The sequence below is a fragment of the Lentzea roselyniae genome, assembly GCF_039537795.1.
In the GTDB taxonomy this organism is placed as follows: Bacteria; Actinomycetota; Actinomycetes; order Mycobacteriales; family Pseudonocardiaceae; genus Lentzea; species Lentzea atacamensis.
The window spans coordinates 166,229-222,910 of the sequence record NZ_BAABBE010000015.1; the positions used below are offsets into that span (position 1 = coordinate 166,229).

The window sequence follows — 56,682 nt, forward strand, 5'->3', positions numbered from 1 at the left end:
GCCCGCGATGCGGGGCAGGCGCTTGTCCGCCGCGTCCCGCAGCGGGTTGCGCCACTTGTCGGTCACGAACCGTCCTCCTGGACTGCCTCGACGAGCTGGGCCAAACCGGCGATGCGGTCCTCGAGGTGCAACCGCAGCACCGGGCGACCGTGTTCGACCAGCACCTGACCGTCGCCGAGCGCCTGCGCGAGCTGCAGCTGCGCCAGCGTGTAGGGACGGCCGGGCACCTCCAGGTCGTCACCGGACTCGCCGGTGATCTGGATGAACACGCCGTTCTGGTGACCGCCCTTGTGGTACTGGCCGGTCGAGTGCAGGAAGCGCGGACCCCAGCCGAACGTGGTCTGCAGGTGCGTCCTCTTCGCGATCTCCGCACGGAGCAGCTCGAACGACGCGTCGTCGATCCTGTCCAGGTACGCCTGAACGGAGATGTAGCCGTGGTCGGGCGCCACCTCGACCAGCGCCGCAAGCGCTTCCGCGACGGTGTTGACCTTGCGCGGCGCCCAGTCGGTGCCGTGGCCCTCGACCGGACCGTCCACGAAGGACGGCGTGGTGGCCGACACCGCGGGGGCGTCGAGCAGCGCGCGAGCGGCCTTCTTGGCGGCCTCGACGTCGGGCTGGTCGAACGGGTTGATGCCGAGAACCTTGCCGACGAGCGCGGTCGCGTACTCCCACAGCATGAACTGCGCGCCGAGCGGACCCTCGACGGCGACGTTGGCCGACCCGGTGGCCGGGCCGATCGCGACGGTCGTGGCGTCCGAACGCGCGTTCACGAAGCCTTCGGCACCGGGACCCTCGACGACGACCGGCAGCAGGCCGGTGCCGTTCTTGCCGGTCGACTCGGCGATCAGCTGCTCCGCCCAGTCACCGAACCCGACGATGCCGGAACCGGTGTCGGCGAACACGATCTTCTCCGCGCCGTGCGCGTGCGCGGCACCGAAGATCGCGGCCAGCACGACCGCCGGGTTCTCGACCGAGTCCTGCGCCAGGACCTTGGCCTCCTCGGCCGCGTCGTCGAGCAGCGACTCGACGTCGGCACCGGCGAGGTAGGACGGCACCAGACCGAACGCGGTCAGCGCCGAGTAGCGGCCACCCACGTTCGGGTCGGCCAGGAACACCTTGCGGTAGCCCGCTTCCTCGGACGCCTTCTGCAACGGCGAACCGGGGTCGGTGACCACCACGATGCGCGACGCGGCGTCGATGCCCGCGTCCGCGAAAGCCTTCTCGAAGATGCGCCGGTGGCTGTCGGTCTCGACGGTGCCACCGGACTTGGACGACACCACGATCACCGTGCGCTCGAGATCGCCCGCCAGCGCGTCGGCGACCTGGGCGGGATCGGTGGTGTCCAGCACGATCAGCGGGACGTTCTGCGTCCGCGTGATCACCTCGGGGGCCAGCGACGAACCGCCCATGCCGGCGAGTACGACGCGGTCCACGCCCTCGGCGTGCAGTTCCTCGCGCAGAGCCTTGAGCTCGGGGAGCAGCGAGCGGGACGTCTCGTGCAACGTCGTCCACGAGAGGCGGATGCTCGCCTCGGACTCGGCTTCCGGCCCCCACAGGGTCGGGTCCTGCGCGGTCAGCTTGCTCGGCACCGAATCCGCGACCAGGTCAGCAGCGATGGTGCTGACCTGGTCGGCGTTCGGTGACCTCACGATGTCGACGGAGGTCACTTGGTAATCAGCCCTTCAGTTGAGCCAGTTGGTTCGTCACCGTCTCGAGCAACTCTTCCCAGGACTTCTCGAACTTCTCGACACCCTCGGTCTCGAGGACCTTGAACACGTCCTCGATGTCGATTCCCGCGGCGGCGAGCTGGTCGAACACCTCCTGGCCCTCAGCGGCGCGTCCGGTGACCGTGTCACCGGCGATCTTGCCGCCATCGGCGACGGCCTGCAGCGTCTTCTCCGGCATCGTGTTCACGACGTCGTGCACGACGAGCTGGTCGACGTAGAGGGTCGGGGAGTAGCTCGGGTCCTTCACGCCGGTCGACGCCCACAGCGGCCGCTGCGCGTTCGCGCCGTCCGCCTTGAGAGCCTCCCAGCGCTCACCCTGGAACGTCTTCTCGAACGCGCCGTAGGCGATCCACGCGTTGGCGAGAGCAGCCTTGCCGCGCAACGCCTTCGCCTCGTCCGTGCCGATCTTGTCGAGGCGCTTGTCGATCTCGGTGTCCACCCTGGACACGAAGAACGACGCCACCGAGTGGATCGAGCGCAGGTCGTGGCCGTTCGCCTTGGCCTGCTCGAGGCCCGCGATGTAGGCCTCCATGACCTTCTCGTAGCGCTCGACGGAGAAGATCAGCGTGACGTTGACGCTGATGCCCTCGGCGATCGTCCTGGTGATCGCGGGCAGGCCGGCCTCGGTGGCCGGGATCTTCACCAGCAGGTTCGGCCGGTCCACGGTCTTCCACAGGTCCTGCGCCTCGGCCACGGTCTTGTCCGTGTCGAAGGCCAGGCGCGGGTCGACCTCGATGGAGACGCGGCCGTCCACACCGTTCGTCGAGTTGTAGATGTCGCGGAACTTGTCGCAGGCGTTGCGCACGTCGGTCGTGGTGACCTCGCGGATGGTCGCCTCGGTGTCGGCACCCCGGTTGGCGAGCTCGCGGACCTGCTCGTCGTAGGACTCGCCCTTGGACAGCGCGCCCGCGAAGATCGTCGGGTTCGTCGTGACGCCGACGACGTTCCACTCGCGGATCAGCTCGTCCAGGTTGCCACTGGTGAGCCGCTCACGCGACAGGTCGTCGAGCCAGATCGAGACCCCGGCGCCGGACAGTGCTTCCAGTTGCGGCTTGCTCACTTGTTACCCCTCACTCGGTCAAGGGAACGGCGGGCGGCGGCGACGACGTTCTCCGTCGTGAAGCCGAACTCCTTGAACAACGTCTGGTAGTCGGCCGAGGCGCCGAAGTGCTCGATCGACACGATCTCGCCGGCGTCGCCGACGTAGCGGTACCACGGCTGTGCGATACCGGCTTCCACGGCGACGCGTGCCTTAACCGAGGACGGGATGACCGACTCGCGGTAGTCGGCGTCCTGCTTCTCGAACCAGTCGATGGAAGGCATGGACACCACACGCACTGCAACGCCCTCGCCCTGCAGAACCTTCCCGGCCTCGGCCGCCATCTGCAGCTCAGAGCCGGTGCCGATGATCACGATCTCCGGGTTGTCGTCACCGAAGAGCACGTAACCACCGCGCTTCACGCCCTCGGCGGAGGTGCCCTCCAGCGTGGGGACGTTCTGGCGGGTCAGCGCGAGGCCGACCGGGCCGATCTGCTCGATCGTGGCCTTCCACGCGTACGCGGTCTCGTTCGCGTCACCGGGGCGGACGACCGCGAAGTCCGGGATCGCGCGCAGGGCCGCGAGGTGCTCGATCGGCTGGTGCGTCGGACCGTCCTCGCCCAGGCCGATGGAGTCGTGCGTCCACACGTAGGTGACCGCCGCCTGCATGATCGCGGCGAGCCGCACGGACGGGCGCATGTAGTCGGAGAACACCAGGAAGGTGCCACCGAACGGGCGGGTCGGGCCGTGCAGCGCGATGCCGTTGAGGATCGCGCCCATCGCGTGCTCGCGGACACCGAAGTGCAGCGTGCGGCCGTACGGGCTGGTCTTCCACATGCCCGTGGAGATCGACTCCGGACCGAACGAGGGCTCGCCCTTGATCGTCGTCAGGTTCGACTCGGCCAGGTCGGCCGAACCGCCCCACAACTCGGGCAGCTTCTTCGCGAGCGCGTTGATGACCTCACCGGAGGCCTTGCGGGTCGCGACACCCTTGGCGTCCACCGGGTAGGTGGGCAGCTCGTCCGCCCAGCCCTCCGGCAGCTCACGGGCGACCAGGCGGTCCAGCAGCGCCTTGCGCTCCGGGTTCGCCGCCGCCCACGCGTCGAACGCGGGCTGCCACTGCGCCTTGGCGTGCTCACCGCGCTTGACGACCTCGCGGGCGTGCGCCAGCACCTCGTCGGCGACCTCGAAGGTCTGCTCGGGGTCGAAACCGAGGATCCGCTTGACCTCGGCGACCTCGTCGGCGCCCAGCGCGGCACCGTGCGCGGCACCGGTGTTCTGCTTGTTCGGCGCGGGGTAGCCGATGATCGTGCGCAGCAGGATGAACGACGGCTTGTCGGTCACCGCCTTGGCGTTCTCGATCGCCTCGAGGATGCCCTTCACGTTCTCGCCGGACTCCACGACCTGGACGTGCCAGCCGTAGGCCTCGTAGCGCTTCGCGGTGTCCTCGGACAGCGCGATCGTGGTGTCGTCCTCGATCGAGATCTTGTTGTCGTCGTAGAAGACGACCAGGTTGCCGAGCTGCTGCGTGCCGGCCAGCGACGACGCCTCGGAGGTCACGCCCTCCTCGATGTCACCGTCGGAGGCGATCACGAAGATGTGGTGGTCGAACGGGCTCTGCCCCGGCGCGGCGTCCGGGTCGAACAGTCCGCGCTCGCGGCGGGCGGCCATGGCCATGCCGACCGCGGAGGCGAGACCGGAGCCCAGCGGACCCGTGGTGATCTCGACACCGTTGGTGTGGCGGTACTCCGGGTGGCCGGGCGTCTTCGAGCCCCAGGTGCGCAGCGCCTTGAGGTCGTCGAGCTCCAGGCCGTAGCCGGAGAGGAACAGCTGGATGTACAGCGTCAGGCTGGAGTGGCCCGCCGAGAGCACGAACCGGTCGCGGCCGATCCAGTCCGCGTCGGCGGGGTCGTGCCGCATGGCGCGCTGGAACAGCGTGTACGCGAGCGGCGCGAGGCTCATCGCCGTGCCGGGGTGCCCGTTGCCGACCTTCTGCACGGCGTCCGCCGCCAGCACGCGGGCGGTGTCGACGGCGCGCTTGTCCAGCTCCGTCCAGTCGTCGGGCAGATCGGCCTTCGTGAGCCGGGTGATGTCGTCGGTGACGGTCACGGACTTACAGCTCCACTCTTGTCGCTAGGGCGGGCAGGCTTGATCGATCCCGAACGGCCTGACCCGCGTCTCTCCCTCGTCCTGCGGCCAGCCTAGTCCTGAGAGATCCGGATGTTGCTCTGAAAGGTCTCAGGCGGGTGTGTGCCGGGGCACACCAGCACCCGAACGGGCTGTGAATTCTTTGCGCGGTTACCATCAGTCGCTGGATTTCACACCTGTCTCGACACGAGGAGCGTCCCCGCGATGAGTGCCGTCCTCGAGGCGCCCCGGTCGCCTCGCCAGGTCGTGGGCGCCTACGTGGCGCTGACCAAGCCGCGGGTCATCGAGCTCCTGCTGATCACCACGATCCCCGCGATGCTGCTCGCCCAGCACGGCCTCCCGCCGCTGTGGCTGATCGCCTGCACGCTCACCGGCGGCACTCTCGCCGCGGGGTCGGCAAATGCCCTCAACTGCTTCGTCGACGCCGACATCGACTCGGTCATGAAGCGGACGACGGCCCGCCCGCTCGCGCAGAACACCATCCCGCCGCGCAACGCCCTGATCTTCGGCATCGTGCTCGGCGTCGTCTCGTTCGCGTTCCTCTGGATCTTCGTCAACCTGATGTCGGCCGCGTTCGCCGTGGCGACGATCCTCTTCTACATCTTCGTCTACACCCTGGTGCTCAAGCGCCGCACCTCCCAGAACATCATCTGGGGCGGCATGGCGGGGTGCATGCCGGTGATCATCGGCTGGAGCGCGGTGACGGGCACCGTCGAGTGGCCGGCACTGGTCATGTTCGGCGTCATCTTCTTCTGGACTCCGCCGCACACCTGGGCCCTCGCGATGAAGTTCAAGGAGGACTACGCCCGAGCAGGCGTGCCGATGCTGCCGGTGGTGGCCACAGCTCAGCAGGTGACGCGGCAGATCGTGATCTACAGCTGGATCACCGTCGTCTGCACGCTCGCTCTCGCTCCCGTCACCTCGTGGATCTACGTGGCCGTGGCGGCGCTGTCCGGCGTGTGGTTCGCCGTCTTCGCGCACAAGCTGCACAACGTCGTGCGCCGTGGCGGGTCCACGAACACCATGAAGTTCTTCCACATGTCGAACCTCTACCTGATGCTCGTGTTCTGCGGTCTCGCCGTGGACGCGGTGGTCGGGTTGCCGGTGCTGGGCTGGCCGTTCTAGCTGCACCTCCAGGCGTACGGCTGTGGCGCCCGTTGAGTTCACCGTCTCCGGCGGCGAAGGCACGCCGCTGGAGTTCGTCGCCGCGTTCGTCGCCGCGAAGTCGCTGCTGGTCGTGACAGATCCCGGCGGGTGGGCGCAGGTCAGCCGGGGTCTCGCCGTCGGGCGCACGGCGTCCACCGTGGTCACCACGCGGGTACGGGTGCTGCGGCTCGCCGTGGTCGATCTCCGGCACTTCCCGTCTGCGGAGTCGCTGCCGCCGATCACGGACGTCCCCGGCGACGTGGTGGCACTGCACGACACGCGCTCGTGGGACACGGCTCCGGTCGTGCGGGCGTTGCGCGGCCTGGGGCGGCCCGTCGTGCTGTTCACCGCGGTGCACACGTCGGTGCCCGGTGTGGACCCCGCTTCGGTGCTGATCGGGTGGAGCGCGCCGCACGTCGTGATCGCCGAGCCGCTCGGTACCGGTGAGGGCAGCGTCGAGGACGCCCTGTGGCAGTTCCGCGAACTGGAGCGCCGCCGTCAGGTCCGCTTCACCGCTCTGCCGCAGCCGCCCCCGCCCGATGACCGCCCGGTCACCGTGATGGTCGCTCTGCCCGGTGCCACCGAGGGCATCGCCGGGGCGTTGCGGCCCGGCGCGGACTACGAGGTGTGGGTGCACATCGGGGAGCACGCGGCGCCGTTGCCCGGCGATCTGGAGCTGCGGGCCGTGCTCGGCATGAACGGGCGCGAGGTGTTGTCCGAGTCGTTCGTGCTGCCCGCGGAGGGGCCCGGTCCGTGGGTGAGCTTTCCGGTCACCACGCCTTACGCGTCGGTGCCGTGGACCGGTGAGCTGATCATCTACTCCGGTGTGGTGCCGGTGCACGTGCAGCAGGTCGTGCTGCCGGTCGGGGCGGGCGAGTCCCGTGCGCGGCTGAGGTTCCGGCTGTCGCGGACGTTCGCGGATCTCGAGCCGCTGTCGTCGCGGGTGGCGTCCGTGCTGGTGCTCGGCGAGCGGGCGCTGGTGGCGTCCGGCGGCCTGCCGTCGTGGACCAGCCTGGACCTCGGCGACCTGCCTCGTTCGCTGCCCGCGCTGTCGGGGCTGGATCCCTGGTACGGCAAGGACTTCCCGTCGTTCTGCGCCGATCTCGCCGTGCTCGCCCGGCAGGGGTCGGCGATGTACTCGCGGCTGTTCGGCTCCAGCGCGCTGGCGGATCGGATCCGGCGGCTGGCACGGGCGGGCGGCCGTCCGGCCGGGCTGATGATCGCCGAGGTGGTCCCGGGCCCGGTGCCGTGGCCGTTGATCTACGACCTGCCGTTCACCGATGGCCCGTATCGGCTGTGCGCGTCCGTGGGGCAGTTCGGGCCGTTCGGGGCCGGGGGAGAGGTGCCCGCGCACTGCCCGGTGTCAGATCACAGCGGGAACGTGTTGTGCCCCTTCGGTTTCTGGGGCCTGTCGAGCGTGCTGGAGCAGCCGCCCGGGCCGCTGGTCGCGGGCATCTCGGCGCGGCCGCGGCCGTTCGAGGTGTCGATGGCGGTCGACGCCGGCATGGACCGGTCGCTGACCGAGCGGCACGTGACCGAGCTGATGTCGATGGTTGCGCCCGAGGCCGTGTCATCGGCCTATGTCAGCCCGTCGGACCTGGGCCTGGCGTTGGCCGACGAGTCGATGGACGTCGTGCACCTGCACTTCCGCGAAGGGTTCCTCGACGCGGAGGAGATCGAACGCTGGGACCGCGAAGGCGTATGGCCGCGCCCGCACTGGCCGTCGCGCAAGCCGCTGGTGGTGGGGACGTCGCCGATGGCAGGCCTGGTGCGGGCGTTCGCGGAGGGCGGCGCGTCCGGCGTGATCAGCCCGGAAGCCGCCGTGCCGCACGACATGGCCGGGTGGGTGACCGGCATGGTGCTGGCGCGGCTCGCGGCGGGGTTCAGCGCGGGCGCCGCGCTGCGGCTGACGCGCTGGGAGATGATCAGCCGCGGCAACGTGATGGGGCTCGCCTACACCCTGCACGGCGGTGCGGACCTGCGACTGCGTCTCGGGTAGAAGAATTTCGGCGGGACGTGTCGGATCGGGGCCGCCGCGTTCGTAGCAGGGGTGAGACACCCACCCGACCAGCTGGAGATGATCCCGATGGCGCAGTACCTCTTCAACGTCCTGCACGACTCGTCCGAGCTCGCCACCGACGAGGAGATGACGGCGATCCGGGCCTTCAACAAGCAGATCCAGGCCGACGGCCACTGGGTCTTCGCTGGTGGTCTCGCCGGCCCCGACACGTCCACCGTCGTCGACGGCAGGGACTCCGAGCCGGTCTTCACCGACGGCCCCTACCTGGAGTCGAAGGAGTTCATCATCGGCTTCTGGATCATCGAGGCCGCCGACCTCGACGTGGCGCTGAAGCTCGCCTCCCAGGCCTCCCTGCACTGCAACCGCAGGGTCGAGGTCCGGCCGGTCCTGTCCGCATGACCGGCGTCGCCGAGGTGATCGCCGGGGTCCACCGCGACGAGTGGGCGCGGGTGGTCGCGACTCTGGCGAGGCGCTGCGGCGACCTCGACATCGCCGAGGAGATGGCCGCGGAGGCGTTCGCGACCGCCGTCGAACGCTGGCCGGTCGACGGCGTCCCGCCGAACCCCGGCGCGTGGCTCACGACCACCGCCCACCGCAAGGCGATCGACCGGCTCCGGCGCGAGGCCAGGCGCGAGGACAAGCACAAGGAGGCCCTGATGCTGTCCGGCCCGCCGGAGCCGGCCGGTGCCGTCGAGGACGACCGGCTCCGCCTGCTCTTCACCTGCTGCCACCCCGCTCTCGCCGTGGAGACGCGGATCGCGCTCACGCTGCGGATGGTCGGCGGGCTGACCGTGCCCGAGATCGCCCGCGCGTTCCTGGTCTCCGAGGCCGCCATGGCACAGCGGATCACCCGCGCGAAGGCGAAGATCAAGGCCGCGGGGATCCCGTACCGCGTGCCGTCGCACGAGGACCTCCCCGTGCGGCTCGCCGGGGTGCTCACCGTGCTGTTCCTGATCTTCAACGAGGGTTACCTGGTCTCGGAGCCCGGCGAGGACGCGGTGCGCGACGACCTGACCACCGAGGCGATCCGGCTGACCAGGCTGGTCCGCGCGCTGCTGCCCTCCGACGGTGAGGTCGCCGGTCTGCTGGCGCTGATGCTGCTGACGCAGGCCCGCCGGCCCGCGCGGGTGTCGGCGAACGGGGAGCTCGTCTCCCTCGCCGAGCAGGACCGCGGTGCCTGGGACCGCTCGTTGGTCGACGAGGGCCACGCGCTGGTCCGCGGGTGTCTCGCCGCCGGGCGAGCGCCGGGGCGCTACCAGGTGCTCGCCGCGATCAACGCGGTCCACACCGACGCCCTCGACGTCCGCGACACCGACTGGTCCCAGGTGGTCGCGCTCTACGACCGGCTGGTCCGGCTCGACCCGTCGCCGATCGTGCGGCTCAACCGGGCGATCGCCCTCGCAGAGCTGGACGGTCCCGAGGTCGCGCTGGCCGAGCTCGCCGGTCTGCCGCTGGAGGACTACCACGCCTACCACGCCGCGCGGGCCGACCTCCTGCGCCGGTTGGGCCGCAGCTCCGAGGCCAGGGCGGCGTACGACAGGGCCGTCGAGCTGACCGGCAACGCCGCCGAGGTCGCGTACCTCGTGCGCCGCCGTGACCAGCTGGCGCGGTGACGCGTGCTCAGGAAGCCACTTTGGTGAGCAGTTCCTCGACGCACGGGTCGTCGAGGGACTCCACGATGTGCTGCCACAGCAGGAGGTTCGTCTCGGCCCACTTCGAGTAGGTCGCGGCGGCCTCCGCGTCGTAGAAGTAGTAGCCGTCGTCGGCCTTGGACATCTGCTCGCCCACGATCTTGTACGCGAGCTCCCGCAGCGTGATGCCGTTCTCCTGCAGGTACTTGTGCGCGAGGACCACCGGCGTCACCGGCAGGGCCTTGAACAGCGTGTCCGCGTCCGAGAGCGCCTGGGCCTCCAGCGAGATGTCGCGGTGGCGGGTGCGCATCTCGGCTTCGAGGACGACGCGCTCGATCCACTCGATGTCGCCGACGCAGACACCCGCGACGAACAGCGTTTTCCTGCGCAGCGCCTCGCCGTCCGTCGGCAGCGAGTTGCGGCGGACCATGTAGTTGAGGTCGTGCACGAGTGCGGCGACCTCGACGACGTCCTTCGCGGCGCCGTTGCGCTCGGCGAAGTGCACGGCCTTGTCGCGGACGAAGCTCACGTGGTGCCAGCCGTGGAACTGCAGCTTCGCGGCCAGATCCTCGCACAGCCGCCTCACGCGCTGCTCCACGTCCGCGATGACAGACCTTGGAATCGTTGTGCGCGTACGCATCATCAGCCCTCCCACCGGGTGGGCTGATGGTAGGCGTGTTACGGGTGCCTCCGTAGGGCTTCAGAGCTGGTTCGTCAGATCCTCCAGTCGGTCCTCGACCGGTACGTGCCGGTGGCTGGTCCCGGTGTCCGGGTCGTAGCTGAGGCTCCACGGCGTGACGGCCCGCGACTTGACCAGGAACGTCATGGTGCCGTCGGCCGCGCGTGGGATGCGGTGGAACTCGTGCGCGAGCAACGTGCCAGTGGTGCCTTCGGTGCACTGGGTGCGGTTCGTGAGCTCCGTGCCGATGACCGTGCGGCCGCCGACGCCGAGTCGCGCGTCAAAACGTTCGTGCAGGTACGCGCCGCTCAGGATGGTGGTGCAGAAGTGGTACCGGTGGTTGTGGACGGAGTCCGCGTACCCGGTCCGCCAGTCCGACAGCGGCTTGTACTCGTGCAGCCAGAACGTGAACGGTTCGTCCGTCTCGTCGCGGAGGCACCACGCGAAGTGCGTCGTCGTCTCGCGGGAATGCGCAATCACCCAGGTCGCCTGCTGCGGTGTGAGCCCGTCGATGTACGAACGGAGCTCCTTGCGCAGGTTCGGCCGGCTCGCCCACTCGCGGAACCACACGCCGACTTCGGTCCAGTGGTCCACCACGGGGAATTCGGCGCGTTGCACGCGAGCGGCGAGCTCCTCGAGCGCGGACAACCCGGTGAACTCGGCTAGCAAGATCGATCAGCTCCTCAACTGAGCGGATGTGGAGAATTCGCGGCGGAATGCGTGGAACTTCTCTTCGAGTTCGCGGTATCCGTCGTCTGTGAGTGTGTCGCCGGTGATCTTCTCGAACAACGCCAGGAAGTCCGTTCTCGTGGTGCCCGGCGTGATGACGAAGTGGTATCCGGCCTTGGAATTGCTGATGCGCAGGAACTCGGCGCGTTCCATCGCGTACAGGAACGAGCTCTCGGTGAACCTGAGTGTCCTGGGATATGGCCTCAGCACTCCGGCGGTGTTGCTGTACAGCGTCAGCCAGGCGGAGTCGTCGAACAACTCGAGCCGATCGAGCGGCGGATCCGAAACGATCGTGACGTCGATTCTGCTGCACCGGCTGCGCGCCGCGTACAGCCCGACGAGCCCGATGCCGATCTGTTCCTTGAGCTTCGCCTGAATCTCGTCGTAGTCGCCGTCGGCTCCTTCGTTGCGCAGCAGGTACCGCGCCCGCCCGCTGATGGCGTTGTCGTCGCGCGGGTCCGCCAGCACGGCCCTGAGCTCGCATTCCGTCTGGGAGAGCAACACCCGGCCCGCCGCGTACCGCCCGGCGAACCCGCGGAAGCAGTACAGCCGCGTCCGCTCCAGGTCCTGCATCATGAGCTGGTTGAACACCGGATCGGGTCGCGCCGTCGGCTCGAACACGTGACTGGGGAAGAACTCCCGGTCCAGCGCCCGATACTCCTGAGTGAGCTCCCTGAGCGCCTTGCGACTCTCCTCGACCACCGGCGCGAGCAAGGCCTTCTGCGCCGCTTTGGACGTGACCAACGTCTGCGTGAAGCTCACGACAGCCGATATGAGCGTGCCCGTCCCCACCGCGGTCAGCAGGTTTCTCGCCGCCCCGGAATCCATTTGACTGGAAATGGCCAGCGACGCACCCGACGTCACGACGAGTATGAGGAGGAGCAACCCGGTCCGAGTCCAAAACAACTCCTGGATCAGGTTGCTGCGGATGCCTCCGGCCTCCGCGGACACGTGTCCACCTCCCGGGATCACCTCATCGGCCGCTACCCGAACGGACGAATGCGCTCAGTGTCCGATCAAGTGCGCGGAGTCACTGTACGCGTCGGTCAAAAGATAAGGAAGCTGCTATTCGTGCGACATTTACAACCGGAATAACCGCCCTTGAGCCCAGTCGCCGGCCCGTACTCGTGCACTTCGGTGACGCCCCGTCGCGGCCCGCCTTGGGCGAGTCGGATGAGGGTGACCCACACGCCCGAACGCACCCACGCCGCGTGTTCTAGCCCGCTCGTCCGCCACCCTCATTGCTCCAGTGGGCGGAGCCTCGGCCCGACCGCCGTCGCAGGCCCGCAGCCCCGCGACCGACCTGCTACACCCCGCTCACACGCCCCCGAATACTCTCACCGACCATGCGCAACGTCCTGCTCATCGCGTCCCTGGCGCTCGCAGCGGCCACCGGCCTCGCGGGCTGCGGCAGCTCCGCCCAGCCCTCGTCCGGCACTTCGTCCGCCGCGCCGTCCACCCCGTGCAAGGCCGACGACTTCAAGGTCACCGGCGACTTCGGCGCGGCGCCCAAGGTCGAGATCCCCGCCTGCAAGCCCACCGACGAGCTCATCATCAAGGACCTGGTGCAGGGCACCGGCGCCGAGGTGAAGGCGGGCACGACGGCCTCGGTCAACTACCAGCTCACGACCTTCTCCGACAAGAAGGTGCTGGACAGCTCGTTCGACCGCGGGCAGCCGTTCGACGTCGAGAACGTGGGCCAGGCGCCCGTCATCGACGGCTGGAACGAAGGCATCATCGGGCTCAAGGAGAAGGGGCGGCGGCTGCTGATCGTCCCGCCGGCCAAGGGCTACGGCAAGGGCGGTCAGGGCATCAAGCCCAACGAGACCCTCGTCTTCGTGATCGACGGCGTGAAGGTCACCCCGGCGGCATGACGTGCCGGCCCCCGGCCGGGCAACCCGGTCGGGGGCCGCGCCGGATCACGGCAGCAGCAGCAGCAACTTTCCGGTGGTTCGGCGCGACTGCAGGTCGGTGTGCGCCTGCGCCGCCTCCTCCAGCTCGTACCGGCCACCGATCCGGATGTTGAGCGTTCCGTCCACGATCGCCCCGAACAGGTCGGCGGCCCGCCACTCGAACTCGGCGCGGTCCAGCAGGTACGCCCCGGTCGACGGCCGCGTCAGGTACACCGACCCCGCCGCGTTCAACCGCTGCGGATCCACCGGCGGCACCGGCCCGGACGACGCCCCGAACAACGCCAGCAACCCGCGCGGCTTCAACGAGGCCAGCGACTGGTCGAACGTGTCGCGCCCGACCCCGTCGTACACCACGTCGACCTTCTCGATCTGCGACGCGAAGTCCCCGTACCGCAGCACCTGGTCGGCCCCGGCCTCCCTGGCCAGCGCCTCCTTCTCGTCGGTCGACACGGTGGCGACCACGAACGCACCACGAGCCTTCGCCCACTGCGTCAGCAGCAGCCCGACGCCACCGGCCGCCGCGTGCACGAGCACCCGGTCGCCCTCCTTCACGACATGCGTCGAGTGCGTCAGGTAGTGCGCGGTGATGCCCTGCAGCAGAGCGGCTGCGGCCAGCTCGACGTCCAGCCCGTCGGGAACCCGGACGGCGGCCGAAGCCGGCACCACGACCTCGGACGCGTAGCTGCCCAGTACGGACATCCACGCCACCCGGTCACCGACGGCGAAGTCAGCGGAGTTCGACGCGACGACCTCGCCCGCGCCCTCGAGCCCCAAAGCGGTGGGCAACGGCACCGAGTACTGGCCGCTGCGCTGGTAGGTGTCGATGTAGTTGACCCCGGCCGCGCCGACCCGCACCAGCAGCTCGCCGTCACCGGGCACCGGCGCCGGCACGTCCGAGTACTCGAGCACCTCCGGGCCACCCGCCGAACGCACCACCACTGCCTTGGGCATCTGTCCTCCTTGATCGACTCAACCCGCTCAACCCGGGTCACGGCCCCGATGTTCCCGTTCCCGCCAGGTGGGAACCACTACGGTCGTTCAGCATGGGGGCGTTCGGCTTGTTCTGCTCGGCGCGGGTCATCTCACTTCTCGGCAGCGCCATGGCGGTGGTCGCGCTGCCGTTCGCGGTCCTCGACCACGGCACGGTGCTCGACTCCGGCCTGGTGCTGACCGCGCGGCTCGTTCCCCATCTGGGACTGGTTCTGATCGGTGGCTCCACAGCGGACAGGTTCAGCCGGTCGGCCGTCCTCACCGTCAGCCACGTCGGGTCCGGTGTGGCGCAGGCCGTGGCTGCCACAGCACTTCTGACCGGCAACTACCACCTCGGTCTCGTCGTGGCGCTCCAGGCGACGCAGGGCGCGTTCGGCGCCTTCACCTCACCTGCGGCGCGCGGCGTGCTCCCGGAACTGGTCGAACCCGGCCGCCTTCAGAAGGCGAACTCGCTGCTCAGCGCCGCCCGCTACGGCACGGGTCTGATCGGCCCCGCGGCGGCGGGCCTCGCCGCGGCCACCATCGGCGCGGGCTGGGCGCTGGCGTTCGACGCCGGCACCTTCCTGACCGCGGCCGTGCTGTACGCGAAGCTGAGGCTGCCCGGCAAACCGGCCAAGAGCAGCCTCACCCAGGACCTCAAGGAGGGCTGGGACACGTTCCGCACCACCACGTGGGTGTGGACGATGGTGCTCTCCTTCTGCCTCACCAACGCCATCTACACCGGCGTGTGGACGGTGCTCGGCCTGGCGATCGCGAAGCGGACCATCGGCGAGTTCGAGTGGGGCGTGGTGCTCAGCGCGTCGGGCGCGGGCCTCGCCCTCATCACCCTGATCCTGTACCGGACGCGCACCGTGCCGCTGTGGATCGCCACGCTCGTCACTCTCGTCGCGGCCGCCCCGCTGCTCGCGCTGGGACTTCAGGCGAACACCCCGACGCTCGTCGTCATCGCGTTCGTCGAAGGCATGGGCATGGGCACGTGGGTGATCGCCTGGGAGACGTCGTTGCAGCGCAACGTTCCCAACCACATGCTGTCCCGCGTCACCGCCTACGACGAGTTCGGCTCCTACCTGGCGATCCCGCTCGGCGCCGTCACCGCGCCGCTGGTCGCCGCGAAGATCGGCGACACCACTACCGCGACGATCGCGGCGTTCGCCTACGTCGTCGCGGCCCTGATCCCGCTGCCGTCACTCCTCGCCCAGCGCCACGCGGCGCGCGAGCCCGAGCGGCAGAGCGCCTGACCCCGCGATCCGGTCGTGGAAGTCGCGCAACGATCCCAGCCCCGCGGCCAGGTACTCGTCGCGGATCAGGTCGATCTCCAACGCGCCGGTCAGATAGGACGGTGCCTGCGTCGGCCACGCGCAGTACCGCTTCACCTCGCCGACCGCCGTGCCCGGTGTCAGCGCCGTGCGCGACACCATGAACGACTCGGCTTCGTCGGGCGTCATGTCACCGCAGTGCAGCGCCGTGTCGACGATCATCCGCGCCGCGCGGAACAACCGCGCCTCGACGTGCCCCATCAAAGCGCCGCGGGTCGTGTAGTAGCCGACCGACCGCAGCAGCTTCTCCGCGTACAGCGCCCAGCCCTCGGAGAAGTACGACGTCCGGAACACCTTCCGCAGCGGGTGCGCGGAACCCTGCGCCGCCACCCAGGCCGAGTGCCAGTGGTGGCCGGGGTAGGCCTCGTGCACCGAGATCGTCGGCAGCTGCGAACGCGCGTTGGTGCGCAGCCGGTGCGTGATCTGCTCGTCCGTGGCGTTGTCCGGCGTGAACGGCACGAAGAAGTAGCCCGTGCGCAGGGACGTCAGCGGCGGCGGGCCGAGGTAGCTCGCGACCGACATGATCGGCCGCTGGAACGGCAGCGACGGCACCACGCTGCACTCCTCGCCGTCGGGCAGCGTCACCAGCGAGTGCTCGACCAGCGCCGCACGTGCCCGCCGGGTCTCCGCCTCGTACTCGGCGCGCATCGCCTCCAGCGTCGGCGGGTGGTCGTCCTGCAGCGAGCTCATCACCGAGCGCCAGTCGGGGGAGCCGGCCAGCTCGATCAGCTCCGCCTCCAGCGAGGCGTAGGCGTCCTGGCCGCGCTGGTGCAGCTCCGGCGCGCCGTAGCCGAGCAACTCCTTGTCCTGCAACACGGCCGAGTAGAGCTTCTCGCCCATCCTCCAGTCGCCGCTCGCCCGCACGGCGAGGTCCTGCAGGAACGCCGCGTACCGGTCGAACGCCTCCGCGGCGGGCACGGCGGCCTCCACCAGCTGGGCGCGCAGCGCCGGTGAGGACACCTCCAGCGGCAGCGCGTCCAGCAGGAACGAACGCCCGGTCCTCACCTGCTCCATCGCCCGTCGCACGACCAGCGGCGACGCCAGCGACGCGTCGAGGTTCGCCTCGGCTGCGGCGAAGACCGAGGGCACCTCGCGCAGCTTCGCGACCGCGCAGGCGACGAGCTCGGCCTCCGGCAGCAGCCGGTGCAGGAACGGCGAGAGCAGTCCGAAGAAGACCATCCCCGAGTACTCGTGCGGATCACGCCGCCACGACGGCCACGCCTCCACGGCCAGCGCGCCGCGCAGCACCGACAGCGCGAGATCGCGGTCCACCGACTTCGGCAACGGCTCCAGCCGCGCGAGCCACGCACCCTTCTCCCTCGCCCGCTGCTCGAACGCGGAAGCGGAGAAGTCGCCGAACGTCGAGTGGTGCGGAAGCGAGCCGACCTGCGCGGCGTGGGCGGGATGATGATCGAAGTACCACGTGAGGAAGGACGTCAGCGTGTCGGTGGTCACCCGACCGAACCTACTAGCTGGTTTTACAGTGTGGGGGTGTCTGATCAAACCACTCAGAAGCGCATCGCGGAGTTCGTGAAGGCCCACGGCAAGCCGGGCACGGCGGTCAGGGCCGTCGTGGAGCCGATCGGCCGGGCCGGCGCGCGCATCGTGCTGGTCGGCGCGGACGGCGCCATGGGCGACGTGATGGCCAAGGACGTCGAGTCCGCCACCAAGGCCGTCGACGCCGTCGACAACGTCGAGCAGGCCGAATGGGACCGCGAGACCACCGCCGCCACGAAGATCGGCTTCGAGCACCGCCGCAAGATGGCCAAGATGCAGTCGTGAGGGTCGTGTTCGCCTCCTGCGCCGCGCTGCCCAAGGGCGACGGCGACGAGGACAACCTGGTCGAGGTCCTGCGGCGGGACGGTGTCGACGTCGAGTGGCAGCCCTGGGGCGACGCCGTCGACGCCGACCTCGTGGTGCTGCGCACCACCTGGGACTACCCCGAGCGCCTCGGCGAGTTCCTGGCGTGGTGCGAAAGCGTGCCCGTGCTGGCGAACCCGCTTCCGGTGGTCCGCTGGAACACCGACAAGTCCTACCTGGTCGACCTCGCGGAGCGTGGTGTCGCCGTCGTGCCCACCACCGTCGTGGAGCCGGGGGAGGAGCCGCACTTCCCGGACGGCGAGTTCGTGGTGAAGCCCGCCGTCGGCGCGGGTTCGCGCGGTGCCGGGCGGTTCACCGGCCATGCCGCAGCCCACGCGCACTTCGAAGCCCTTGGCGTCAAAGCGCTGGTGCAGCCCTATCAGGCCAGTGTGGACGCGCACGGCGAGACCGCGCTGGTGTTCTTCGCCGGTGAGTACTCCCACTCGTTCCACAAAGGACCGATGCTCGGGCGTGGCCTGGCCGAGTCGGAGTCCGGCCTGTACGTGGAGGAGCGGCTGCGCGGCATCGAACCGACCGCGCGGCAGACCGAGCTCGCGAACCAGGTCCTTGACGTTGCCGCCGAGCTGCTCTCGTTGCGGCGTCAGGACTTCCTCTACGCCCGTGTGGACGTGGTCGAGGGGGAGAACGGCGAACCGCTGCTGCTGGAGCTGGAACTCACCGAGCCCTCGCTCGGCTTCACGCTCACCGGCGAGGAAGCCGCCGGCCGGTTCAGCGCGGCGGTCAGGCAGACGATGTCCCGATAAAGAACAGTTCCGGGGGGAATCATGAAAGCTGTCGTCAACGGCATCACCATCGGCTACGACGACGAAGGCTCCGGCGACGACGTGCTCGTCCTGGTGCACGGCCACCCGTTCGACCGCTCGATGTGGCGGCCGCAGACCGAGCACTTCAGCGCGGCCGGCTGGCGCGTGATCGCCGCGGACCTGCGCGGCTACGGCGAGTCCACCGTCGTTCCCGGCGTCACGCCGCTGTCGGCGTTCGCCGGGGACGTCGCCGGGCTGCTCGATCACCTCGGCGTCGAGAGGTTCGTGCTCGGCGGCCTGTCGATGGGCGGCCAGATCGTCCTGGAGTTCCAGCGGCTGTACGGCGAGCGCACGAGAGGGCTGATCCTGGCCGACACGTTCGCCCAGGGAGAGACCCCGCAGGGCCGCCGCAACCGCAACGACATGGCCGACCGCCTGCTGCGCGAGGGCATGTCCGGCTACGCGGACGAGGTGCTGTGGAAGATGGTGGCGCGGCACAACGCCGGCCCAGTCTCCGAACACGTGTCCCGGATGATGCACAACGCTCCGGCGGAAGGTGCCGCGGCGGCGCTGCGAGGCCGCGCGGAACGGCCCGACTACACCGAGTTGCTCGCCACGATCACCGTGCCGACCCTCGTGGTGGTCGGCAGTGACGACGAGTTCACGCCGGTGCCGGACGCGGAGTACATGCACGAGCGCGTCCCGGGTTCGGCACTGGTCGTGGTCGACGGTGCCGCCCACATGCCGAACCTGGAACGCCCCGAGGTGTTCAACAAAGCGGTCGCGGAACTGCTAGCGCGGTCACAGCGCTAGCGCAGGCCTGAGCCGATGCCGGTGAGCCCGCGGACCTCCATCTCCGACTGCTTGGCGGGGTCCGCGGGTTCCTTGCTGAGGATCGTGCCCAGGAACCCGGCGAGGAACGACAGCGGGATCGACACGATGCCGGGGTTGGACAGCGGGAAGAACGCGAAGTCGGCGTCCGGGAACACCGACGACTTCGACCCGGAGATGGCGGGCGAGAACGCGATGAGCAGCACGCACGACGTAAGACCGCCGTAGATGCTCCACAAAGTGCCGCGCGTGTTGAAACGCTTCCAGAACAGGGAGTAGAGCAGCGTCGGCAGGTTCGCGGACGCGGCCAATGCGAAGGCGAGAGCGACCAGGAAGGCAACGTTCTGCCCGTTGGCCGCGATACCGCCGACAATCGCGAGCACGCCGACGCACACCGCGGTGATGCGGGCGACCCGGACCTCGTCGCGCGGGTCCGCCTCACCGTGCTTGATGACGTTCGCGTAGACGTCGTGCGCGAAGGAGGCGGACGCCGTCAGCGTCAGACCGGCGACGACGGCGAGGATCGTGGCGAACGCCACCGCGCAGACGATGCCGAGCAGCACCGTGCCGCCGACCTGGAACGCGAGCAGCGGCGCGGCGGAGTTCTCGCCGCCGGGAGCGCCGGTGATCTTGTCGGTGCCGACCAGCGCCATGGCGCCGAAGCCGATGACCAGCGTGCACGAGTAGAAGACGGCCATCATCCACGTGGCCCACACGACCGACTTACGTGCCTCACGCGCGTTCGGCACGGTGTAGAAGCGCATCAGCACATGGGGGAGCGACGCGGTGCCCAGCACCAGGGCCAGTGCCAGCGACAGGAAGTCGATCTTGGACAGGTCGCTCGCGCCGTACTTCACACCCGGCGAGAGCACCGCCTCGCCCAGCGGCGACTTCTGCGTCGCGCGGTCGAGCATCGCGGACATGTCGAAGCCGAACTTGCCGATCAGGAAGATCGTCAGCAGCGTGACGGTGAGGATGAGCAGCACGGCCTTGATGATCTGCACCCACGTGGTGCCCTTCATGCCGCCGACCAGCACGTACAGCACCATGACGATGCCGACGACGGCGATGATGATGGCCTGGCCCACGGAGCTGTGCACGTCCAGCAGCAGCGCCATCAGACCGCCGGCACCCGCCATCTGCGCGATCATGTAGAAGAGCGAGATGACCAGCGTCGCGTTGGCCGCGGCGGCGCGGACCGGGCGCTGGCGCATGCGGAACGCCATGACGTCGCCCATCGTGTAGCGGCCGGTGTTGCGCAGCCGTTCCGCGATGAGCATCAGGCCGATCAGCCAGGCCACGACCCAGCCGATCGAGTAGAGGAAGCCGTCGTAGCCGTTCACCGCGATGGCACCGGAGATGCCCAGGAACGACGCGGCGGAGAGGAAGTCACCCGAGAGTGCGATGCCGTTCTGCGTGCCGGTGAAGCTGCTGCCCGCGGCGTAGTAGTCCGAGGCGCTGACGTTCCGCGTCGACGCGCGATAGACGATGTACAGCGTCAGCAGGACGAAGATGCCGAAAACGGACAGGTTGATCGCGGTGTTCGTCCCGGTCACACGAGCTCCTCATCCGTCTCCGCGAGCGCGCGCACCTTTTCTACCTGCGGGTCGAGCCTCTTCTTGGAGTACCGGGCGTACGCCATCGTGATGATGATGGTCGTGACGAACTGGAGGAATCCCATCGTCAGGCCGACGTTCACCGTTCCGAAGAGCGGCGTGCTCATGAAGTCCGCGGCGTAAGCGGAAAGCAATACGAACGTTACGTACCAAGCGAGGAACAGCACCGTCGCGGGAAGAATGAATCGCCTCACCCGGCGCTTCAGCGCGAGAAAATCCTCACTCGTTTGGATGGCACCGAAATCAGGCTCACCGTCACCATCTATGAGCAATGAGTGATGACGGTCGTCAAAGGTCGCGAATCCGGGGGAGGCCGGGCGTGACACGGAGGGCAGCGCCTTCGTCATCAACCGCTCGCATTCGTTACGGGGAGTACCCGGCGCGCGCCATCGAGGCGGCTGCGGCCGGACCGGGGGTGGAGGGCGCAAGCGTAACCACGCGTGGCGGTGAGTCAATCCCCCGACTCCGCAGGACCACCCCGTGAGGTGGGCTGTCACGGTGGGTGATCAGTCGTACACGCCCGAGGTCGTTGTCGCGTAACGCTCTCTGGCCTACTATCCGCTCACACCCGATACGGCTGATCTGGATATCGAGCTGCGGGTGTCTCGACTCGCGGGGATTCACCAGGCCAGGAGGTAGCCGATAGTGGGGCACTTCGAGCGCGCCTTGGGGATCATTTCGTGAATGTCGAGTGGAGAAAGATCAGCGACTGGCGCAACTGGCGCCTGCCCGTCAAGCTCGGTGTCGTGCTGCTGGTGCCGGTCGCCGTGGCGATCGGCGCGGGCGCGCTGCAGATCTCAGGCTACGTCGACCGGTCCAACAACTACGTGCAGATGCAGGGCCTGGTTCGGCTACGGGCAGATCTCGCGCCATTGATCTCCAGCGTCCAGCAGGAACGCACGCTCGCCGCCCAGAGCGCGACCAGCGGCTCCGGCGTCGGCGCCTACCAGAACCAGATCAGCGCCACCGACAACGCCGCCGCGACCGTGCGCCGCCGCGTCGAGCGCGCCGAAGGGCTGAGCGACGTCGCCCGCAACCGCTTCACGGAGATGGGCGGCCAGCTCGACACGTTGAAGAGCGTGCGCGAGAAGGTCGTCCAGGGCGGCGACGGCGGCGACCCGACCGGCGGCACCGCCGGCTACAGCGCCGTCGTGAAGTCGCTCCTGGACTTCGAGCAGGCGCTCATCAGCCAGTTCAGCGACCAGGCCATCTCCGGCACGGCGATGGCGCTGCACAACATGGTCATCGCACAGGAGCAGGTCTCCCAGCAGCACGCGATCGTCCTGGCCGGAATCGGGCGGACCAAGCTCCTCGGCGCCGAGATCCGCACGCTGGAGCAGTCCGACATCCGGTTGCAGGACCGCCTCAACGACTTCCAGGCCATCGCCACCGCCCAGCAGCGCCGCGAGTACGAGCAGACCGTCACCGGTGCCGTCGTCGCGAACCGCACGGCGCTGGTCGAACGCGCGCTCACCCAGCCCGACGGCGTGCCGGCGCCCACGACGCGGCCCGGTCAGCCGAAGCCGCCGCCGTCGTTCGGCATCGCGGTGGACGAGTGGAACAACGCGTCCGGCACGACCACGCGCCTGATGGAGAAGGTCACCCGCACACTGCAGGACGAGCTCGCGAGCACGGCAGAGGCGCTGCAGGACGACACGTCCAACAAGGCGGGCGCCGCCGCGGTCATCCTGCTCGCGATGCTGATCATCGCCGGCGCGCTCGGCTTCGTCATCGGCCGCTACCTGCTGCGCTCGCTGTCCGAGCTGCGGCACTCCGCGCTCGACGTGGCGCACCACCACCTGCCGGAGGTCGTCGCCGCGATCCGCGCCGACCGCAAGCCGGACACCGAGATCGAACCGGTGCCCGTGCACACCACCGAGGAGTTCGGCCAGCTGGCGCGCGCGTTCGACGCCGTGCACGAGCAGGCGATCCGGTCCGCCGTCGAGCAGTCGTCGCTGCGGTCGGGCATGAAGAACATCTTCGTCAACCTGTCGCGCCGCTCGCAGGGTCTTGTCGAACGCCAGCTCAAGCTCATGGAGGAGCTGGAGCGCCACGAGGAGAACCCGGAGCAGCTCGCCAACCTCTTCAAGCTCGACCACCTCGCGACGCGCATGCGCCGCAACAACGAGAACCTGATGGTGCTGTCCGGCACCGACGTCGCGCGCCGGTTCCACCAGCCGGTCCCGCTGGCGGACGTGCTGCGCGCCGCCGCGTCGGAGATCGAGCACTACCAGCGAGTCGTGGTGAAGTCGACGCCGACGGTGGAGATCGTCGGCTACGCGGCCAGCGACCTCGTGCGCCTCGTCGCCGAGCTGCTGGACAACGCCACCGCGTTCTCCGCGCCCACCACCCAGGTCATGATCGGCTCGCGGATCGACCAGCAGGGCGCCGTGCTCGTCGAGGTCGCCGACCAGGGCATCGGCATGGGCCCGGCCGAGCTGACCGAGGCGAACGAACGGCTTTCCTCCGGTGCAGAAGACGATGTGCCGGTGTCGCGCCAGATGGGTCTGTTCGTGGTCGGTCGTCTCGCGGCGCGCCACGGCATCACCGTCCGCCTGCGCGCGTCCGGTGAGGGCAGGGAAGGCCTGCGCGCGTTCGTCCTCGTGCCCGCGGAGCTCGTCCGTTCGCACGAGGCGCCCGCCGCGCCCGCCCAGCCGCGGCACGCCGCGCTGCCGCAGCCGAAGCAGGTGCCGGCGAAGCAGCCGCACGTGGTCGTGAAGACCCCGAACCTGGCTCCGCCGCCGGCCGCGGTCGCTCCCGCCATCGAACAGCCGCGCGAGTCGGCCGAGTGGACGTCGTTCCGCGGCGCCGCGATCGACGAGGCGCTGCCCCAGCGGCAGGCCCGCCACACGCCGAACGGAACTTCGAGCGGGTCGCCAAACGAGACGCGACCCACCCCTGTTGAGACGACTTCTTCCTGGTTCGCCGGAAGCGGCGTCTCGGACGAACCGGTCAACGGTGATCGTTCGTTGCCAGCTTCCCGACCTGGGCCGTCACCCTCCGTAGCGGCTTCCTGGTTCGGCAAGAAGTCCGCGGGAACGGTCTGGGAACAGCCGGGCGACCCCGCGACGGACGCCGGTGAGACAGATGCCGGGTTGCCGAAACGGGCGCCACGTAAGAATCTGCTCCCCGACCTCGCGGAACGTCCCGAGAACGGTGCCCGCCCGCCGGCGGCGCCGGCCAAGCGCGATCCGGAGCGGGCACGAGGCTTTCTCGCCAGCTACCAGACGGGTATCCGCCAGATGCCGCTGGGCAGCAACGGGAACGGAAAAGGCCAGGGGAACGGGGAAAAGGCATGAGCACGCCTCAGTCACGCCAGGTGGACCAGTTCGGCTGGCTGATCACGAACTTCACCGATCGCGTACCGGGGGTCGCACACGCGATCGTGATCTCGGTGGACGGCCTGCTGCTCACCAAGTCGACCGGTCTGCCGCCGGACCGCGCGGAGCAGCTGGCCGCGATCGCCGCGGGCGTCGCATCACTGACGATGAGCGCCTCGCGTTGTTTTGAGGGCGGCGGAGTGTTGCGCACCGTGATCGAGATGGACTACGGGATCATGCTCCTCATGTCCATTCGAGACGGGTCTTGTTTGGTGGTTCTCGCCGCGCCCGACAGCGACGTCGGCCAAGTGGCCTACGAGATGACCGTGGTCGTCGACCAGGTGGGCCAGATCCTCACTCCCGAACTGCGAGCGCAGCTGCACAGCGTGAGGTGATGATGAGTTCGGCCGCTGACGCGCATCGTCGACGCAGGCGGCGGGAGTCCCCCGCCGAGCAGACGTTCGCCGACCTGATGAACGGGTTCTCCCTGGACTCGGGTCGCAAGCGAACGCGCTCTGAGTCCCCGGTGCCCGCGCGGGAAGCGACTCCCGTTGCAGAGCAACAAGAAACACCTGTCTTCGAGACCCCGGTCCCGGAGCTTTCCGACGCCTCGATCGTGCGTGCATATGCCTGGACCGGAGGGCGCACACGGTCGAACATCAACCTCGAGATCGAGACACTTGTCTCCGCCAATGATCAGAGTCGGCAGTCTGCAGGTATCTTGCAGGCTGAGCACCAACACGTCGTCGAGTTGTGCCGCTCACCGCGATCCGTCGCGGAGGTGGCCGCACTGATGCGCCTCCCGCTGGGAGTCGTCAAGGTGCTGCTCGGCGACATGGCGGAACGAGGTCTGGTGGACGTGCACCAGACCGCTTCCGCAGGCGGTGTCACGCCGGACCTCGGGTTGATGGAGAGAGTGCTGAGTGGACTACGTCGGCTCTAGATTTCCCGACTTCGGGCCCCCTGGGCCGCCTGGACGGGAGCTGACTTCGGCCAAGATCGTCGTCGCGGGTGGCTTCGGCGTCGGCAAGAGCACCTTCATCAGGTCGATCGTGGAAAACGATCTGCTGACCATGACCGCGCTCCCACCGGAGCGCGCGGGTCTGGTCACCGAGCTGGTGCGCATACAGTTCGGCCGCGTGTGGCTCGATCCGGGCCTCGCGCTGCACCTCTTCGTGGCCCCGCAGTGGCAGGACCCGCGGGCGGGCTGGAACGACGTGGTGCGCGGCGCCGTCGGTGCCGTGGTGCTGTTCGACGTGATGCGCCCGGCGGACTCCGTCGACGCCATGCGGTACTTCGAGGACCACAAGATCCCGTACGTGCTGGCGCTGAACAACGTGCACGCGTCGGTGCGGTCGGACGTGAAGGCGATCATCCGCGGGATGGGCATCGCTCCCGAGGTTCCCGTCGTGAACTGCGATCCGCGGGTGCGCCTGTCGGTGCGGGAAACGCTGATCACGCTGACCGAGCACGCCAAGCTGGACCGGTGGCGGCGCCGGCCCGGCCCTGACGAGACCACGCCGCTCGCGCCGGTCTGCTGAGCTTGGAGCAGCTCCAAGCGCTCTCGCGGAGGATTGGTTGAGCGGCGAACAAGGTCGTGTCAGGCGAGCGGTGCGGGCCTTCGTCACCGACGACAACCTCGACCTCTACCTGCTCGTGGTGGCCGGCTTCGTCTTCACGGTCCTGGGCATCACGGGGCTCGTCGGCCTGGAGAAGCTGGCGTCGGCCGTGCTGGCCCTGCTGGCGATCCTGGCGATCTCGCAGATCAAGTCGAGGAAGCTGACCCAGCAGATCACCCGGACCAGGACCGGCGCCGTCGCGTTGCGCGCCGAGTTCCCGGCTGACCTGATCGACCGCAGGGCGAGGGCCTCCGACATCCTGCTGGTCGGGCTCACCATGACCAGGACCGTGCAGGGCATGCGCACCGACCTGCCCGCGATCCTGAAGACCGGCGGACGGGTGCGTGTGCTGGTGCTCGATCCCGGCGACGAGTCCCTGATGGTGGTCGCGGACCGGCACCGGCCGCACTCCCAGGGCGTCGAGCACCTGCGCACCAGGATCCGGGCGACCTTGGACGACCTCACCGCGCTGCGGGAGCGGCACGGCGGCCGGCTGGAGATCCGGGTGCTGTCCAGCATCCCGTCCGCGGGCTTCAACTGCCTGGACGCGCACAGGTCGAACGGTGTCGTGTGCGTGCAGCACTACGAGTTCCACCCGGAGGGCGAAGCGGCTCCGATCATGGTGTTCTCGAAGAACGACGCTCCCTGGTACCAGCGTTTCGGCGACGAGGCCGAGCGGCTGTGGGAGTCCGGCGCCGACTGGCCGTCCAGCGCGGTGGCGGAGCGGTCCTCCGTCAGCCCGTCGGACGGTTGAGCAGACCTGCCGTCAGCGCAGGCAGGCGAGCTGCCGGGTGTGCACGGGCACGTGGTTCCCGGCGAGCCCGTTGACGAGGCCGGCGAGTGAGACCGGCTGGTCCAGCAGGAGCTCGTCGCCGGACATCAGGAACGCCGGCACGACAACCGCGGCAGCCTCTTCGGTGAGCTGGTCGGCGATGTCGCAGAGAAGCGCCGCCTGGCCGCGGACGCGAGCGATCAGCCGGCTCCTGCCGTCGTGCTCGGCGATGATCCGGTCGAGGTTCCAGCTGTCGAGGCAGATCCGGTTGTCGAAGACGGGCCGTGCACCGGACACGACGCCCAGCGCGACGGCGGCGGTCGCGGCGTCGACGCTGAGGACGTGGGCCAGCACCTGGTCGGCGTTCCACCCGCCGTCGGCTGCTTCACCGAGGCCGGGTTCCTCTGCCTCTTCGAAGAACTTCGAGTAGGCGCTGCGGAGTGCGGTCGTGTCCATCGGTCCGTCCCTCGTCGGCAGGAATGTGCAACCGATGGTTGCACGTCGACCCATCACCTGCAACCTTCAGGTTGCGCAAACATTGACAAGATCGCTACGATGACTTCAGTGTTGACCGAAAGAAAGGCTCCGTCATGAGCGTGGGCAGGGAAACCCGGCTGTCCGCCTGGATCGAGCGGTTCGCGGCCCACTTCGCCGAGGAGGGCATTCCGCTGATCGGCGGCCGCATCCTGGGCTACCTGCTGGTGTGCCAGCCCGTCGAGCGCACCGCCGCCGAGCTCTCGCAGGAGCTGGAGGCCAGCAGCGGATCCATCAGCACGAACCTGAAGTACCTCGTCAACGTCGGCCTGGTGACCAAGCGGACCCGGCGCGGCAGGCAGGCTGCCGAGTACCGGATCAACGAGAAGGCCTGGTCGGAGTTCGTGCAGCGCAAGCTGAAGGCGATCGCCAGCGTCCAGACGCTGACCGACGACGGCATGCGGTTGCTCAGCGGTGATCCGGAGCGCGCGATGCGGCTGCGGACCGTCGACCATCTCTACGGTTGGCTGTCAGAGGAACTTCCGGCTTTGTGGGAGCGCAAGCCCGCTTCTCCCAAGTAGCTTGGTTGCATGTGGCACCCGTTTCGTGACGACATCGAGTACTACGAGGAGCGGGCCAGAGGGTTGCTCGCCTCCGCGTGGGACGGCGTGCCCGGCGCGCTGGAGGTCTTCGACGACGTGCCGCTGACGGACGAGGGCGCGCACACGGTCCTCGCCCAGGCGCACGGGTGTGCGGACTGGAAGGCTTTCAAGGCCCACATCCGCAAGCCGCGTCCGTTCGCCCGTGCCTACCAGGCCATCGAGCTGCAGCACCCGGAAGAGCTGAAGGCGATCATCACGCGCGACCCGTGGCTCGTGAAAGCCAGCGGTACCAACGGGAACGACCTGCTCGGGCTGTCCGCCGCGAAGTGCGACGAGCGTCTCGTCAGGGTGCTGCTCGACGACGGTGCCGACATCAACCACCAGAACGTCCACGGCTGGACGGCGTTGCACCAGGCGGCGTACGCGAACCTCCCGCAGTTGGCGCAGCTTCTGCTCGACCGGGGTGCCCGCACGGATCTCGAAGCCCGCGGCGAGGGCGGCACCCCGCTCACGCTCGCGTTGTTCTGGGGCAACCGGGAAACCGCGGAACTGCTGGCACAGCACGGAGTTCACCCGCCGAACCTGCGCACCGCGGCCGGCCTCGGCAACCTCGACCTCGCCACCACCCCCGAGGCCAAGCGCGGCTATTACCGGCCGCACAGCGGTTTCCCGCGCTGGTGGCCGACCGACGACCCGCAGGAGGTCCTCGACGAGGCGCTGTCGTGGGCCGCCCGCAACGACCGCACCGAGGTGTTCGGCGACCTGCTCAAGCGCGGCGCCAGGATCGACGTGGACGTCTACCGCGGCACGGCGCTCGCGTGGGCGGCGTGGTGCGGGCTGGAGAACGCCACCCGCACGTTGCTCGACCTGGGTGCGAATCCCAACCAGCGCACGGGTTTCGGCGGCCCGATGCACGGCGAGGGCGTCACGGCGCTGCACCTCGCGGCCGAACGCGGCCACCTGCCGATCATCCGGATCCTGCTCGACGCGGGCGCCGACAGGTCCATCAAGGACGCGAACTTCGACTCGACCCCGGCGAACTGGGCGGGGCACAACGACCAGCGGGAAGCTCAGGCCTTGCTGAGCGCCTGATCGCCGGCGGGCAGCTCGACCGCGTGCGTGCGCTCGCGCGACGACGTCCACAGCGCTGCCGTGGCGACGACAACCGCGCCGGCACCCAGCACGTGGATCGAGACGAGCACCTCGGGCACGCCGGTCCAGTACTGGACCATGCCGAGCACGCCCTGGGCGAGCACGACGCCGACGAGGGTCCAGTACGTGCGGGTGCGCGTGAAGAACCCGACCGCGATCAGCAGGCCCAGGAACAGGAACAGCAGGTCCGCGTGGATCTGTGCGAGGGTCTCGACCTCGATGCCCAGTCGCGGCGTCGAGGCGTCGCCGGCGTGCGGCCCGGCGGCTGTCACCCAGGTGCCGGCGAGCAGCAGTGCACCCAGCACGGCGGCCATGACGACCTGGAGCTTCATCAACGGTGCCGGGACGAGCAACCGGGCGGGGCCGTCGCCCTCGGACAGCGAGCTGACGAGCAGCACGGCGAGCCACACCAGGGCCATCGAGATCATGAAGTGGATCGACACGGTGTACCAGGCCAGGCCGGTCAGCACCGTGATGCCGCCGACGACCGCCTGCACGGCCACACCGACGAGCTGGACGAGCGAGAGCACCACCACCCGCTTGCGCCGCGGCAGGTTGAACCACGCCGCCAGCACGCACAGACCCGCGATGACGCCGACGACACCGGTCAGGGTGCGGTTGCCGAACTCGACCCACTGGTGCAGGGCCGCGACCTCGGGATGCTCGACCGGCACGACGCTGCCCTCGACGCACTCCGGCCACGTCGGGCAGCCGAGCCCGGAGCCGGTCACGCGGACGATCGACCCGGTCACCGCGATTCCAGCCTGTGCGATGACGACGGCAATCGCGAGCGCGCGCTGCCAGGAAACGAGAAGGGCGGTCAGCTTCGACACGCCGTTGATAGTAGGTCTCGCTACGTGAGACGAGTCGTCCGGGTGGCCAGTGCCCCCGCGACAACGCCCCAGGCCACGAGCACTGCGACCGGGCCCACACCCGGTGCCGTGCCGTGCACCACAGAAGTTTCCAGCGCCTGCGCGAGAGCGGCCGACGGCAGCAGGTGCACGAAGCCGACAGGCACCGACAACGCCACGCCACCGACCATCAGCAGCACGAACCAGATGATGTTCGCCAGCGCCAGCACGATCTCCGCGCGCAGAGCCCCGCCGAGCAGCACGCCCAGCGCACCGAACGTCAGCGTGCCGAGGATGATCAGCAGCACCATCCACGGCAGGCCCGAGAGCGGGAACCTCCAGCCGAGGATCAACGCCGTGACCGCCAGCAACACGATCTGGAGCGCGACCACGACCAGCGCTCCGCAGACCCGTCCGGCCACCAGCAGCCAGCGGGGGAGTGCCGAGGCCGCCAGCCGCTTCAGCACGCCGTAACGCCGGTCGAACCCGAGCGCGATGGCCTGTCCGGTGAACGCGGAGGAGATGATCGCCAGCGCGAAGATCCGCGCGGTGGCCGACCCCACGCGCGGCTCCGGCATCGGGATCACCGACATCAGCGAGAGCGCGATCAGCAGCGCCAGCGGGATGATCACCGTCAGCAGGATCTGCTCGCCGTTGCGCAACGTCAGCATCGCCTCGGTGCGGGCGTGCACGAAGAGCATCTTCGGAAGCGACCCGCGGCCGGGCGCGGGCTTGAACGTGCCGGGAGCGAAGGTGGTCACGAACGCAGCTCCCTGCCGGTCAGGTCCAGGAAAACGTCTTCGAGGCTGCGCTTGGCCACGGTCAGCTCCTCGGCCAGCACACCCTGCTGTGCGCACCACGACGTGACGGTCGACACGACCTGCGGGTCGATCAGTCCCTCCACGACGTACGCGCCCCGCGTCGCCTCGCGCACCTTCAGCCCTTCTGGCAGCGCGGCGGACAGCAACGACGTGTCGAGCCCCGGCCGGGCGCGGAACCGCAGCTGCTGGTCGTCCGCGCGGTGCGCGGTCAGCTCGGACGGCGAGCCCTGCGCCACGACGCGGCCCTCGTCGATGATCACGACCTGGTCGGCGAGCGCTTCCGCCTCGTCCATGAGGTGCGTCGTCAGCAGCACGGACACGCCGTCGTCCTTCAACGCGCCCACGAGATCCCACACCAGCCGGCGTGCCTGCGGGTCCATGCCCGCGGTCGGCTCGTCCAGGAACACGAGCTCGGGACGGCCGATCAGCGCGCACGCCAGCGACAGCCGCTGCTGCTGGCCGCCGGACAACCGCTTGTAGGGAGTGCGCACCGCGCCGCCGAGACCGAGGACCTCGATCAGCCACTTCGGATCGAGCGGGTTCGCCGCGCACGCCGCGACGAGGTTCAGCATCTCCTCGGCACGGATGCCGGGATAACCGCCACCGCCCTGCGGCATCACGCCGATGCGCGGGCGGAGCTCCTCGGAGCCGGGCGGGAGTCCGAGCACGCGCACGGTGCCGTCGTCGGCCGCGCGGAAGCCCTCGCAGATCTCGACGGTCGTCGTCTTGCCCGCGCCGTTGGGTCCGAGCAGGGCCAGCACGGTGCCGGGCTGCTGGACGAGGTCGAGGCCGTCGACGGCGGTCTTCGAGCCGTACCTCTTGACCAGCCCCGACACTTCCACCGCAGGCTGGGGATTCGGGCTCACGAACGGTCAGCCTAGGCGGTCACGGCAATCCGCACGAAGGCAGGTCTCGCCGCCGTTTCCTGAAGGACGGCTGAAAAAGGTGGGGCTGGCCCTACCCCGGGGACTCAGGGACACCTCAGGGTTCGCTCGGGGGAGTTCCCCATTGGTTGATCAACGAGATCGCAAGAGACTTTTGTCGTGCTCAAGACGGGGGCGGACAGACGGGGACTGGTGGTCGGGGGACTGGTGTTCTCACTGGTTCCGATTTTCTACCTGCATGTGGTGTCGGCAGGGCAGTTGAACCCCATCACGGACGTCATCAGCGACTACGTGTTCGTGGCGAACGGCACCGGATGGCTCGCGGCAACTTCGCTCAGCCTCGCGGCCGTCTCGGCGTTGCTCGCCGTCAACCTGCGGGGTGTAGGCAGGTCAGCGCAGTGGCTGATCGGCATCTGGTCGGCGGGCCTGACCGTGTCGACGATCTTTCCCACCGACCCCGCAGGAGCACCGACGTCGTTGTCCGGCTACATCCACCGGTACGCCGGAGCGGTCATGTTCGTGGCGTTGCCCGCCGCCGGTGTGCTCATCGCCCGTCAGTTTCCGGCTCTGTTCGGTATCGCAATAACGGCAAGCGTGTCGAGCGCGGCGTTTTTGGTCAGCCACGTTTCGTTCGCCGGTTTCGAGGCGCGCGGGCTGACCGAACGCGTTTTGTTCGCGTCGCTTTACGGACTCCTTTTCGCCATCGCGGCACTACAGGTGAGGCGCACGACATGACCATGATGGCCATCACGCTCGCCGTGTTCGGCGCCGTGTGCTTCGCGCTCGCCGCCCGCCTGCAGCACGACGCGGTCGCCGAGACCGGTGCGCGGGCGAGCGTGCTCAGGCAGCCGCGCTGGCTCGGCGGGCTCGCCCTGCTCATCGCCGGAGCCGGGGTGCACGCGGCCGCGCTCGGCATGGCGCCGCTCACCGTCGTCCAGCCGATCGGCGTGCTCGCGATCGGGATGACCGCTTTGCTGGACCGCCGCTTCCGCGAGCTGCCGGCGATCTTGCTCACCACCGTGGGCGTCGGTGCGTTCGTGTTCCTCGCATCCGGCAGTGCGACTGCGACCCAGATCGCACCGGATGCCGAACTCACGGCCGGCTTCGTGGTCCTCGGCGCGATCGCGGTGCCTGGGGTGGTCGCCGCGCTCACCACGAACGCGCGCACTCGTGCCGTGGCATTCGCATCGGCCGGTGGTGTCGCGTACGGCTACGTGTCCGTGCTCATGCGCGCCGTCTCCCAGTCGGTGCAGCAGGGCGGGTTCGGGCTCTCACACGTCGCGTCCGTGCTCGGCATCGCACTCTCGCTCGCCGTCGGCGGCTGGCTGGTCCAGCACGCCTACGCCGGCGGGCCCCCTCATCTCGCCGTCGCCTGCCTGACCGTGGTGGATCCACTGGTCGCGGTCGGCATCGGCGCCTTCCTCCTCGGCGAGGCCTCGCACCTGTCCCTGTGGACCGGTGCCGCGCTGATCGCCTGCGCGCTCGCCGCAGCCAGCGGTGTGTTCGCCCTCGCTCGTCAACCTCGCGTCTCTACTCGATCGGAGCTTCCCGTGAACACCTCCAGCGCGCTGCGCGTCGTCATCGCCGCCGACACGTTCCCGCCGGACGTCAACGGAGCGGCGCGGTTCGCCCAGCGCCTCGCCACGGGCCTCGCGTCCCGCGGGCACGACGTCCACGTCATCGCCCCGGACTCGCCCAAGGCCACCGAGATCGACGGTGTGACGGTGCACCGGCTCCGGTCGCACCGGCTGCCGTTCTACCCGGACTTCCGGTTCTGCCTGCCGTGGCAGGCGTCCAAGGAGGCCGACGAGCTGATCAAATCGCTCAAGCCGGACGTTGTGCACGTCCAGGCGCACTTCGTGGTGGGCCGGTTCGTCCTGAACTCCGCCGTCGCTCAGGGCATTCCCACGCTCGCCACGAACCACTTCATGCCGGAGAACCTGTTCAGCCACGCGCACGTGCCGGCGTTCCTGCAGGGCATGGCCCGCAAGCTCGCCTACCGCGACCTGGCGCGCGTGTTCGGCCGGGCCGACGTCGTCACCGCGCCGACGCCGCGTGCCGTGCAGCTGTTGCACGAGAGCGGTTTCCCCGAACGTGCGGTGCCCGTGTCGTGCGGCATCGACATCTCCCGCTACCAGCGCGAGGTCACGCACAACGACCGGCCGACCGCGTTGTTCGTCGGGCGCCTGGACGAGGAGAAGCGCGTCGACGAGTTCCTGCGCGCACTGGCACGCGTGCCCAGCGCGTTCGGTGAGATCGTCGGTGACGGCACCTGCCGCTCCGAGTGGGAGCTGCTGGCCCGCGACCTGGACATCACCGACCGCGTGAAGTTCCACGGCTTCGTGTCCGAGGACGACCTGCTCGACGCCTACGCCCGTGCCGACCTCTTCGTCATGCCCGGTGTCGCCGAGCTGCAGAGCCTCGCCACGATGGAGGCCATGGCCGCGGGCAAGCCGGTGATCGCCGCGAACGCCATGGCGCTGCCGCACCTCGTGCACCCCGGCCGCAACGGCTGGCTGTTCGAGCCCGGTGACGTGAACCAGCTGGCCCAGCGCCTGCACACGCTGGTCCACGACGCCCCGATGCGCGCCAGGATGGGCGCCGCGAGCAGCGAGATCATCTCTCACCACGCGCTGGCGGCCACCCTGGAGCGCTTCGAAGGTCTCTACGCGCGGGCGATGGGCCGTACCGCGCCGATCATCGCGCTGGCTGCCTGAGCTTCTGCTCGATCCGTTGCGCGACAACCAGTCCGGTGCGGGACAGGGCGAGCGTCGAGGGGTGCTCGCCCTTTCCCTCGATGAGGAACCGGTAGAGCGAGGCGTGGCCCTCCAGCCGTTCGCGCAACGTCTCCGCGATGTCGCAGTCCTCCGGGTAGATCGCCGGAATCGCCTCGCTGACGAGCTGACGCCGGATCCGGCGGCGTTCCGCGCGGGGCACGTACCAGGACGTGATCAGCAGCAGCGTCAGGCCGAACGCCAGCGCCGTGCCGATCACCGCCTGCCAGCCCCACCCGCTCGGCCCGATGACCAGCAGGACGTCGGCGAGCGCGAGGTAGCCGATGCCGTAGACCACGGCCCAGCCCGCCGTCGCGGCAGCGGGCGGCTCTGCTCGTTCCGTGCCCCACTCGCCCTCGACCCGGCGCCAGCGCTGCAGCGACTTGCCGCCGGACAGCGCCATCCAGATCCCGAACGCTCCACACAGGACGGACGTCGGGATCACCAGCCACGGCTTGGTGTGCAGCTCGAACCGCCAGATCGCCCAGACCAGTCCTGCTGCCGCGAGCAGCACCGCCGCCTGCTTCCAGCGGCGCTTCACGAACTGCATCGGCCGGAAGTCGGCCAGCACCGCGAGCGGTGTGCGGATCGGTGCCGGTAGCGAACCCAGGACGAGCAACGCCGTGACGACCAGTGCCACGCCCGTCACCGTGACGGTGCCGGTGTTGATCTCCGCGCGGTCGCCGGGCAGCCGGTCGACGGCTGTGGCCACCAACGGGATCACCGGTGAGAGCAGCACCAGCCCGTGCAGCATCGTGCCGGAACGCAGTGCCGCGTAACCGAAGGCGGCAAGCAGCGAGGCCGCGCCGATCGCGGCGCCCGGTCCCGCCGCCCACGCCGGCAGCATGCCGAACAACGCCATCACGACCAGCGCGCCACCGACCGCGAGGCCGAGCAAGCCCAGGAACTGGGCGAGCTTTCCGCCTCTGGTGAGCCCGGTGATCGTCCAGTAGGGCAGCAGCGCCGCGCCTCTGATCGTGCGGGTGACCGGCCGGACCGCGGCGAGCCCCGCTCGTTCGGAGTCGGCGACCGTCACCGCCACCGCGGCGGCGGTCGCGGCCGTGCGGATCATCTGGTCCGACGCGGCTTCCTGCGTCAGCGGTTCGCGGCCGATGCCGGCGCGGTCGAAGGCGTCGAGGGCCGCCATGCCCAGCGTGACCGTGTGCTCCTGCGGATACTCCAGCCGCCGGAGCAGGTCCGCGTGCTCTTCCAGGAAGAGCTCGCCCCGTGAGCGCTTGTCCGCGCCGTCACCGCGGTCGGCGATGATCGCGGCCCTGAGCCGGGGCAGCTCCTCGCAGATGATCCGCCAGTGCAGACCCCACGCCGCCAGTTCGGCGAGCTTCATCGACGACGGCGACAGCTCGTGGTCCGCCTCGTAGATGCCCTGCAGTTCCTTCTTCGCCTCCTCGGCGCACCGCGCGACCTGCACGGGCAGCTCCGGCCCGAACATCGCCTCGACGACCTCGCCGACGACGGCCGCCGCGCGCTCTTCCGGCGTGCGCTGGTCGCCTTCCGGCCGCCCGAGCATGTCCATCCTGCGCAGCCGCCGCGGGTCGAACAGCACCCGGCACAGCATCGTGGCGCCGTCGAGCCGGCCCCAGATCCAGTCGTTGACCCGCCACGACCGCTTGAGGAAACCGGAGAACCGCGACAGCGACGCCCCGCCCGCCTTGTCGTCGGCCGTGATCGACTGCCGCGCGAACGCGTTGCGCGTCTGCAGCGACACCTGCACCAGCTCGACCGGGGTGTCCAGACCGGTCGAGGCGTCGTCGGACAGGCAGGTGCCGGCGACCTCCAGCGCGAGCAGGCGGCTCAGCCACCGCTCGCCGTCGCTCAGCCCGGCCTCCTGCGCCGTCGGCTCGGTGGCGAGGAGCGCGTGCCAGCAACCGAGCCCGCCGAGCTTGAGCCGGTGCGCGTCGAGGCCGCCGATGACCTGCGTGGCCTCGCCGACGATCCGGCCGATCTCCGCGACCTGCGCCTTGACCTTCAGGCCGAGCTGCCCGTCGATCATCTTCTCGTGGTAGCTCGCGAGCCGGCCGGTCCAGTACGTCTCACCGAGCGACTCGGACGGCTGCCACGCGAACAGCTCGCCGCGCAGCCTGCGCAGTTCCGCGCGCACCTGGTGCAGTTCGCGCCGGGTCTTGGCGATCTCGTCGGCCTGACCGTCCGGCGCCACCCACACGATCCGCTTGAGCAGGTCGAGTGCCGACGCGCCAAGGCGTTCGGCCATCGTGATGCCCCACTCCCAGCCGAGGTCCGCACGGCACACGGTGCTCGGCAGCTTCATCCCCGGCACGTACGGCAGCACGCCGTGCTTCTTCTTCCACTTGCGCTGCGCCGTGTCCGCGGCCCGCCGCACCCGTTCGAACGACCAGTTGGCCGGATTTCCCTTGGGCAGAGCGAACTGCTGGGCGGTGAGCTGCCGTGCCGCAAGCCGGATCTCGACGTCCTCGTAGTGACCGAAGAGCTTGTCCGCCAACGAGTACACCTCGTCGACGACGTTCTCCCCGCCCGCGTGCAACCGCTCCAGCAACGCCATCCGGCCGCCCCTGCTGCTCGCGGCGCGCCGGTTGTGCTCCTCGATCTTCTCGACGTACGTGCGGTTCGCCTGGCTGGACATGGCGCTCAGCAACTTGGCGCCGGAACTGACCGTCGTCATCGCCTTGTCGGCGGTGTCCGCCTGCGGCTCGGAGCCCAGCGGTTCGGCGTGCGGGAAGACCAGCAGCATCACCCGCCGTACAGGCCCGTCCGCGGGCATCCGGTCGATGGCCTCGAGTGCTTCCCTGGTCGGTGTGTTGACCAGCACGCCGCCGTCGACCGCGAACCTGCTCCGGTCGCCACCGTTGGCCCAGCTCACGACGTCGCCCATGTCCGGGCGGTCCGGCGAGGCCTGGCCACCGACGGGGATGAAGCTCGGCTCGAACGCGAACGGAAAGCTGGCGCTGCTCCTGGCGGCGAGCGCGAGCTGCAGGACGCGGTCGTTGAGCGTGTCCGCGGCGAAGTCGTCCCTGGTCTCCTCGGACACCCACGCGTAGGGGTCGCGGCGGAACGAGAACGACCCCTGGTGCACCGACTGGGTCAGCGGCTGGCCCAGGTCGTCGTAGGTGATGTTGGGGACGCCACCCAGCAGCGTGGTGGTGATCCTGAGGTCGATCGGGCGCTCGTCTGGCTCGGTGGGCTCGAAGTCGCTGGTCAGCCGCGCCAGCGCTTCCTGAAGCCTCGGCAGGAAGAACTCGTCGCCCTTGAGCAGGCTCGCCGGCTCACCCCGGAACGGCGTCCTGAGCAGTTGTTCCATCCGCCCCTGCTCGGCCCACAGATCCCGCAGCCTGCTCAGATCCGCCTGCTTGTTGACCTGCGACAACGCCAGCGCGGCCCCGTTGATGCCGCCCGCCGAGGTGCCGGCGATGACGTCTGCTCTCGCGGTGCAGCCCACGAGGTCGAGCAGCGGCTGGTACGTGGTCCCCGGCCTGGTCAGACGGTCAAGCTCGAGCACGACGCCGCCCATCCAGACGGCCAGACTGACGCCGCCGTTGAGCACAACGGCGAACCGGACCTCTTCGCGCGACATGGGTTGCTCGGTCATGCCGCATCACCCCCTCCGGCTTCGATCTTCCCCTGCCGAGGTAGTCGTCCGCCGAAGGGATGTGGTTACTGGCCCGGTTGCCTCAAACGGGCTGCCGGCCCGGCCGGTCAGGCGGGGTCGGACTTGAGGAACGGCCCGACCCGCTTCCGCGCGATCAGAACGCACACCGCGAACGTGATCACCGCCCCCGCGACCGCCTGCGGCACCGTGTAGGCCCGTCCGTCGAACGCGGACCCGGTCGGCGGCAGGATCACCGCGATGATCGCCGACGTCACCATGGCGAACGTCCTGAACTTGGGCCCGACCACGGCCGTGGCCAGCGGAAGCGCCGCCCACAGCACGTACCAGGGCTGCAGCACCGGCCCGAGCACCAGGATCGCGCCGAGCGACGCGCCCAGGCCGTTCATCGCCTTGATCCGGCCCTTGAAGCTGCGCCACAGCAGGACCACCGTGATCACGACCGACACGCCCTGCCCCAGCAGCCGGGTCAGCGCGATCATCGCCTCGGTGTGGTTGCCGAGGCCGAGCATGATTCCCGTGCCGGCACCCATGAAGCCGAGCGCGGTCGGCGGTGACATCCAGGACTTCACGGTCGAGGCGACGTTCAGCGTCTCGATCCACCCGAAGCCGAACCCGGTGCCGAGACAGATCACCACCACGCCGGCCCCGGCTATCAGCGCCATGATCCCGGCCACCAGGGCCAGGTGCTTGATCTGCCCGCCGAGCTTGCGCGCCACCAGCACGCCGAGGAAACCGAGCGCGGCCATCGCGGGGATCTTCACCATCGCGCCGCACACGATGATCGCGGCGCCCAGCGTGATCCACGACCACTTCAGCGGTTCCAGCCCGCGCATCGCCAGCTCCAGGCCGACCAGCATCAGGCCGAGGGCCAGGCCGTCGTTGTGCACGCCGATGACGATGTGGAACAGCACCAGCGGGTTCAGCGCGCCCAGCCACAACGCGCCGACCGGCGGCACGCCGAAGCGGGCGGCCAGGCGCGGCAGCGCCCACACGATCATCGCCAGGCCGCACAGCACCAGCAGCCGGTGCACGAACACGCCGGACACGACGTGGTCGCCGGTGATCATCGCGGTGATCCGGCCGAACGCGAGGAACAGCGGGCCGTACGGCGCGGGCGTCTCGCGCCAGATGTTCGGGACACCGCGCGTGAGGATGTGGTCGACGCCGAGCGCGTTCGCCGGGCCCAGCTCGTACGGGTCGAGCCCGCGCGCCGCGATCTCGCTCTGCGCCAGGTACGAGTACACGTCGCGCGAGAACATCGGCACGCAGAAGACCAGCGGCACGGTCCACATCAGCAGCGTGCGGTCCATCTGGCTGCGCGAGACCAGGCGCGGGCGTCCCGGCCGCACGAACCGCCCCAGCGCCAGCCAGGCCGAGACGATCATGAAGATGCCGGTCCAGACGACCCCCATCGCGACACTGGGCATCCTCGAGAAAAGCCCGAGGACGGGCACGCCGTACAGCGGCGAGTAGATGGGCGCGGCACCGCCGCCGAGCGATCCGACGGTCAGCAGGAGCGCTCCGATGGTGCCCCAGCGACGGACGATGTCCAGCTGACGACGCTCTCGACCGTTCAAGAGGTCGCTCTCCGGAGTCACTGCTCCGCCGGAAGTGGGCATGCGGGCAGCGTATCCAGCCACGTTCAGCCGTGAGTCAGGTCACCCTGTGACCGCGATCTTTGCGACCTCAGGCTAAATACGCAACACTGGTGTTGTGAAAAACGCCGAGACCCACCTTGACGCCGTGCAACAGCACGACGGCAAGACTCGGCGTGCCGTCGCCAGGCTCCTGCTGGAGCAGGGCCCGGTCACCGCGGCGAGCATCGCCGAGGAACTGGGCATCAGCCCCACGGCCGTGCGCCGTCACATCGACGCACTGCTCGCGGACGGCGAGGCGACCACGAGGGACGCTCCGCGCCAGACCCAACGCGGTCGTGGCCGTCCCGCGAAGCTCTTCCTGCTGACTGACGCCGGACGCGCCCGGTTCGGCCACGCCTACGACGACCTCGCGGTCGCCGCGATCAGGTTCCTCGCCCAGACGGGTGGGGAAGAGGCTGTGCGCGCCTTCGCGCAGAGCCGTGTCGACGCGCTCGTGGACCGGCACCGGACGGCGATCGTGGCCCAGGCCACACCCGCCGAACGGGCCAAGGCTCTTGCGACCGCGCTGACCAGGGAGGGCTACGCTGCGTCGGCACGTCACGTAGGGGTGGGCGAGCAGTTGTGCCAGCACCACTGCCCGGTAGCCCACGTGGCGGCTGAGTTCCCCCAGCTGTGCGAGACCGAGACGGAAGCTTTCGCGAACCTCCTCGGTTCTCATGTTCAGCGCCTCGCGACGATCGCAAGCGGCCATGCCGTGTGCACGACGCACATCCCGAACGTTCAACCCAGGTCCCCCGGCTCCGCCGGAAAGCACAGCCCAGATGATGGAGGGGAGCCCGCATGACTGCCGCTGCCGAGCAGCGCACGCCCACCACGGTGCAGTCTCCGCTCACGCAGGAAGAGACCATCGCGTCTCTCGGCAACTACGAGTTCGGCTGGGCCGACTCCGACGTTGCCGGCGCGAGCGCCCGCCGAGGCCTCAGCGAGGACGTCGTTCGCGACATCTCGGCGAAGAAGGACGAGCCCGAGTGGATGCTCGAGTACCGGTTGAAGGCGCTCAAGCTCTTCGACCTCAAGCCGATGCCGAACTGGGGCGCCGACCTCTCTGGGATCGACTTCGACTCGATCAAGTACTTCGTGCGTTCCACCGAGAAGCAGGCCCAGAGCTGGGAAGACCTGCCAGAGGACATCAAGAACACCTACGACCGGCTGGGCATCCCCGAGGCTGAGAAGCAGCGCCTCGTCGCCGGTGTCGCGGCTCAGTACGAGTCCGAGGTCGTGTACCACCAGATCCGCGAGGACCTGGAGGCGCAGGGTGTCATCTTCCTCGACACCGACTCGGGTCTGCGTGAGCACCCGGAGCTCTTCAAGGAGTACTTCGGCTCGGTCATCCCGGCCGGCGACAACAAGTTCTCCGCGCTGAACTCCGCGACCTGGTCCGGCGGCTCGTTCGTCTACGTGCCGAAGGGCGTGCACGTGGACATCCCGCTGCAGGCCTACTTCCGGATCAACACCGAGAACATGGGCCAGTTCGAGCGCACGCTGATCATCGTCGACGAGGGTGCCTACGTGCACTACGTCGAGGGCTGCACCGCGCCGATCTACTCGTCCGACTCGCTGCACTCCGCGGTCGTCGAGATCATCGTGAAGAAGGGCGGCCGCTGCCGCTACACGACGATCCAGAACTGGTCGAACAACGTCTACAACCTGGTCACCAAGCGCGCCAAGGCCGAAGAGGGCGCGACCATGGAGTGGGTCGACGGCAACATCGGCTCCAAGGTGACCATGAAGTACCCGGCCGTCTTCCTGATGGGCGAGCACGCCAAGGGCGAGGTCCTCTCGATCGCGTTCGCGGGCGAGGGCCAGCACCAGGACGCCGGCGCGAAGATGGTCCACCTGGCGCCGCACACCTCCTCGACCATCGTGTCGAAGTCGGTGGCGCGTGGCGGTGGCCGCACGTCGTACCGCGGCCTGGTCCAGGTCAACAAGCGGGCGCACCACTCGAAGTCGACGGTGAAGTGCGACGCGCTGCTGGTCGACACCATCAGCCGGTCGGACACCTACCCGTACGTCGACGTCCGCGAGGACGACGTGCAGATGGGTCACGAGGCCACGGTCTCGAAGGTCTCCGAGGACCAGCTGTTCTACCTGATGTCGCGCGGCCTCAACGAGGACGAGGCCATGGCGATGATCGTGCGCGGGTTCGTCGAGCCCATCGCGCGCGAGCTCCCCATGGAGTACGCCCTCGAACTGAACCGCCTGATCGAACTGCAGATGGAAGGGGCCGTCGGCTGACATGGCCGCCCTGTCGACTCAACCTCACTCCCACGGTGCTGTCGTTCCGGTCACCTCGCGCGCGGAGCACTTCACGTCCTACGACGTGAACGCGTTCGAGGTGCCGGGCGGTCGTGAGGAGATCTGGCGTTTCACGCCTCTCAAGCGTCTTGCCGGTCTGCACTCCGGCGCTGCGGCAACGGGTTCCACTGCCGTTGAGGTGAACGCCGCTGCCGGTGTCACCGTCGAGACCGTGGGTCGTGACGACTCGCGGCTCGGCACCGCCGGCGTTCCCGGTGACCGCGTCGCGGCGCAGGCGTACTCGTCGTTCGAGAACGCCACCGTCGTGACGCTGCCCGGTGACGCGAAGTCCGAGCCGACCACCGTCACGGTGACCGGCCCCGGCGCGGGCGCCGTCGCGTACGGCCACATCCAGGTCAAGGCCTCGCAGTTCGCCGAGGGCACCGTGATCCTGGACTTCCGCGGTTCCGGCGCGTACGCGGACAACATCGAGTTCCTCGTCGCGGACGGTGCGCACCTCACGGTGATCACCATCCACGACTGGGCCGACGACGCCGTGCACGTCTCGCAGCACCACATGAAGCTCGGTCGTGACGCGACCCTGCGGCACACGGTCGTGACCCTGGGCGGCGACGTCGTCCGCGTCACCCCGGTCGTGCAGTACGCGGGCCGCGGCGGCGACGCGGAGCTGTTCGGTCTGTACTTCGCGGACGCGGGACAGCACCAGGAGCACCGGCCGTTCATCGACCACGGGCAGCCGAACTGCCGCAGCAACGTCGTCTACAAGGGCGCGCTGCAGGGCGAGGGCGCGCACGCGGTGTGGATCGGCGACGTGCTGATCCGCGTGGCGGCCGAGGGCACCGAGACGTTCGAGCTGAACCGGAACCTGATCCTCACCGATGGTGCGCGTGCCGACTCGGTGCCGAACCTGGAGATCGAGACCGGCGAGATCGAGGGCGCGGGTCACGCCAGCGCCACCGGCCGGTTCGACGACGAGCAGCTGTTCTACCTGCAGGCGCGCGGCATCCCGGAGGAGCAGGCACGCCGTCTCGTCGTGCGCGGCTTCTTCCAGGAGCTGATCGCGAAGATCGCCGTTCCCGAGGTGCGCGAGCGCCTCGAGGCCGCCATCGAGGCAGAGCTCGAGGCGGTCGGGGCGTGATTCGCGTGTGTGCACTGTCCGATCTGGACGACCGCAAGCCGTTCGCCACCGAGGTCGACGACGTGTCGATCGTCCTGGTGCGCAACGGCGAGCGGGTGCACGCGCTGGCCGATGAGTGCTCGCACGCGGCGGTGTCGTTGAGCGAGGGCGAGGTCTCCCGCAAGGGGATCGAGTGCTGGTTGCACGGGTCGTGCTTCGACCTGGAGACCGGCAAGCCCTCCTCGCTGCCCGCGACCGAACCGGTCGACGTCTACGCCGTCGACATCCGTGACGGCGACGTGTTCGTCGACGTCACCGTCACCACGAACTGACTTAGTTAGACCACCAGGAGAAGCGCTAGTCATGGCCACGCTTGAGATCAAGGACCTGCACGTCTCGGTCGTCAGCGAGGACGCCCCCAAGGAGATCCTCAAGGGCGTCGACCTGACGATCAAGGCGGGCGAGACCCACGCCATCATGGGCCCCAACGGCTCCGGCAAGTCCACGCTGTCGTACGCGATCGCCGGTCACCCGAAGTACACGATCACCTCGGGCACCGTCACGCTCGACGGCGAGGACGTGCTGGAGATGTCCGTCGACGAGCGCGCCCGCGCGGGCCTGTTCCTCGCGATGCAGTACCCGGTCGAGGTGCCCGGCGTCTCGATGTCGAACTTCCTCCGCACCGCCGCCACCGCCGTGCGCGGCGAGGCCCCGGCCCTGCGCCACTGGGTCAAGGAGGTCAAGGCCGCGATGTCCGACCTCGACATCGACCCGGCGTTCGCCGAGCGCTCGGTGAACGAGGGCTTCTCCGGCGGTGAGAAGAAGCGCCACGAGATCCTGCAGCTGGGCCTGCTCCAGCCGAAGGTCGCGATCCTCGACGAGACCGACTCCGGCCTGGACGTCGACGCGCTGCGCGTCGTGTCCGAGGGCGTCAACCGCTACAAGGCCTCCGGTGAGGTCGGCGTCATGCTGATCACGCACTACACCCGGATCCTCAAGTACATCGAGCCGGACTTCGTACACGTCTTCGCCAACGGCCGCATCGTCGAGTCCGGTGGCCGCGAACTCGCCGACCAGCTCGAGGCCGAGGGTTACGTGAAGTACACCGGCAAGTCGGAAGCTGCTGCCCTTTCCTGACGTTACTAGGTGTTGAGAGGAGGCGCTGTGACCACCACCGCAGCACCACTGGATGTAACCGCTCTCCGAGCGGACTTCCCGATCCTGTCTCGCACCGTTCGTGACGGGAAGCGCCTGGTCTACCTGGACTCCGGCGCCACCTCGCAACGCCCGACGCAGGTTCTGGACGCCGAGAAGGCGTTCCTGCAGCAGCACAACGCGGCTGTGCACAGGGGCGCCCACCAGCTCGCGGAGGAAGCGACCGACGCGTACGAGGGTGCGCGTCAGCGCATCGCGGACTTCGTCGGCGCCGACTTCGGCGAACTGGTGTTCACCAAGAACGCCACCGAGGGCTTCAACCTCGTGGCGTACGCGATGGGCAACGCCGCCACGTCCGGCCCCGAGGCCGCGCGTTTCGTCGTCGGTCCCGGCGACGAGATCGTCGTGACCGAGATGGAGCACCACGCGAACCTGGTGCCGTGGCAGCAGCTCGCCCAGCGCACCGGCGCCACGCTGAAATGGTTCAGGCTGACCCCGGACGCTCGTCTCGATCTGTCCGATGTGGACAGCGTGATCACGCCGCGCACCCGCGTGGTGGCCTTCACGCACCAGTCGAACGTGACCGGCGTGATCAACCCGGTCGACGTCCTCGTCGCGGCTGCGCAGAAGGTCGGCGCGCTGACGGTGCTGGACGCGTGCCAGTCCGTCCCGCACGGCCCGGTCGACTTCCACCGGCTCGGCGTCGACTTCGCGTCGTTCTCCGGCCACAAGATGCTCGGCCCGTCCGGCATCGGTGTCCTTTATGGACGTCGTGAGCTGCTGGAGGCGTTGCCTCCCTTCATCACCGGCGGCTCGATGATCGAGCTGGTGCGCATGGAGGGCTCGACGTTCGCGCCGCCGCCGCAGCGGTTCGAGGCCGGTTCGCCGATGACGTCCCAGGCCGTCGGTCTGGGTGCGGCGGTGGACTACCTCTCGGTAGTGGGCATGGAACGCGTCCACGCCCACGAGCACGCGCTGACCGTGGCGGCGCTCGAAGGTCTCGGCGCGATCCCGGGTGTCCGCCTGATCGGCCCGCAGGACGCGGTCGACCGTGGCGGCGCCGTGCCGTTCGAGATCGAGGGCGTCCACCCGCACGACGCCGGCCAGGTGCTGGACAGCCTGGGCATCGCGGTCCGCGTCGGCCACCACTGCGCGTGGCCGCTGCACCGCTGCCTGAACGCCCAGTCCTCGGTGCGCGCGTCGTTCTACCTGTACAACACGCTGGACGAGGTCGACGCACTGGTCGACGGCGTCCGCGAGGCGCAGAAGTTCTTCGGGGTGGCCTGAGATGCAGCTCCAGCAGATGTACCAGGAGATCATCCTGGACCACTACAAGAACCCGCACGGCCGAGGCCTGCGCTCGCCCTACGACGCCGAGTCGTTCCAGGTCAACCCGACCTGCGGCGACGAGGTGACGTTGCGCGTGCACGTCGTCGACGACGTGGTCCAGGACGTCTCCTACGACGGCCAGGGCTGCTCGATCAGCCAGGCCTCGACGTCCGTGTTGACCGACCTCGTCGTGGGTAAGCCCGTGGGCGAGGCGTTCGAGAAGATGGACGCGTTCGTCGAGCTCATGCAGGGCCGCGGCCAGGTGGAGCCCGACGAGGACGTCCTGGAAGACGGCATCGCCTTCGCCGGTGTCGCAAAGTACCCGGCGCGCGTGAAGTGCGCGCTGCTGGGCTGGATGGCGTTCAAGGACGCAGTCGCACGAAGCCAGGGAGCAGCATGAGCACCGAAGAAGTCGTCCGGGGAGCCGAAGGCATGCCGGTCTTCGAGCCCAAGGCTGACGTCGCCGCACTGGACGACGTGGAAGAGGCGATGCGCGACGTCGTCGACCCGGAACTCGGCATCAACGTCGTGGACCTGGGCCTCGTCTACGACATCCGCGTCGACGAGGAGAACATCGCCACCATCGACATGACGCTCACGTCGGCGGCCTGCCCGCTGACCGACGTCATCGAGGACCAGACGAAGGCCGCCCTGACCGGCGGCGCCGGCGGCGGCCTGGTGAAGGACTTCCGCATCAACTGGGTGTGGATGCCGCCGTGGGGCCCGGAGAAGATCACCGACGACGGCCGCGAGCAGCTGAGGGCGCTCGGCTTCACCGTCTGAGGCTTGGTTTTCGGAAACGGCGCGCATCCCGCGGGTGCGCGCCGTTCGTCGTTCAGGTCCGGATCTGCTCGAGGAACGTTCGCGCCAGCAGGTCGTTCGAGGTCCGCACCAGTGCCTCGCCGAGGCTGACCAGGCTGGAACTCTGCTCGTGTCCGTCGGTGTGGACCCACGCGACGTCAGCTCCGCCGTCCCGCTCGGTCGCGGCGCCGGCGAAGACGACCTGGAGCAGGTCCGGGTGGGGAGACGGGTCGTCAGGACGTCGCGGAGTGAGATGTTCGAGGTGCAGCCACCCCAGCGGGCGGAGCGTGTCGCGGTCGAGCAACCACCCGGTCTCCTCATGCACTTCGCGCGCCGCCGTGTCCGCGTAGGACTCGCCTGCCTGTCGCCGGCCACCGGGCAGGGGATGGACGCCATCGACGTTCTCGCAGAAGACGATCAGCTCGCCGACCTGCACGACGCACCGCACCGAGGTGACCAGCTCCTCGGGCAGCTCGGCCGGGGCGGTGTAGGCACTGACCCGCAGCGGTATCGCGCCTCCCTGCCCTGCCAGGACACCTCGCCGGCGGCGGCGGGCTCGTGGCACGCCAGCAGCTCGGTCAGGCCCGGGTGGCGCGCACCGAAGCCCGGACGGTTCCTCGTCATGGTCACCATCGAACCAGACACCGCGGATCCAGCTCGGGAAACCACCATCTGGAACAACGATTAATGCGTTGCACGGCCGTCCGGCCGTCGCATAACTTGATCCCATCACGACAGACAGAGATCAACCGGAGGAAGACATGCTTGCCAAGGCCGAACTCGCGGGATGGCGAATTCTCGCCCTCGTCGCCGGCGGTCTGCTGGCGCTGGCGTGGGGCTCCACGCCATGACCTGATCCCCAGGTCATGACCTCGGAGCCGCCCACGGGAAACCTGGGCGGTTTTCTTTTTGCACAAAACAAATGCCGACGAGCTTCGGAAGCGGAACGGATTCCAAACCCGTTTCCCGAGGGTTCGACTCCTTCCGTCGGTGCTGCACAACTGAATACCCACGCGGTCGTGGTGAACTCGGCGGACACGTCGGTCTTCCAAACCGAAGCAGAGGGTTCGATGCCCTCCGGCCGCTCGCAGGAAAGTGGATCTAGCCCAACTGGTAGAGGCACATGGTTGAGGGCCATGACAGTCGGGGTTCGACTCCCCGGATCCGCACGCCCTCGTAGCCCAACGGGAGAGGCAACGCGCTCAGAACGCGTCCAGTCCAGGTTCGAATCCTGGTGGGGGCACGGCACCAACCAACAACTACATCGGGGGACGCGCCGGTGCGCAGACGATCCTTGCAAGATCGCCGTGGAGGGTTCGACACCCTCGTCTTCCACCCGTCCCGTAGCTCAGCTGGAGAGAGCGTCCGTCTGATACGCGGTAGGTCCCAGGTTCAAGTCCTGGCGGGACGACCAACGTCCGGTAGCTCAGCGGAAGAGCATCTGTCTTACAAACAGAGGGTCCCAGGTTCGAAACCTGGCCGGACGACCACCCTTCGCGCCACGCGGGCACGGCGAGACCCCGGTCGAAGCCTGCCGACGCGAGGTCGAGGAAGCTTGGCCTGCAACGAGAACCCGGCCGGGTCCTGGTCATCGACTGGGCCCCGCACAACGGCGAGGATCGCATCCTGTTCGTCTTCGACGGCGGAGCACCGCCTGGTCCCCGGACTCGCGTGCCGGATCACGCAAGCACTGCGAGCCAGGGAACTGGAAGAGACCCGCTACCTCGAACACGGCGTTCAGGCGTAGACCCGCTCCACGAACTCCGCCAGCTGCTCCTCCGGCAGGTGCCTCGCCAGATCGGCCTCGGACACCATCCCGACCAGCTGGTCGTTCTCGATCACCGGCACGCGCCGGATCTGGTTCTCCTCCATCGTCTGCAGCACGTGCTCCAGCGAGTCCTCCACGTCGACCCAGTGGACGTGGCCGCCGAACTCACCGCAGCGGGTGGTGGCCAGATCGAGTCCTGCGGCGACTGCCCTGATCACGATGTCGCGGTCGGTGATGATGCCGCGCAGCCGGTCGTCGGAGTCGCAGATCGGCAGTGATCCGACGTCGAGATCCCGCATCATGCGGGCGGCCTCGACGAGGCTCGCGTCGGAGTCGACGCAGCGGACACCGGGATGCATGATTTCGCGCGCTGTTGTCATGACCCACCTCCTTTCCTCAGGATCCGCCCGGCTAAACCACCCTGCAGTGTGGTTCTCTGAACGGCCTAAAGTCTTGCGGGCTCAACGGCCCAGAGTGCTACTCTCTGTGGTCCTACGGTTACGCAGTTGCTATCTCCGGGGGCCGCGATGGACCTGTTAGCGGAACTGACCGACGATCCCTGGAGTGGCATTACACCGTCTGTGTACGAGACCGGCAGGCTCGTCGCGCTGGCACCGTGGCTGACCGGCCACGAAGCCAGAGTCCGTTTCCTCCTCGACAGTCAGCACCCCGACGGCACTTGGGGAGGGCCCGGTGAGTACGCGCTGGTTCCGACGCTCAGTGCCGTCGACGCTCTCCAGGGGCACCCGGCCGCACGCAGAGGTCTTCAGGCGCTGCGCAGGCTGCTCAGCTTGCCGCTCAAGCTGCCGGACACCGTCGCGGTCGAGCTCATCGTGCCCGCGCTCGCCGAGAGACTCGGCCTGCGCACGCCGCTCGACCCGCGTCCGCTGCACGCGCTGAGACGGCGTCCGCTGCCGGAAAAGCTCTGGCACACGCTGGAAATCTTCGGTCCCCGTCCCGAGGTCACCTCCGTCGGCGGCATCGTCGCCGCCAGTCCCGCCGCCACCGCCGTCCAGCTGCGAGGCCCCAGACCCGGTCCCGGCCTCGACTACCTCGAAGCCGTCCAGCGCAGGCACCGAGGTCCCGTTCCCGCTGGTGTTCCGGTCCCCCTGTTCGAACGTTCCTGGATCATCGTCGCCCTGAAGTCCGCAGGGCTCGACGTCCCCGACCCGATGGTCGAGCAGATCAAAGCCGCGTTCGGCAGGGAAGGCGCGGCCGGCGGACCAGGACTCCCCGCCGACGCCGACGACACCGCCACCGCACTGCACGCGCTCGCGTTGTGCGACAGCCCTCGCTCCGCGGAAGCCCTCCTGCGCTACCGGGAAGCCCGCCACTTCGCCTGCTTCCCGCACGAGCGCACCCCGTCGACCAGCACGAACGCCCACGCGCTCCAGGCACTCGGCCACGACCGGCAACTGGAGGAGTGGCTGCGAGACATGCAGGAACCAGAAGGCTTCTGGCGGGACAAGTGGCACGCCTCGCCCTACTACGCGACCGCGTGCGTCACGAACGCCTTGCGAGGCGACGAAAAGGCTGTCGACTGGGTGCTGCGGACACAACGGCACGACGGCTCGTGGGGCAGGTGGGAAGGCACCTACGAGGAGACGGCTTACGCCATCAGAATCCTGTCGCACTCACACCGGGACGTCAGCAAGGCGGTGACCCGCGGCGCGAAGTTCATGCAGCACTGGGGAGACCGCGAGCACCCGCCGCTGTGGCACGACAAAGACCTTTACACCCCAACGAGAATCGTCCGGGCAGAGGGTATGGCGGCGCTCCACCTCGCGTGCGTGGTGTGCCGGTGAACCGCACCGAGCTGAGGTTCGCGTTGCAGCTCATCGAGTTCCTGGACTCCGTGGGGGACTTCGAGGACGGCCTGGTCAAGCTCAGGGACCGGCGCTGGCTCGTCTGGCACCCGGACGTGATGGCCGCGCTGTTCCGCCACGACCGCGCCTTGCGCCACCCACCCAGCCGCACGCTGAGCCCGTTGCTGGGCAACCGTTCCGTGCTGTGGCTCGACGGCGAGGAGCACACCGCGTACCGCCGCACCCTCGCACCCGTGTTGCGCGGCAGCCGGTACCACGGCCTGATCGGCGAGATGGTCGAGCGCTCCCTGGCCGAGCTGCCGAGCGGTGACCCGGTGAGCCTCGCCGGCTGGACCCGGAAACTCACGCTCAGGATCATGGGCCGCATCATCTTCGGCGTGGACGACGACGAGCTGCTCACCGCGTTCACCCGCTGGCTCGACCGCCGCCTCGGCAGCAGGGTCCGCACCCTCGCCCACCGCTGCTTCACGCCCGGCACCACGAGGTTCGACCCGCACCTCGACCGGCTGCTCCTGCAGCGCGCCAGGTCCGCCGAACCACCGGCACTGGCGGCCTGCCTGCCACCGGACGACCTGCGCGACCAGATCGTCTCGCTCCTCTTCGCCGGTCACGAGACCACGGCGAGCGCCACCGCCTGGACGGTGTACTGGATCGACCGCACGCCGGGACTGGCCGAACAACTGCTCACCGACGAGACGTTGCTCGACGCCGCGATCACCGAGTCGCTCAGGCTGTCCCCGCCGGCCACGCTCGCGGGGAACCGGATGAGCGACGACGGCATGGTGATCACCCCGAGCATCTACCTGGCCCACCGCCGTGCCGCGACGTACGAGAACCCGCACACCTTCGACCCGTCCAGGAAACCACCACCGCCCGGGGCGTTCTTCCCGTTCGGCGGGGGAGTGCGCCACTGTCCCGGCAAGGACCTGGCGCTCACCGAGATCCGGATGATCGTCACCGCCCTGCTGCGGCACCGGCGGATCAGGCTGAACACACCCCGCTCCTGCACACCCCAGTTGCGGGGCGCCGCGATGGCGCCACCGCCGAGCCTCGCGATGGTGGCCACTTGTCGGCGCTGACCCACCTCCACCGCCTGGAACACCCCTTCGGCGTGCACTACGCGTGCTGTGCCGCCTGGGGTGCCTGCTACGCAACGAGATTCGACCTCGCCGTCGTGATCGCGGTGCTGGCCAACTTCGTCGCGATCATCTCGGGCAACCCGCTCAACGCCTACGCTGATCTCCGCAACGACGTCCACACCGCGGAGAAGCGCCATCTCGCGCAGGCCGTGCGGGAGGTCGGCGCGGACAGGGTCCTCGCGCTGGCGATCTTCGAGATGATCTTCGCGCAGACACTGGCGATCGCCGTGTCGTGGCGGGTGGCGGTCGGTGTCGGGCTGATCCTGGTGCTCTACCTGGCGTACAACCTCGAACCGGTCAGGTTGAAGCGGCGCGGCTATTCCGGCCCGGTGGTGCTGGCGATCGCCGCGGGTCTGCTGCCGGCCGTGACGGCCTATTCGGCAGCCGGCGGCCGGGCAGACCCGGCGGTGTGGCTCGTCTTCTCCGGTGTCGCGGCACTCGCGACCGGCCGGGCGCTGTGGTGGGCGGTCCCCGATCGCGCCGGCGACGCCCACGTCGGGTCCAGAACACCCGCTGTCCTGTACGGCACGAGACACGCGGTCAACGCGACCACCCAGCTGACCGTGGGCGGGTTGCTGCTGGTCGGCGGAGGTCTGTGGTTCAGGTTCGGCCTGATGTGGGCGGTGGTGGGCGTCACCGCGTGCTCGGCGTTCCTGCTCGCGCGCGACCTGCCGACTGCCAGGCAGCAGCTGCGTTACGGCATGTCGATGGCCGTGGTGTCGACGATCGTGCTGGCCGCGATCCCGCTGCTCGCCTAGCGCGGCACTAGATCTTGCGCGCCAGGCCGCCGCATCCCTGGAAGTTCTCGGGATTGCGGTCCGGGATCTCGTCGGGATCGGGCTCCCACAACGGAATCGGCACGACCCCCGGCGAAAGGATCTCCATGCCGTCGAAGAACTGCACGACCTGCTCGGGGTACCGGAAGGTGAACGTGGGCAACGGCTGGTCGCCGTACATCGAGCCGAAAAGTCCCACGGCGGCCAGCATGAACGGGTCGCGGCACGTGTGCGAGAGCCCGAGGTAGCTGCCGGGTGCCAACGCGTCCATGTACTTGGCCAGCACCTTGTGCGGTTCCGCGCTGTCCGGGACGAAGTGCAGCACGTCCAGCACCAGCACGGCGACCGGCTCCGACAGGTCCAGCGTGGTGTGGACCTCCGGCGAGTCCAGCACCTTCTCCGGCTGACACAGATCCGCGCAGAGGTACGAGACCTGTGGGTTGTCCGCGATGATCTCGCGCCCCTGGCTCGCCACCGCCGGATCGATGTCCACGTAGACCACGCGCGCGTCGGGTGCGACGAGGTGCACGTTGGCCGTGGTGGGCAGCCCGGAGCCCAGGTCGATGAACTGCCGGATCCCCAGCCTCGTCAGCCGGCTGACGACCCTGCCCAGGAACTCGCGGTGGGTCCGGCACAGGTACGGCAGGTGCGGCGCCGCGGACACGAGGTGGGCCGCCAGCTCCTGGTCGGCCTCCGTGTTGTGGGTGCCTCCGAGCCAGTAGTCCCTGACTCGCGCGGTGTTGGGTTTCTCCGGGCCGTTCACTCCCGGTGCCCAGATGGGGGTGGCCACGGGGACTAACTACCGGATCCAGGCTTGGAGTGGCACCAAGCCGACCCGAGATGTACCCGATCGAGTGAACATCACCTGGAGGTTCGTCAGACCGGTGAAGTCTGCGCGACAAGGAATCCCACGACGTCGTCCAGCCTTCCGCGCCGCGCGAACGCCCTCCGCTGGCGTGCCGCACCCGCGCCGTCGAGCAGCAACCGGTCGAGGCCGTCGCTGACCATCTCGTAGTCGCCGGCGAACTCCAGCGCGGGCCGCACCCACCGCAGCAACGACGCGGCGATCGCCGACGCGGGTGTCGGCGAGGCCGTCACGGGGTCGATGCCGAAGCCCTCCAGGCCATCGCGCGCGGCACGCCACATCGCGACCTTCAGCAGGTGCGGAGGGATCGGTACGGGCGCGGCACCGGAACTCAGTGCGGTGGAGGCGATCGCGCGCACGAGAGCGGCCATCAGGACGGCTTCCTCCACCGTCGGCGCGACGTCCGACACCCGCAGTTCGAGCGTGGGGTGGTGCGCGGACAACCGGACGTCCCAGTAGAGCATTCCGGCGTCCATCGCCGCACCGCTCGCGACGATCTCGTCCCGTGCCGCGCAGTAGTCGGCCGCGGAGTCGAAGTGCGGCGGCGCACCCGAAGTGGGCCAACGGTTCCAGACCACGTAGCGCCAGCTCGCATAACCCGTGTCGCCGTCGAGCCAGTACGGCGAATTGGCGCCGAGTGCCAGCAAAGTCGGCAGCCACGGCCTCAGGTGGTTGCTCACGAAGATCTTCGACTCGTCGTCCGGCAGCCCGATGTGCACGTGACAGCCGCAGATCGCGAGGTCGTTGGTGAGCGCGCCCATCTCCTGCGCCATCCGGTGGTAGCGCGGGGAGTCCGTCAGCGGCGTGGGCATCGTCAGCCCCAGCACGGGAGTTCCGGTCGCGACCAGTCGCGCGTCGTGGCGCGCAGCCCGTTCGATCAACGCCCGGCGCGCGACCGCGAGCTCGTCGCGCAGCGCGGTCATGTCCGTGCAGATCCCGCTGGCCGATTCCACCTGGTACTGCGCGATCTCCGGCTGCAGGTCGACCTCGTAGCGGTCGGCGCCGGTGAGCACTTCGTTGGCGCGGTTGGCCAAATGGCCGGTGGAGGCTTCAACGAGAACGAATTCTTCTTCCACCCCAACGGTGAGGAGTCCGTCGATGCTCGTGCGTTGCGCGGGTACCGATTGAGTTCTGCTGCCGACCTGCACGCCGAACCTCCTGTGCGCTGAGTAGCGACCTCGATGCTATGAGTGATCAGGTCGTCGCACAGGAGGCGTTTGGTTGTACTTCTCAACTCACCGCGCGTTGCGCGGCACCCCTCAGCACATCGCGTCGTTCGCTGCCCGGCCGTCCCATGACCCAGCTCGACCCGGTGAGCGACTTCGCGTGTTCCTTGACTGGTGCCAGCAACCGCGACACCTCGCGATACGACCCCACTGACCCCGCGGCACAGATAAGGGTCGCAAGAGAGAGGGTGATGTGTCGTCCCTCCGCCGTGTACGGCTTGTCGAGCAAACGGGCGGACAACGGCACCGTTTCGTCGAGCCCGGCGAGGATCAGGAAGTCGTCGCCACCGACGTGCCCGACCTGCACGCCGGGAAACGCGTTCGCGAGCTCGGCCAGGTCGTGCCCGATCTCGCGGATCAGGTCGTCACCGGCCGCGAACCCGACGGTGTCGTTGACCTGCTTGAAGCTGTCGACGTCCAGCCACGACACCGCGAAGATCTCGCCGGCCTCGATGCGCCGGTCGACCTCCTTCGCGAGCGCGTCGCTGCCGGGCAGGCGCGTGAGCGGGCTCAGCGCGGCCGCCTGCTCCACCTTCAGCTCGGCAACACCACGCACCACGTCCGCAACACGCACAACACCCATGCACCGCTCGTTGTGGTCCACGACGATGAGGTCGTCGTTGGTGCGCTCACGGTTCGCATGCGCCACCACGTCGAGCAGATCGAGCGCCGACGCCTCGGTGCCGATGATGTGCGGCTTGTCCGCGAGCCGCGCCGCCTCGCGCTTGGCGTGCAGGGCGTGCCCGTACGGCCCGGTGACCGCGAGCAGGAACCGGTTGCGGTCCACCGACCACTTCGGGCGCCCCTCGTCGTCGACGAGCACCACGCCCGTGACCGTCGGCTGGCTCGCCAGCACCTCGCGCACTTCCTCGCTCGTGGCGTGTTCGGGCAACGTCGTGGCGGGGTGCAGGAAGTCCGTCACCCTGGGGCCGGCGTGCCTGCGGATCTCCCCGGTCTCCGTGACAGCCTCTGGAGCGATGCGGGCGTTCACCGCTGGTCTTCGCTGCGGTGGCGCGAGCATGTTGCCCTGAGCGTGCCCCACGCCCAGCTTGCGGAGGTACGTCAGCTGCGCCTCGGTCTCCACACCCTCGGCCACGACCTGACCGCCCGTGTACTCGCCGAGGTGCACCAACGACCGCACGAGCGCACACCGCGCTGCGTCGTCGGGCAACGTGCGCACGATCTCGCGGTCGAGCTTGATGAAGTCCGGCGAGGCACTCGTGAGAAGGCCGAGCGGTACGTCGCCTTCGCCCACGCAGTCGAGTGCGATGCGGAAGCCGTTGTTCCGCAACGTCTGGAGGCCGCGGGCGAGCCGGGCGCGGTTGGCCCGCGAGTACGGCTCGCCGACCTCGATGACGATGCTGTCCGGCGTGCGCCGGGCATCCCTGAGCGCGCCGTAGAGGGGGCTCATGACCTCGGGCCTGTCCGCGACCGTGATCGCGAGCAGGTTGATGTGCAACGGCAGCAGCAGGTCGTGGTCGGCTGCCGAGCGCACGGCACGGCAGGCGAGTCCGACATCGGCGTTGGTCAGCAGTCCCGCCTGGAAGGCGGTCTGGAGGAGATCCTGCACGCTGCCGTCGTGCGGCCGGGCCAGAGCCTCCACCGCCACGACGCCCCCGGTGTTCAGGTTGAACAGCGGCTGGAAGGCGAACCTGACGTCATCCAGCAAAGCGGGCACGTCTCAGATCGTGCAGGGACGAACGCGCAGCTCCAAGAGGGTTCACCAGGTGTTCATCATCTTGGCGCGAAGGCGCCACGGTGCCGCGCGGAACAGTTTCGCCATCGCGGCGGACGTACCGCGTACGTCCTCGCGGCCGGACAGGTAGGCGCGCTGCAGCTCCGGCGGGAGCAGGAAGAACAGCTCGAAGAAGTCCCTGGTCTCGTCCGCGTCCAGGCGGAGCAGCACCTCGAGGCCGAACCGCCTCATGGCGTGCACGACGCGCGCTTTGCGGGACCAGATGACGTGCTTCGGGTCGTCGCCGGCTTTGACGGCCTCGGCGACCTTCGGGGCGAGCGCCAGTGAGGTGGCGACGCTGTAGCCCGTCGCGGGGTGGATGAAGCCTGCTGACGCGCCGAACGCGAGGTCCTTGTGCCGAGGTGCGTCGAGGGGGAAGCGGACGCGTTCCTCTCGTTGGCCGGGTTCCAGCCGTGCGTGGAGTCTGCGGCGGAGTTCGCTGAGTGGCACCCCCGGCCGACCGGCGAGGCATGTCTCCTCGACGAGGACTTTGTTGTCGCCGAGTGGGACCGTGTAGAGGAACGTGTCGCCGTTGCGCCAGTCCATCAACGTCGTCTCGGTGCTGTCGGACTCGATGACCGTACCTACCGCCGTTTGCTCGGCACGGCCCTTGCGCGCACCGGTGGCGTTGAACGTGTAGCGCGCTTCCGTTGGGCGTTGGAGCACCTTCACGTCATCGGGCAGCTCATGGAGGCGTGCGTTGTCGAGCACGACATAGGTGCGTGGGATCAGGTGCTCCTCGCGCGCGTAGGCGCGAACCACGGTGCTTGTCGCGGCTACCGGGGTGTCGGGTGGGAGCTCGTCGGCCCACGCGCCGTAGGTCGCAGTCCAGACGCGGTGCGGACGACGGTCGACGAGCGCGGTGTCGAGGCCTTGTTGCGCGCAGGCGCGGGCCAGGGCACGGCCGGCCGGGCCACCACCGATCACGAGCACGTCGAGCACAAGGTCCATGATTGACGTTGTGGCCAAGACCTACCGCACGACCCTCATCCGCCGCGTCGGCAACGTCGCCATCAGTGGCGCCGTGAAGCTCGGCATCGCGCCCTCCTACTACGTGCTGCTGTCCATCCGCGGGCGGCGTAGCGGTGTGGAGCGCACGATCCCCATCAGGCTGATGCGTCACGACGGGCAGGAGTGGTTCGTCGCGCCGTACGGAGTTCGCGACTGGGTGCACAACGCACGGGCCGCCGGCGAGGCGGTCGTGCGAAGGGGACGCAGGTCACGTCGAGTGCGTTTGACGGAGGTTTCCGCTGCCGTCGCGGCGCCGGTGCTGGCCGCTTACGCGCGGAAGGAGCCGGTGACGAGGCCATTCTTCGACGCACGCGTCGGTGGCCCGGTCTCGGCGTTCGAGGCGGAGGCCGACCGCCACCCGGTGTTCCGCGTCGAGAACCTGCAGGTCAACGGCGGTGCCGGGCCTAGGTGACCCCCCGATTTTGAGATCGAATCACCCCGGTGTAATGTTCTCTCTGCCAGCGCGGAACGGGCCGGAAATCAAAACCGGAACGAGCGGGGCACAAGCCGGAAGACAAAGGGCCTCTGAGAGGCCGATTTGACACCGGCGAGCAGGACAAAATAAGCTTCAGCAACACAAGCCCCGAGTGAAACTCTCCGGAAACGGAGATCGGATCCGGTGAGCGCGTGTTCTTTGAGAACTCAACAGCGTGCCGATAACACAGTCAGTAATATGAATACTCCTCGTCAGGAGTATTCCTTTGAGTAGTTTTACCAGATTGCCAGACATATTCCGTCT

At 68.9% G+C, this 56,682-nt stretch carries 53 protein-coding genes and 5 tRNA genes (1 of these 58 running past the window's edge); 35 read left to right on the plus strand and 23 right to left on the minus strand.

Annotated elements, in window-relative coordinates; all coding sequences use genetic code 11:
- The 4 genes in view from zwf to tkt are tightly spaced (at most 7 nt apart) and all read right to left on the minus strand, a layout consistent with a single transcriptional unit that may run on beyond the window.
- Window positions 1-66, minus strand: the 5' portion of a protein-coding gene (gene zwf / locus ABFX45_RS26750; RefSeq protein ID WP_346132687.1) for a glucose-6-phosphate dehydrogenase. The gene continues 1,470 nt to the left of window position 1, outside the view; only the first 66 of its 1,536 coding nucleotides appear in the window; its start codon is at window positions 64-66; its stop codon lies off the left edge, out of view.
- Window positions 63-1,667, minus strand: a complete 1,605-nt coding sequence (locus ABFX45_RS26755; protein WP_346132689.1) for a glucose-6-phosphate isomerase — start codon at window positions 1,665-1,667, stop codon at window positions 63-65. Before ABFX45_RS26755 ends, zwf begins: the two co-directional genes overlap by 4 nt.
- A gap of 7 nt (window positions 1,668-1,674) precedes the next feature.
- A complete protein-coding gene (tal, locus tag ABFX45_RS26760) occupies window positions 1,675-2,787 on the minus strand; it encodes a transaldolase (RefSeq protein ID WP_112231651.1) in 1,113 nt (370 codons plus the stop codon).
- The gene (tkt, locus tag ABFX45_RS26765) at window positions 2,784-4,874 is read right to left on the minus strand and encodes a transketolase (protein WP_112231653.1); all 2,091 of its coding nucleotides are present in this window, start codon (window positions 4,872-4,874) and stop codon (window positions 2,784-2,786) included. The genes tal and tkt overlap by 4 nt, the downstream gene beginning before the upstream one ends.
- Before the next feature lie 243 nt (window positions 4,875-5,117).
- Here tkt and ABFX45_RS26770 point away from each other — a divergent pair, with 243 nt between their 5' ends.
- The 4 genes from ABFX45_RS26770 to ABFX45_RS26785 all read left to right on the plus strand — a co-directional run bounded on the left by ABFX45_RS26770 (window position 5,118) and on the right by ABFX45_RS26785 (window position 9,692).
- The gene (locus ABFX45_RS26770; RefSeq protein ID WP_109637883.1) at window positions 5,118-6,038 is read left to right on the plus strand and encodes a heme o synthase; all 921 of its coding nucleotides are present in this window, start codon (window positions 5,118-5,120) and stop codon (window positions 6,036-6,038) included.
- 22 nt (window positions 6,039-6,060) lie between these two features.
- Window positions 6,061-8,058 (plus strand): hypothetical protein, encoded by a 1,998-nt coding sequence (locus ABFX45_RS26775; RefSeq protein ID WP_346132692.1) that lies wholly within the window; start codon window positions 6,061-6,063, stop codon window positions 8,056-8,058.
- A gap of 87 nt (window positions 8,059-8,145) precedes the next feature.
- Window positions 8,146-8,478 (plus strand): YciI family protein, encoded by a 333-nt coding sequence (locus ABFX45_RS26780; protein ID WP_346132753.1) that lies wholly within the window; start codon window positions 8,146-8,148, stop codon window positions 8,476-8,478.
- Window positions 8,475-9,692 carry an RNA polymerase sigma factor gene (locus ABFX45_RS26785; protein WP_109637885.1) on the plus strand — a complete coding sequence of 406 codons (1,218 nt, stop codon included), beginning with the start codon at window positions 8,475-8,477 and terminating at the stop codon, window positions 9,690-9,692. The genes ABFX45_RS26780 and ABFX45_RS26785 overlap by 4 nt, the downstream gene beginning before the upstream one ends.
- A 7-nt stretch (window positions 9,693-9,699) precedes the next feature.
- Here the strand turns inward: ABFX45_RS26785 and ABFX45_RS26790 are convergent, their stop codons facing one another.
- The 3 genes from ABFX45_RS26790 to ABFX45_RS26800 are packed head-to-tail and all read right to left on the minus strand — an operon-like array spanning window position 9,700 to window position 12,003.
- On the minus strand, window positions 9,700-10,350 hold the full coding sequence (locus tag ABFX45_RS26790; RefSeq protein WP_428834194.1) for an HD domain-containing protein: 651 nt from the start codon (window positions 10,348-10,350) through the stop codon (window positions 9,700-9,702).
- A 60-nt stretch (window positions 10,351-10,410) separates the two neighbouring features.
- Window positions 10,411-11,058: a hypothetical protein gene (locus tag ABFX45_RS26795; RefSeq protein WP_109637886.1), complete on the minus strand. Its 648-nt coding sequence runs from the start codon at window positions 11,056-11,058 to the stop codon at window positions 10,411-10,413.
- A 6-nt stretch (window positions 11,059-11,064) separates the two neighbouring features.
- Entirely contained in the window at window positions 11,065-12,003 is a 939-nt protein-coding gene (locus ABFX45_RS26800) for a hypothetical protein (protein WP_428834195.1), read from the minus strand.
- A 461-nt stretch (window positions 12,004-12,464) separates the two neighbouring features.
- Here ABFX45_RS26800 and ABFX45_RS26805 point away from each other — a divergent pair, with 461 nt between their 5' ends.
- Window positions 12,465-12,992: an FKBP-type peptidyl-prolyl cis-trans isomerase gene (locus ABFX45_RS26805; protein WP_109637888.1), complete on the plus strand. Its 528-nt coding sequence runs from the start codon at window positions 12,465-12,467 to the stop codon at window positions 12,990-12,992.
- A gap of 45 nt (window positions 12,993-13,037) precedes the next feature.
- Here ABFX45_RS26805 and ABFX45_RS26810 read toward each other — a convergent pair whose 3' ends face one another.
- A complete protein-coding gene (locus ABFX45_RS26810; RefSeq protein WP_346132698.1) occupies window positions 13,038-13,982 on the minus strand; it encodes a quinone oxidoreductase family protein in 945 nt (314 codons plus the stop codon).
- A 92-nt stretch (window positions 13,983-14,074) separates the two neighbouring features.
- Here ABFX45_RS26810 and ABFX45_RS26815 point away from each other — a divergent pair, with 92 nt between their 5' ends.
- Entirely contained in the window at window positions 14,075-15,259 is a 1,185-nt protein-coding gene (locus ABFX45_RS26815) for an MFS transporter (protein WP_346132700.1), read from the plus strand.
- On the opposite strand, the gene ABFX45_RS26820 is transcribed toward ABFX45_RS26815, so the two are convergent.
- Entirely contained in the window at window positions 15,206-16,792 is a 1,587-nt protein-coding gene (locus tag ABFX45_RS26820; protein ID WP_346132702.1) for a DUF885 domain-containing protein, read from the minus strand. The genes ABFX45_RS26815 and ABFX45_RS26820 overlap by 54 nt on opposite strands.
- 36 nt (window positions 16,793-16,828) lie before the next feature.
- On the opposite strand from ABFX45_RS26820, the gene ABFX45_RS26825 reads away from it, so the two are divergent.
- From ABFX45_RS26825 to ABFX45_RS26835, 3 genes are read left to right on the plus strand one after another with little or no spacing between them, the layout of a single operon-like run.
- A complete protein-coding gene (locus ABFX45_RS26825) occupies window positions 16,829-17,119 on the plus strand; it encodes a hypothetical protein (RefSeq protein ID WP_233439628.1) in 291 nt (96 codons plus the stop codon).
- Window positions 17,116-17,961 (plus strand): ATP-grasp domain-containing protein, encoded by an 846-nt coding sequence (locus tag ABFX45_RS26830; RefSeq protein ID WP_346132704.1) that lies wholly within the window; start codon window positions 17,116-17,118, stop codon window positions 17,959-17,961. Before ABFX45_RS26825 ends, ABFX45_RS26830 begins: the two co-directional genes overlap by 4 nt.
- A 21-nt stretch (window positions 17,962-17,982) precedes the next feature.
- On the plus strand, window positions 17,983-18,774 hold the full coding sequence (locus ABFX45_RS26835; protein WP_109637893.1) for an alpha/beta fold hydrolase: 792 nt from the start codon (window positions 17,983-17,985) through the stop codon (window positions 18,772-18,774).
- Here the strand turns inward: ABFX45_RS26835 and ABFX45_RS26840 are convergent.
- Both ABFX45_RS26840 and ABFX45_RS26845 read right to left on the minus strand, forming a co-directional pair.
- Window positions 18,771-20,348, minus strand: coding sequence for a solute symporter family protein (locus ABFX45_RS26840; protein ID WP_346132706.1), 1,578 nt, complete (start codon window positions 20,346-20,348; stop codon window positions 18,771-18,773). The genes ABFX45_RS26835 and ABFX45_RS26840 overlap by 4 nt on opposite strands.
- Entirely contained in the window at window positions 20,345-20,755 is a 411-nt protein-coding gene (locus tag ABFX45_RS26845) for a DUF485 domain-containing protein (protein ID WP_109637895.1), read from the minus strand. Before ABFX45_RS26845 ends, ABFX45_RS26840 begins: the two co-directional genes overlap by 4 nt.
- A gap of 333 nt (window positions 20,756-21,088) precedes the next feature.
- On the opposite strand from ABFX45_RS26845, the gene ABFX45_RS26850 reads away from it, so the two are divergent.
- The 5 genes from ABFX45_RS26850 to ABFX45_RS26870 all read left to right on the plus strand — a co-directional run bounded on the left by ABFX45_RS26850 (window position 21,089) and on the right by ABFX45_RS26870 (window position 26,101).
- Complete coding sequence (locus tag ABFX45_RS26850; protein WP_346132709.1) at window positions 21,089-23,707, plus strand: sensor histidine kinase; 2,619 nt, start codon at window positions 21,089-21,091, stop codon at window positions 23,705-23,707.
- Window positions 23,704-24,123 carry a roadblock/LC7 domain-containing protein gene (locus tag ABFX45_RS26855; RefSeq protein WP_109637897.1) on the plus strand — a complete coding sequence of 140 codons (420 nt, stop codon included), beginning with the start codon at window positions 23,704-23,706 and terminating at the stop codon, window positions 24,121-24,123. Before ABFX45_RS26850 ends, ABFX45_RS26855 begins: the two co-directional genes overlap by 4 nt.
- A gap of 77 nt (window positions 24,124-24,200) precedes the next feature.
- Window positions 24,201-24,671: a DUF742 domain-containing protein gene (locus ABFX45_RS26860; protein WP_233439629.1), complete on the plus strand. Its 471-nt coding sequence runs from the start codon at window positions 24,201-24,203 to the stop codon at window positions 24,669-24,671.
- Window positions 24,652-25,269: a GTP-binding protein gene (locus ABFX45_RS26865; RefSeq protein ID WP_211337405.1), complete on the plus strand. Its 618-nt coding sequence runs from the start codon at window positions 24,652-24,654 to the stop codon at window positions 25,267-25,269. Before ABFX45_RS26860 ends, ABFX45_RS26865 begins: the two co-directional genes overlap by 20 nt.
- A gap of 70 nt (window positions 25,270-25,339) precedes the next feature.
- On the plus strand, window positions 25,340-26,101 hold the full coding sequence (locus tag ABFX45_RS26870) for a DUF5919 domain-containing protein (protein WP_346132712.1): 762 nt from the start codon (window positions 25,340-25,342) through the stop codon (window positions 26,099-26,101).
- A gap of 12 nt (window positions 26,102-26,113) precedes the next feature.
- On the opposite strand, the gene ABFX45_RS26875 is transcribed toward ABFX45_RS26870, so the two are convergent.
- The gene (locus ABFX45_RS26875; protein ID WP_109637899.1) at window positions 26,114-26,575 is read right to left on the minus strand and encodes a hypothetical protein; all 462 of its coding nucleotides are present in this window, start codon (window positions 26,573-26,575) and stop codon (window positions 26,114-26,116) included.
- A gap of 134 nt (window positions 26,576-26,709) precedes the next feature.
- On the opposite strand from ABFX45_RS26875, the gene ABFX45_RS26880 reads away from it, so the two are divergent.
- Both ABFX45_RS26880 and ABFX45_RS26885 read left to right on the plus strand, forming a co-directional pair.
- Window positions 26,710-27,174, plus strand: a complete 465-nt coding sequence (locus ABFX45_RS26880) for a GbsR/MarR family transcriptional regulator (RefSeq protein ID WP_109637900.1) — start codon at window positions 26,710-26,712, stop codon at window positions 27,172-27,174.
- A gap of 9 nt (window positions 27,175-27,183) precedes the next feature.
- On the plus strand, window positions 27,184-28,287 hold the full coding sequence (locus ABFX45_RS26885; protein ID WP_109637901.1) for an ankyrin repeat domain-containing protein: 1,104 nt from the start codon (window positions 27,184-27,186) through the stop codon (window positions 28,285-28,287).
- On the opposite strand, the gene ABFX45_RS26890 is transcribed toward ABFX45_RS26885, so the two are convergent.
- From ABFX45_RS26890 to ABFX45_RS26900, 3 genes are read right to left on the minus strand one after another with little or no spacing between them, the layout of a single operon-like run.
- A complete protein-coding gene (locus ABFX45_RS26890; RefSeq protein ID WP_428834196.1) occupies window positions 28,266-29,189 on the minus strand; it encodes a COX15/CtaA family protein in 924 nt (307 codons plus the stop codon). The two genes, ABFX45_RS26885 and ABFX45_RS26890, sit on opposite strands and share 22 nt — an antisense overlap.
- A gap of 11 nt (window positions 29,190-29,200) precedes the next feature.
- The gene (locus ABFX45_RS26895) at window positions 29,201-29,959 is read right to left on the minus strand and encodes an ABC transporter permease (protein WP_407656954.1); all 759 of its coding nucleotides are present in this window, start codon (window positions 29,957-29,959) and stop codon (window positions 29,201-29,203) included.
- Window positions 29,956-30,885, minus strand: coding sequence for an ABC transporter ATP-binding protein (locus ABFX45_RS26900; RefSeq protein WP_346132717.1), 930 nt, complete (start codon window positions 30,883-30,885; stop codon window positions 29,956-29,958). The genes ABFX45_RS26895 and ABFX45_RS26900 overlap by 4 nt, the downstream gene beginning before the upstream one ends.
- Window positions 30,886-31,062: 177 nt before the next feature.
- Between ABFX45_RS26900 and ABFX45_RS26905 the strand changes: the two genes are divergently transcribed.
- Window positions 31,063-31,638, plus strand: a complete 576-nt coding sequence (locus ABFX45_RS26905) for a DUF998 domain-containing protein (protein WP_109637903.1) — start codon at window positions 31,063-31,065, stop codon at window positions 31,636-31,638.
- A complete protein-coding gene (locus ABFX45_RS26910; RefSeq protein WP_346132719.1) occupies window positions 31,635-33,620 on the plus strand; it encodes a glycosyltransferase in 1,986 nt (661 codons plus the stop codon). The genes ABFX45_RS26905 and ABFX45_RS26910 overlap by 4 nt, the downstream gene beginning before the upstream one ends.
- On the opposite strand, the gene ABFX45_RS26915 is transcribed toward ABFX45_RS26910, so the two are convergent.
- Window positions 33,601-37,260: a patatin-like protein gene (locus ABFX45_RS26915; protein ID WP_346132722.1), complete on the minus strand. Its 3,660-nt coding sequence runs from the start codon at window positions 37,258-37,260 to the stop codon at window positions 33,601-33,603. The two genes, ABFX45_RS26910 and ABFX45_RS26915, sit on opposite strands and share 20 nt — an antisense overlap.
- Before the next feature lie 107 nt (window positions 37,261-37,367).
- Window positions 37,368-38,900, minus strand: a complete 1,533-nt coding sequence (gene mptB / locus ABFX45_RS26920; protein WP_109637906.1) for a polyprenol phosphomannose-dependent alpha 1,6 mannosyltransferase MptB — start codon at window positions 38,898-38,900, stop codon at window positions 37,368-37,370.
- 124 nt (window positions 38,901-39,024) lie between these two features.
- On the opposite strand from mptB, the gene ABFX45_RS26925 reads away from it, so the two are divergent.
- From ABFX45_RS26925 to ABFX45_RS26960, 8 genes are read left to right on the plus strand one after another with little or no spacing between them, the layout of a single operon-like run.
- Window positions 39,025-39,723, plus strand: a complete 699-nt coding sequence (locus tag ABFX45_RS26925) for a helix-turn-helix transcriptional regulator (protein WP_233439634.1) — start codon at window positions 39,025-39,027, stop codon at window positions 39,721-39,723.
- Window positions 39,720-41,174, plus strand: coding sequence for a Fe-S cluster assembly protein SufB (gene sufB / locus ABFX45_RS26930; protein WP_346132725.1), 1,455 nt, complete (start codon window positions 39,720-39,722; stop codon window positions 41,172-41,174). The genes ABFX45_RS26925 and sufB overlap by 4 nt, the downstream gene beginning before the upstream one ends.
- Before the next feature lies 1 nt (window position 41,175).
- Complete coding sequence (gene sufD / locus ABFX45_RS26935) at window positions 41,176-42,333, plus strand: Fe-S cluster assembly protein SufD (RefSeq protein WP_109637909.1); 1,158 nt, start codon at window positions 41,176-41,178, stop codon at window positions 42,331-42,333.
- The gene (locus tag ABFX45_RS26940; RefSeq protein ID WP_109637910.1) at window positions 42,330-42,644 is read left to right on the plus strand and encodes a non-heme iron oxygenase ferredoxin subunit; all 315 of its coding nucleotides are present in this window, start codon (window positions 42,330-42,332) and stop codon (window positions 42,642-42,644) included. The genes sufD and ABFX45_RS26940 overlap by 4 nt, the downstream gene beginning before the upstream one ends.
- A 31-nt stretch (window positions 42,645-42,675) precedes the next feature.
- Entirely contained in the window at window positions 42,676-43,449 is a 774-nt protein-coding gene (sufC, locus tag ABFX45_RS26945; RefSeq protein WP_109637911.1) for a Fe-S cluster assembly ATPase SufC, read from the plus strand.
- A 27-nt stretch (window positions 43,450-43,476) separates the two neighbouring features.
- Window positions 43,477-44,754 (plus strand): cysteine desulfurase, encoded by a 1,278-nt coding sequence (locus tag ABFX45_RS26950; protein WP_109637912.1) that lies wholly within the window; start codon window positions 43,477-43,479, stop codon window positions 44,752-44,754.
- Window position 44,755: 1 nt separating this feature from the next.
- Window positions 44,756-45,196 (plus strand): Fe-S cluster assembly sulfur transfer protein SufU, encoded by a 441-nt coding sequence (gene sufU / locus ABFX45_RS26955; RefSeq protein ID WP_109637913.1) that lies wholly within the window; start codon window positions 44,756-44,758, stop codon window positions 45,194-45,196.
- Window positions 45,193-45,579, plus strand: coding sequence for a metal-sulfur cluster assembly factor (locus tag ABFX45_RS26960; RefSeq protein ID WP_109637914.1), 387 nt, complete (start codon window positions 45,193-45,195; stop codon window positions 45,577-45,579). The genes sufU and ABFX45_RS26960 overlap by 4 nt, the downstream gene beginning before the upstream one ends.
- A 52-nt stretch (window positions 45,580-45,631) precedes the next feature.
- Here the strand turns inward: ABFX45_RS26960 and ABFX45_RS26965 are convergent, their stop codons facing one another.
- Complete coding sequence (locus ABFX45_RS26965; protein ID WP_346132729.1) at window positions 45,632-46,162, minus strand: NUDIX hydrolase; 531 nt, start codon at window positions 46,160-46,162, stop codon at window positions 45,632-45,634.
- Window positions 46,163-46,610: 448 nt separating this feature from the next.
- Here ABFX45_RS26965 and ABFX45_RS26970 point away from each other — a divergent pair.
- The 5 genes from ABFX45_RS26970 (at window position 46,611) to ABFX45_RS26990 (ending at window position 47,087) form a co-directional block, all read left to right on the plus strand.
- Window positions 46,611-46,683 (plus strand) — tRNA-Gly (locus ABFX45_RS26970).
- Between the two features lie 9 nt (window positions 46,684-46,692).
- Window positions 46,693-46,766: transfer RNA gene (locus ABFX45_RS26975), tRNA-Leu, on the plus strand.
- A gap of 1 nt (window position 46,767) precedes the next feature.
- Window positions 46,768-46,840, plus strand: a tRNA-Leu gene (locus ABFX45_RS26980).
- A 94-nt stretch (window positions 46,841-46,934) separates the two neighbouring features.
- Window positions 46,935-47,011, plus strand: a tRNA-Ile gene (locus ABFX45_RS26985).
- A 1-nt stretch (window position 47,012) separates the two neighbouring features.
- Window positions 47,013-47,087: transfer RNA gene (locus ABFX45_RS26990), tRNA-Val, on the plus strand.
- A gap of 247 nt (window positions 47,088-47,334) precedes the next feature.
- On the opposite strand, the gene ABFX45_RS26995 is transcribed toward ABFX45_RS26990, so the two are convergent.
- Window positions 47,335-47,745 (minus strand): CBS domain-containing protein, encoded by a 411-nt coding sequence (locus ABFX45_RS26995; protein WP_109637915.1) that lies wholly within the window; start codon window positions 47,743-47,745, stop codon window positions 47,335-47,337.
- A 147-nt stretch (window positions 47,746-47,892) separates the two neighbouring features.
- On the opposite strand from ABFX45_RS26995, the gene ABFX45_RS27000 reads away from it, so the two are divergent.
- From ABFX45_RS27000 to ABFX45_RS27010, 3 genes are read left to right on the plus strand one after another with little or no spacing between them, the layout of a single operon-like run.
- Window positions 47,893-49,170: a prenyltransferase/squalene oxidase repeat-containing protein gene (locus ABFX45_RS27000; RefSeq protein WP_346132732.1), complete on the plus strand. Its 1,278-nt coding sequence runs from the start codon at window positions 47,893-47,895 to the stop codon at window positions 49,168-49,170.
- On the plus strand, window positions 49,167-50,270 hold the full coding sequence (locus ABFX45_RS27005) for a cytochrome P450 (protein ID WP_109638000.1): 1,104 nt from the start codon (window positions 49,167-49,169) through the stop codon (window positions 50,268-50,270). The genes ABFX45_RS27000 and ABFX45_RS27005 overlap by 4 nt, the downstream gene beginning before the upstream one ends.
- Entirely contained in the window at window positions 50,258-51,088 is an 831-nt protein-coding gene (locus ABFX45_RS27010) for a UbiA prenyltransferase family protein (RefSeq protein ID WP_346132734.1), read from the plus strand. Before ABFX45_RS27005 ends, ABFX45_RS27010 begins: the two co-directional genes overlap by 13 nt.
- A 7-nt stretch (window positions 51,089-51,095) precedes the next feature.
- Here ABFX45_RS27010 and ABFX45_RS27015 read toward each other — a convergent pair whose 3' ends face one another.
- From ABFX45_RS27015 to ABFX45_RS27030, 4 genes are all read right to left on the minus strand, one after another.
- Entirely contained in the window at window positions 51,096-51,896 is an 801-nt protein-coding gene (locus tag ABFX45_RS27015) for an SAM-dependent methyltransferase (protein WP_346132736.1), read from the minus strand.
- A gap of 86 nt (window positions 51,897-51,982) precedes the next feature.
- Entirely contained in the window at window positions 51,983-53,119 is a 1,137-nt protein-coding gene (locus tag ABFX45_RS27020) for a carboxylate-amine ligase (protein ID WP_346132738.1), read from the minus strand.
- Window positions 53,120-53,201: 82 nt separating this feature from the next.
- Window positions 53,202-54,875, minus strand: a complete 1,674-nt coding sequence (locus ABFX45_RS27025; protein WP_109637920.1) for a GGDEF domain-containing protein — start codon at window positions 54,873-54,875, stop codon at window positions 53,202-53,204.
- 42 nt (window positions 54,876-54,917) lie between these two features.
- The gene (locus ABFX45_RS27030) at window positions 54,918-55,883 is read right to left on the minus strand and encodes a lycopene cyclase family protein (protein ID WP_346132740.1); all 966 of its coding nucleotides are present in this window, start codon (window positions 55,881-55,883) and stop codon (window positions 54,918-54,920) included.
- Between ABFX45_RS27030 and ABFX45_RS27035 the strand changes: the two genes are divergently transcribed.
- Window positions 55,882-56,355 (plus strand): nitroreductase family deazaflavin-dependent oxidoreductase, encoded by a 474-nt coding sequence (locus tag ABFX45_RS27035; RefSeq protein WP_233439635.1) that lies wholly within the window; start codon window positions 55,882-55,884, stop codon window positions 56,353-56,355. The genes ABFX45_RS27030 and ABFX45_RS27035 overlap by 2 nt on opposite strands.
- The last annotated feature ends 327 nt before the right edge of the window (window positions 56,356-56,682 follow it).

Excerpts from the sequence above, each read along its gene's own strand:
- ABFX45_RS26815 (WP_346132700.1), top strand. The coding sequence starts at position 14,075 with ATGGGGGCGTTCGGCTTGTTCTGCTCGGCGCGGGTCATCTCACTTCTC.
- ABFX45_RS26880 (WP_109637900.1), top strand. The coding sequence starts at position 26,710 with ATGAGCGTGGGCAGGGAAACCCGGCTGTCCGCCTGGATCGAGCGGTTC.
- ABFX45_RS27035 (WP_233439635.1), top strand. The coding sequence starts at position 55,882 with ATGATTGACGTTGTGGCCAAGACCTACCGCACGACCCTCATCCGCCGC.
- ABFX45_RS26770 (WP_109637883.1), top strand. The coding sequence starts at position 5,118 with ATGAGTGCCGTCCTCGAGGCGCCCCGGTCGCCTCGCCAGGTCGTGGGC.
- sufC (WP_109637911.1), top strand. The coding sequence starts at position 42,676 with ATGGCCACGCTTGAGATCAAGGACCTGCACGTCTCGGTCGTCAGCGAG.
- ABFX45_RS26885 (WP_109637901.1), top strand. The coding sequence starts at position 27,184 with ATGTGGCACCCGTTTCGTGACGACATCGAGTACTACGAGGAGCGGGCC.
- ABFX45_RS27030 (WP_346132740.1), bottom strand. The coding sequence starts at position 55,883 with ATGGACCTTGTGCTCGACGTGCTCGTGATCGGTGGTGGCCCGGCCGGC.
- sufD (WP_109637909.1), top strand. The coding sequence starts at position 41,176 with ATGGCCGCCCTGTCGACTCAACCTCACTCCCACGGTGCTGTCGTTCCG.
- ABFX45_RS26960 (WP_109637914.1), top strand. The coding sequence starts at position 45,193 with ATGAGCACCGAAGAAGTCGTCCGGGGAGCCGAAGGCATGCCGGTCTTC.
- sufB (WP_346132725.1), top strand. The coding sequence starts at position 39,720 with ATGACTGCCGCTGCCGAGCAGCGCACGCCCACCACGGTGCAGTCTCCG.
- ABFX45_RS27000 (WP_346132732.1), top strand. The coding sequence starts at position 47,893 with ATGGACCTGTTAGCGGAACTGACCGACGATCCCTGGAGTGGCATTACA.
- ABFX45_RS26860 (WP_233439629.1), top strand. The coding sequence starts at position 24,201 with ATGAACGGGTTCTCCCTGGACTCGGGTCGCAAGCGAACGCGCTCTGAG.
- ABFX45_RS26995 (WP_109637915.1), bottom strand. The coding sequence starts at position 47,745 with ATGACAACAGCGCGCGAAATCATGCATCCCGGTGTCCGCTGCGTCGAC.
- ABFX45_RS26915 (WP_346132722.1), bottom strand. The coding sequence starts at position 37,260 with ATGACCGAGCAACCCATGTCGCGCGAAGAGGTCCGGTTCGCCGTTGTG.
- ABFX45_RS26910 (WP_346132719.1), top strand. The coding sequence starts at position 31,635 with ATGACCATGATGGCCATCACGCTCGCCGTGTTCGGCGCCGTGTGCTTC.
- ABFX45_RS26785 (WP_109637885.1), top strand. The coding sequence starts at position 8,475 with ATGACCGGCGTCGCCGAGGTGATCGCCGGGGTCCACCGCGACGAGTGG.
- ABFX45_RS26790 (WP_428834194.1), bottom strand. The coding sequence starts at position 10,350 with ATGCGTACGCGCACAACGATTCCAAGGTCTGTCATCGCGGACGTGGAG.
- ABFX45_RS26780 (WP_346132753.1), top strand. The coding sequence starts at position 8,146 with ATGGCGCAGTACCTCTTCAACGTCCTGCACGACTCGTCCGAGCTCGCC.
- mptB (WP_109637906.1), bottom strand. The coding sequence starts at position 38,900 with ATGCCCACTTCCGGCGGAGCAGTGACTCCGGAGAGCGACCTCTTGAAC.
- sufU (WP_109637913.1), top strand. The coding sequence starts at position 44,756 with ATGCAGCTCCAGCAGATGTACCAGGAGATCATCCTGGACCACTACAAG.
- ABFX45_RS26875 (WP_109637899.1), bottom strand. The coding sequence starts at position 26,575 with ATGGACACGACCGCACTCCGCAGCGCCTACTCGAAGTTCTTCGAAGAG.
- ABFX45_RS26855 (WP_109637897.1), top strand. The coding sequence starts at position 23,704 with ATGAGCACGCCTCAGTCACGCCAGGTGGACCAGTTCGGCTGGCTGATC.
- ABFX45_RS26835 (WP_109637893.1), top strand. The coding sequence starts at position 17,983 with ATGAAAGCTGTCGTCAACGGCATCACCATCGGCTACGACGACGAAGGC.
- ABFX45_RS26845 (WP_109637895.1), bottom strand. The coding sequence starts at position 20,755 with ATGACGAAGGCGCTGCCCTCCGTGTCACGCCCGGCCTCCCCCGGATTC.
- ABFX45_RS26810 (WP_346132698.1), bottom strand. The coding sequence starts at position 13,982 with ATGCCCAAGGCAGTGGTGGTGCGTTCGGCGGGTGGCCCGGAGGTGCTC.
- ABFX45_RS26805 (WP_109637888.1), top strand. The coding sequence starts at position 12,465 with ATGCGCAACGTCCTGCTCATCGCGTCCCTGGCGCTCGCAGCGGCCACC.